The 57,671-nt window shown below is 41.2% G+C and carries 45 protein-coding genes and 1 tRNA gene (2 of these 46 cut by a window edge); 32 read left to right on the forward strand and 14 right to left on the reverse strand.

The features are described from left to right. Positions 1-760, reverse strand: partial view of an MFS transporter gene (locus ACED59_RS06950; RefSeq protein ID WP_017096947.1) — the 5' portion only. Its footprint begins 440 nt before the window's first position; the window shows 760 of its 1,200 coding nt (coding positions 1-760); it begins with the start codon at positions 758-760; its stop codon lies beyond the left edge, outside the window. Between the two features lie 110 nt (positions 761-870). On the opposite strand from ACED59_RS06950, the gene ACED59_RS06955 reads away from it, so the two are divergent. Further along, the gene (locus tag ACED59_RS06955; protein WP_017096946.1) at positions 871-1,743 is read left to right on the forward strand and encodes a LysR family transcriptional regulator; all 873 of its coding nucleotides are present in this window, start codon (positions 871-873) and stop codon (positions 1,741-1,743) included. Between the two features lie 576 nt (positions 1,744-2,319). Here the strand turns inward: ACED59_RS06955 and ACED59_RS06960 are convergent. Then, complete coding sequence (locus ACED59_RS06960) at positions 2,320-2,556, reverse strand: glutaredoxin family protein (protein WP_012604109.1); 237 nt, start codon at positions 2,554-2,556, stop codon at positions 2,320-2,322. Between the two features lie 153 nt (positions 2,557-2,709). On the opposite strand from ACED59_RS06960, the gene ACED59_RS06965 reads away from it, so the two are divergent. Together ACED59_RS06965 and rlmF are read left to right on the forward strand one after the other, a co-directional pair. Further along, positions 2,710-3,207, forward strand: a complete 498-nt coding sequence (locus ACED59_RS06965; protein WP_004734935.1) for a YgjP-like metallopeptidase domain-containing protein — start codon at positions 2,710-2,712, stop codon at positions 3,205-3,207. A 4-nt stretch (positions 3,208-3,211) separates the two neighbouring features. Continuing rightward, positions 3,212-4,558, forward strand: coding sequence for a 23S rRNA (adenine(1618)-N(6))-methyltransferase RlmF (rlmF, locus tag ACED59_RS06970; RefSeq protein ID WP_017096944.1), 1,347 nt, complete (start codon positions 3,212-3,214; stop codon positions 4,556-4,558). Positions 4,559-4,647: 89 nt separating this feature from the next. Here rlmF and pilW read toward each other — a convergent pair whose 3' ends face one another. Next, entirely contained in the window at positions 4,648-5,397 is a 750-nt protein-coding gene (gene pilW, locus ACED59_RS06975) for a type IV pilus biogenesis/stability protein PilW (RefSeq protein ID WP_009846916.1), read from the reverse strand. A gap of 169 nt (positions 5,398-5,566) precedes the next feature. Further along, entirely contained in the window at positions 5,567-6,508 is a 942-nt protein-coding gene (gene metA, locus ACED59_RS06980) for a homoserine O-succinyltransferase (protein WP_012604106.1), read from the reverse strand. Positions 6,509-6,783: 275 nt separating this feature from the next. Between metA and ACED59_RS06985 the strand changes: the two genes are divergently transcribed. Beyond that, positions 6,784-7,152 (forward strand): ATP-binding protein, encoded by a 369-nt coding sequence (locus ACED59_RS06985; protein ID WP_017096943.1) that lies wholly within the window; start codon positions 6,784-6,786, stop codon positions 7,150-7,152. Positions 7,153-7,225: 73 nt separating this feature from the next. Further along, positions 7,226-7,648, forward strand: a complete 423-nt coding sequence (locus ACED59_RS06990) for a DUF3859 domain-containing protein (protein WP_012604104.1) — start codon at positions 7,226-7,228, stop codon at positions 7,646-7,648. A gap of 155 nt (positions 7,649-7,803) precedes the next feature. Here the strand turns inward: ACED59_RS06990 and ACED59_RS06995 are convergent, their stop codons facing one another. Beyond that, positions 7,804-8,910, reverse strand: a complete 1,107-nt coding sequence (locus ACED59_RS06995) for a M20/M25/M40 family metallo-hydrolase (protein WP_009846912.1) — start codon at positions 8,908-8,910, stop codon at positions 7,804-7,806. A 258-nt stretch (positions 8,911-9,168) separates the two neighbouring features. Between ACED59_RS06995 and ACED59_RS07000 the strand changes: the two genes are divergently transcribed. Next, entirely contained in the window at positions 9,169-11,127 is a 1,959-nt protein-coding gene (locus ACED59_RS07000; RefSeq protein ID WP_017096941.1) for a tetratricopeptide repeat-containing diguanylate cyclase, read from the forward strand. Positions 11,128-11,344: 217 nt separating this feature from the next. On the opposite strand, the gene ACED59_RS07005 is transcribed toward ACED59_RS07000, so the two are convergent. Beyond that, entirely contained in the window at positions 11,345-11,530 is a 186-nt protein-coding gene (locus ACED59_RS07005) for a hypothetical protein (protein ID WP_009846910.1), read from the reverse strand. Between the two features lie 286 nt (positions 11,531-11,816). Between ACED59_RS07005 and ACED59_RS07010 the strand changes: the two genes are divergently transcribed. From ACED59_RS07010 to ACED59_RS07025, 4 genes are all read left to right on the forward strand, one after another. Beyond that, complete coding sequence (locus tag ACED59_RS07010) at positions 11,817-12,485, forward strand: DUF2726 domain-containing protein (protein WP_029223195.1); 669 nt, start codon at positions 11,817-11,819, stop codon at positions 12,483-12,485. 265 nt (positions 12,486-12,750) lie between these two features. Next, a tRNA-Val gene (locus ACED59_RS07015) sits at positions 12,751-12,827 on the forward strand. 173 nt (positions 12,828-13,000) lie between these two features. Next, a complete protein-coding gene (locus ACED59_RS07020) occupies positions 13,001-14,242 on the forward strand; it encodes an integrase domain-containing protein (RefSeq protein ID WP_017096940.1) in 1,242 nt (413 codons plus the stop codon). A 182-nt stretch (positions 14,243-14,424) separates the two neighbouring features. Next, positions 14,425-14,625 carry an AlpA family transcriptional regulator gene (locus ACED59_RS07025; RefSeq protein ID WP_017096939.1) on the forward strand — a complete coding sequence of 67 codons (201 nt, stop codon included), beginning with the start codon at positions 14,425-14,427 and terminating at the stop codon, positions 14,623-14,625. A gap of 46 nt (positions 14,626-14,671) precedes the next feature. On the opposite strand, the gene ACED59_RS07030 is transcribed toward ACED59_RS07025, so the two are convergent. After that, positions 14,672-15,670 (reverse strand): hypothetical protein, encoded by a 999-nt coding sequence (locus tag ACED59_RS07030; protein ID WP_241908511.1) that lies wholly within the window; start codon positions 15,668-15,670, stop codon positions 14,672-14,674. A gap of 1,099 nt (positions 15,671-16,769) precedes the next feature. Here ACED59_RS07030 and ACED59_RS07035 point away from each other — a divergent pair. Further along, a complete protein-coding gene (locus tag ACED59_RS07035) occupies positions 16,770-17,405 on the forward strand; it encodes an inovirus Gp2 family protein (RefSeq protein WP_017096937.1) in 636 nt (211 codons plus the stop codon). Between the two features lie 43 nt (positions 17,406-17,448). Here the strand turns inward: ACED59_RS07035 and ACED59_RS07040 are convergent, their stop codons facing one another. From ACED59_RS07040 to radC, 6 genes are all read right to left on the reverse strand, one after another. Beyond that, a complete protein-coding gene (locus ACED59_RS07040) occupies positions 17,449-18,804 on the reverse strand; it encodes a hypothetical protein (RefSeq protein ID WP_017096936.1) in 1,356 nt (451 codons plus the stop codon). A gap of 86 nt (positions 18,805-18,890) precedes the next feature. Continuing rightward, positions 18,891-19,577 carry a hypothetical protein gene (locus tag ACED59_RS07045; protein ID WP_017065565.1) on the reverse strand — a complete coding sequence of 229 codons (687 nt, stop codon included), beginning with the start codon at positions 19,575-19,577 and terminating at the stop codon, positions 18,891-18,893. A 107-nt stretch (positions 19,578-19,684) separates the two neighbouring features. Further along, positions 19,685-20,020, reverse strand: a complete 336-nt coding sequence (locus ACED59_RS07050) for a hypothetical protein (protein WP_004734952.1) — start codon at positions 20,018-20,020, stop codon at positions 19,685-19,687. Positions 20,021-20,596: 576 nt separating this feature from the next. Further along, positions 20,597-21,037, reverse strand: coding sequence for a DUF2787 domain-containing protein (locus ACED59_RS07055; RefSeq protein ID WP_004734954.1), 441 nt, complete (start codon positions 21,035-21,037; stop codon positions 20,597-20,599). 49 nt (positions 21,038-21,086) lie between these two features. Next, positions 21,087-21,515 (reverse strand): DUF2787 domain-containing protein, encoded by a 429-nt coding sequence (locus ACED59_RS07060; RefSeq protein ID WP_017096934.1) that lies wholly within the window; start codon positions 21,513-21,515, stop codon positions 21,087-21,089. After that, entirely contained in the window at positions 21,512-21,982 is a 471-nt protein-coding gene (radC, locus tag ACED59_RS07065) for a DNA repair protein RadC (RefSeq protein WP_371704819.1), read from the reverse strand. The genes ACED59_RS07060 and radC overlap by 4 nt, the downstream gene beginning before the upstream one ends. Positions 21,983-22,130: 148 nt before the next feature. Between radC and ACED59_RS07070 the strand changes: the two genes are divergently transcribed. From ACED59_RS07070 to ACED59_RS07090, 5 genes are all read left to right on the forward strand, one after another. Then, positions 22,131-22,316, forward strand: a complete 186-nt coding sequence (locus tag ACED59_RS07070) for an AlpA family transcriptional regulator (protein ID WP_017065568.1) — start codon at positions 22,131-22,133, stop codon at positions 22,314-22,316. Positions 22,317-22,392: 76 nt separating this feature from the next. Beyond that, the gene (locus ACED59_RS07075) at positions 22,393-22,833 is read left to right on the forward strand and encodes an RNase H family protein (RefSeq protein ID WP_004734958.1); all 441 of its coding nucleotides are present in this window, start codon (positions 22,393-22,395) and stop codon (positions 22,831-22,833) included. A gap of 114 nt (positions 22,834-22,947) precedes the next feature. Continuing rightward, positions 22,948-23,565 (forward strand): bifunctional 2-polyprenyl-6-hydroxyphenol methylase/3-demethylubiquinol 3-O-methyltransferase UbiG, encoded by a 618-nt coding sequence (locus ACED59_RS07080; RefSeq protein ID WP_017096932.1) that lies wholly within the window; start codon positions 22,948-22,950, stop codon positions 23,563-23,565. Further along, positions 23,565-24,692, forward strand: a complete 1,128-nt coding sequence (locus tag ACED59_RS07085) for an HNH endonuclease (protein WP_017096931.1) — start codon at positions 23,565-23,567, stop codon at positions 24,690-24,692. The genes ACED59_RS07080 and ACED59_RS07085 overlap by 1 nt, the downstream gene beginning before the upstream one ends. 153 nt (positions 24,693-24,845) lie before the next feature. After that, positions 24,846-27,725, forward strand: coding sequence for a UvrD-helicase domain-containing protein (locus tag ACED59_RS07090; RefSeq protein WP_017096930.1), 2,880 nt, complete (start codon positions 24,846-24,848; stop codon positions 27,723-27,725). Between the two features lie 57 nt (positions 27,726-27,782). On the opposite strand, the gene ACED59_RS07095 is transcribed toward ACED59_RS07090, so the two are convergent. Next, a complete protein-coding gene (locus ACED59_RS07095) occupies positions 27,783-28,289 on the reverse strand; it encodes a lecithin retinol acyltransferase family protein (protein WP_081326758.1) in 507 nt (168 codons plus the stop codon). An 86-nt stretch (positions 28,290-28,375) separates the two neighbouring features. On the opposite strand from ACED59_RS07095, the gene ACED59_RS07100 reads away from it, so the two are divergent. From ACED59_RS07100 to ACED59_RS07175, 16 genes are all read left to right on the forward strand, one after another. Next, positions 28,376-28,765, forward strand: a complete 390-nt coding sequence (locus ACED59_RS07100; protein WP_017096928.1) for a helix-turn-helix domain-containing protein — start codon at positions 28,376-28,378, stop codon at positions 28,763-28,765. A 79-nt stretch (positions 28,766-28,844) separates the two neighbouring features. Beyond that, the gene (locus ACED59_RS07105; RefSeq protein ID WP_029223808.1) at positions 28,845-29,750 is read left to right on the forward strand and encodes a restriction endonuclease; all 906 of its coding nucleotides are present in this window, start codon (positions 28,845-28,847) and stop codon (positions 29,748-29,750) included. Positions 29,751-29,755: 5 nt separating this feature from the next. Then, positions 29,756-32,521 (forward strand): DEAD/DEAH box helicase family protein, encoded by a 2,766-nt coding sequence (locus tag ACED59_RS07110; RefSeq protein WP_017096926.1) that lies wholly within the window; start codon positions 29,756-29,758, stop codon positions 32,519-32,521. Positions 32,522-32,534: 13 nt separating this feature from the next. Then, complete coding sequence (locus tag ACED59_RS07115; protein ID WP_371704821.1) at positions 32,535-34,334, forward strand: restriction endonuclease subunit S; 1,800 nt, start codon at positions 32,535-32,537, stop codon at positions 34,332-34,334. After that, on the forward strand, positions 34,321-35,988 hold the full coding sequence (locus tag ACED59_RS07120) for an AAA family ATPase (RefSeq protein WP_017098999.1): 1,668 nt from the start codon (positions 34,321-34,323) through the stop codon (positions 35,986-35,988). The genes ACED59_RS07115 and ACED59_RS07120 overlap by 14 nt, the downstream gene beginning before the upstream one ends. Position 35,989: 1 nt before the next feature. Beyond that, positions 35,990-36,895 carry an HNH endonuclease gene (locus ACED59_RS07125; protein WP_050546549.1) on the forward strand — a complete coding sequence of 302 codons (906 nt, stop codon included), beginning with the start codon at positions 35,990-35,992 and terminating at the stop codon, positions 36,893-36,895. Positions 36,896-36,900: 5 nt separating this feature from the next. Further along, entirely contained in the window at positions 36,901-38,433 is a 1,533-nt protein-coding gene (locus ACED59_RS07130; RefSeq protein WP_029224056.1) for a class I SAM-dependent DNA methyltransferase, read from the forward strand. 55 nt (positions 38,434-38,488) lie between these two features. Next, the gene (locus ACED59_RS07135) at positions 38,489-39,838 is read left to right on the forward strand and encodes a phospholipase D family protein (RefSeq protein WP_017099002.1); all 1,350 of its coding nucleotides are present in this window, start codon (positions 38,489-38,491) and stop codon (positions 39,836-39,838) included. Between the two features lie 107 nt (positions 39,839-39,945). After that, positions 39,946-41,484 carry a hypothetical protein gene (locus ACED59_RS07140; RefSeq protein WP_029224057.1) on the forward strand — a complete coding sequence of 513 codons (1,539 nt, stop codon included), beginning with the start codon at positions 39,946-39,948 and terminating at the stop codon, positions 41,482-41,484. A 74-nt stretch (positions 41,485-41,558) separates the two neighbouring features. Beyond that, on the forward strand, positions 41,559-45,806 hold the full coding sequence (locus tag ACED59_RS07145; RefSeq protein WP_371704822.1) for a DUF3883 domain-containing protein: 4,248 nt from the start codon (positions 41,559-41,561) through the stop codon (positions 45,804-45,806). A 427-nt stretch (positions 45,807-46,233) separates the two neighbouring features. Beyond that, positions 46,234-47,964, forward strand: a complete 1,731-nt coding sequence (locus ACED59_RS07150) for a DEAD/DEAH box helicase (protein ID WP_371704823.1) — start codon at positions 46,234-46,236, stop codon at positions 47,962-47,964. Continuing rightward, entirely contained in the window at positions 47,964-49,952 is a 1,989-nt protein-coding gene (locus ACED59_RS07155) for a UvrD-helicase domain-containing protein (RefSeq protein ID WP_017097457.1), read from the forward strand. The genes ACED59_RS07150 and ACED59_RS07155 overlap by 1 nt, the downstream gene beginning before the upstream one ends. 128 nt (positions 49,953-50,080) lie before the next feature. Further along, positions 50,081-51,727 carry a class I SAM-dependent DNA methyltransferase gene (locus ACED59_RS07160; RefSeq protein WP_017097456.1) on the forward strand — a complete coding sequence of 549 codons (1,647 nt, stop codon included), beginning with the start codon at positions 50,081-50,083 and terminating at the stop codon, positions 51,725-51,727. Positions 51,728-51,743: 16 nt separating this feature from the next. Next, entirely contained in the window at positions 51,744-52,970 is a 1,227-nt protein-coding gene (locus ACED59_RS07165; RefSeq protein WP_371704824.1) for a restriction endonuclease subunit S, read from the forward strand. A 261-nt stretch (positions 52,971-53,231) separates the two neighbouring features. Further along, positions 53,232-56,543: a type I restriction endonuclease subunit R gene (locus ACED59_RS07170; protein WP_017097455.1), complete on the forward strand. Its 3,312-nt coding sequence runs from the start codon at positions 53,232-53,234 to the stop codon at positions 56,541-56,543. A 65-nt stretch (positions 56,544-56,608) separates the two neighbouring features. Further along, positions 56,609-57,671, forward strand: partial view of a hypothetical protein gene (locus ACED59_RS07175; RefSeq protein WP_017097454.1) — the 5' portion only. The gene runs 497 nt beyond the window's last position; the window shows 1,063 of its 1,560 coding nt (coding positions 1-1,063); its start codon is at positions 56,609-56,611; its stop codon lies off the right edge, out of view.

Consider the following 57,671-nt stretch of genomic DNA (forward strand, 5'->3'; position numbering starts at 1 on the left):
GTGAAGCTAAGCCCACAGGCACTGAGTGAGGTTCGGATACCAACCTAAAGCCCATTACTGAATACAGGTTAACGAATAGCGCGAAGTTAGCGCCACCAATCAACATCGCGAGCCACAAGGTACGGTTTCTTAAGTGCATCACAACCGAGCGGTTATGATGAAAGAACAACCCTTGTTGAGGTTTGAAGTTTTGTTGGTCAGGCAGACTATACGCAATATAGAGAGCGCCGATTAAGGAGCCGACCACGAAAAACAAAACCGTTGCGTGCCAGTCAAAATAATCCGTAATCAAGCCACCCAATACACGTCCGAAAATTCCACCCAATGAGTTGGCTGCAATATAACCACCGATCGCGACTGCAAATGCTTTGGGTGATAACTCTTCGACCATATAGGCAACCGCCACGCCTGCAAAAGCAGCGACTGCGATTCCCATTAATGCTCTGGCAATAACAAGTTGCAGTAGAGTGGTTGTGAACACCATGCTCAATCCAATCAAAGGAATAGCGAACAGACTGAATAGGATAATAGGTTTTCGACCAAAGGTTTCAGAAGCGATTGCCCAAGGCACCAAGCTGATGGAAAGCCCAAGTGTTGTCGCGGCAAACAGCCAGTTGATCTGAGTTTCAGATACTTGGAAGTGCTCCGCCATGTGCGGCAAGATAGGCTGAAAGAGGTAAAGGTTACAGAAAATGATAAATGAACCAATCGCCAATGATTGGGTGATGCGTTTGTATTGAGGACTGCCTTTATCAAACATTTACGTTGTGCCTGCGCGAGTAAGTAAGCTATTTGTGAACAAGTTATCAGTACAAGTGTGATTAAAGAAATATATTAAAAATATCAACTCTATATATTAAATATATCGCCATGCTTGAATCAAAACCTCTTCGACATTTTCTGGCCGTTGCTCAGTTTGGTAATTTTACCCAGGCTGCAAAAGCGCTGCATATCGCACAGCCTGCATTGAGTATCTCCATTAAAAAACTAGAACAGACGCTTGAGTTGATTCTATTTCGTCGAGGAGATAAATCCGTCACCTTAACGGAAGAGGGAAAGGTACTGTTTGAGCATGCAAAGCGAATCGCCCAGCAGTTTGATGATGCTCAACTCGCAATGAATGAGCTAAAGGGACTAGAAAAAGGCGAGGTTCGATTAGGCGCTCCAAGTATGATGGGGAGCTACTTTTTCCCACAGGTCGTGATGGCCTTTAAAAGCCAATACCCAAACCTAAAACTGACGCTTATAGATGCTGGTACCGCTTCGATTCGTGAAATGCTGTTAAACGGCGAACTGGATATCGGGGTTATCAATCATGAAAATGTCCCAGATGATCTCGAAACCGATCACTTGTTGAGTTCTGAGATGCTAGCTGTTGTTGGTAAAGAACACCCATTAGCGTCACAACCATTCATTACCTTTGAAGAGTTTTTCGCTCAAGAACTGATTATGTTCAAGTCGGGTTATTTCCACCGTGATTTCATTGATGCGACCTGTAAAAAATACAATCTCGATATGACCATCGCCTTCGAAACCAACTTATTGCCAATGATTCTTTCTATAGTAAAACGAGAGTTTGCCATTACTGCGCTGCTGAGTTTGGTCACAGAATATGAGAAAGACGTGATAGGCGTGCCATTTAAAGACCCTGTAAAACTGAATCTATCTTTGGCTTGGAGAAAGGAAGGGTACTTGTCGAAGGCGGACCGAACCTTTATTGATTTCGTTAAGCGCTACGTGTGATTGTCTTGTTGTGTTATCTATCAATACAAATTTAACGTAAAATATCTACTACATTTCAATGTGTTATTTTGTGATTTTTATGGCATTTAAATGACGTTCTTTTACTGATTAATTGCTCAGTATCACACTATTTAAATATAAAACTGTGAGGTGCGTTGTATTATTATTTGGTGAACGTGTGATTGTTAACTTACATTAGGTATTAAATATGTCGCCTCCCACGTTAAAAAAACTGAAGCCATTAAGTATGAAGTGTAAATGTAAAGAACAAAGAATTGTTAGAGTTCGTCGTAATATTTTTGACAGAATCCTTGGTATTAAAGAAAAATACAAATGTGCTAATTGTAATGCAGCTTTTAAAATCAAAGGCTAGGCTAGGTGCATCGACTTTTTTATCGAAAGACTTTTTATATGAGAAGCTTGTCTGACAAGGATTTAGTAAATAGAGAAACTGCAAGAATGCGACCTGTTTATTTTCGATATACAAGTTGTCATGAATATAGAACAACAAAGCCCGAGTATCCTAGATTGGACATTCGGGCTTTATTATATAGAAGTATTACTGGCTTAGAGCACTTAGGTACTCTTTGAGTTATACATCTTATCGAAGTTCTTCTGATTCCAGCCGACCATCACTTGATCGCCGATTTTAAGTACGGGGATAGAGCGAGCCCCCATCGCTTGCAACTCTTTACGGCCACGCTGCATCTTTGCATTCGTTAGGCGGTAAACAATTTTCTTTGAATCCAAATAGCGCTGTGCATCTTTACAGTGCGGGCATTTGTCTGCGACGTACAATACAACACGTTTCATTTTTATAATCTCTTTTTGAGTCTAGCTCTTGGTGAATCTCGCTAAAGTGTAACGAATCCTAGGTGATTAGAAAAGTGTGATCAGTTACACTATGCGGCTCAATTTTCAAGACCACAACGTATTGTCGTGGTGTAACTTGTACGGTCTTTCAGCATGCATCCTTCTTTACGCTATATCCAAGGCTACCCGAAGCACATTCTCGATCCGGTAACTCAACTAGTTGAATCGGGAAAGTTGGTGCCGTGGTTCGAAGCTCGCTACCCAAAGAATCATGAAATAAAAAGCGAGAAAGCCCTGTTTGACTATGCGATTGAGATTAAAAATCGTTATATGAAAAAAACACCACCGATCAGTAAAGTGATTTATGACGGCAAGATACACCTAATTAATAATGCATTAGGTCTGCACTCTTACGTCGCGAAAAATCATGGTGGAAAGATCAAATCGAAGAATGAGATTCGTATCGCCAGTGTTTTTAAAAATGCGCCAGAACCTTTGCTGAGAATGTTGGTGGTACACGAACTGGCGCACATCAAAGAGAAAGAGCACGACAAAGCCTTTTACCAACTATGCTGTCACATGGAACCGGAATATCATCAACTTGAGTTAGATGCCCGTTTATTCATGATGTATTTAGATTTAAAGAAGTAGCCCAATGAGCCAATCACAAAATAGAACAACGCTAAGCCTGTCGAAAAACAGTACCTCCGCAGCAAAAACAAAAGATAACCAAGCTAACGAAGGTAACAGTACGCAAGGTAACCGCAAGCAAGGTGATGTTAAGCCAAGTACAGGTAAACCAAGCAGCGACAAGCGTATTTCTACAAAGAACACATCAGACCGCAAAAACAGTGCTCCCAAAGGTGCTGACAACAACAAAGCAAAGCGACCTTTTGCAAAAGATAGCAAAGGTAAACCGGGTGCGAATAAAGGATCATCGAATAAGGGTTCTTTTAATAAAACTGCTTTTAACAAAAACGCAGCGCAGAAAAGACGCTCGACTGAAAAGCCTCAAGGTGGATTACACCCAAGAAACCAACACACAGGTCGCTACGACTTTGAGTTATTGGTTGCAGCGTTACCTGAGCTAAAAGAACATCTGATCAAGAACCCGGTGGGCGAAGACACCGTTAATTTCTCTGATCCATTGGCTGTTAAGCTACTTAACAAGGCTTTACTGGCGCATCACTATGGCGTTAAGCATTGGGATATTCCTGCTGGTTACTTGTGCCCACCAATTCCTGGCCGTGCAGATTATATCCACAGAGTGGCAGACATCCTAAACAGCGATGGCCAAGGTGAGCCTTATAATCACGCCTCTGTGAAAGCATTAGATATCGGTGTTGGTGCAAACTGTATTTACCCAATCATTGGCGCGACAGAGTATAAGTGGCGCTGTACGGGTACGGATGTCGATTCAGTCTCCATCAAAACAGCGAACTTCATTGCTGAAAGTAACCCTAATCTAAAAGGTAAGATCCGAGCTCGTCTACAAGCGGACTCTGAATCTATCTTTAAGGGCGTGATTAAAGATAATGAACGTTACGATGTCACTATTTGTAACCCTCCATTCCATAGTTCTCTAGAAGAGGCGGAAAAGGGATCACAACGTAAATTGGATAACTTAGCGGCAAACCGAGCTAAGAAAGCGGGCAAGTCATTCAAGCCCGAGATGAATAAGAAGCCAGCCAAATCGATTAAGCAAGAGAAACCAACCTTAAACTTTGGTGGCCAAAAATCTGAACTTTGGTGTCCGGGTGGCGAAGCTACTTTCATTATGAAAATGGCGAGAGAGAGCCAACTTTTTGCTACTCAAGTATTGTGGTTCACGACATTGATTTCTAAGAAAGATAACGTCGATATGGTTCGTTCAGAGCTGGGTAAGCTAAGAGCTAAACAAGTAAAAGTGGTTGAGATGTCGCAAGGCCAGAAGGTGAGTCGCTTTATCGCATGGACCTTTATGGACGACGAGCAAAGACAAGAGTGGATTGCGCTAAAATAGCGGCAGCACTGTGTTAAGACATTAAGTTGAAATTACGTACGGGCTTGTTGTTAACGCAACAAGCCCGTTTTTTGTGTTTTTCATATGCGCTAAGCAGAAAGTAACTCATCTAACTTACTCTGATATTTCTTCTCTAGAGCACTGTTACCTGCTTTGTTTTCGAGATCGACCAAGATTTTAAGCGATGGAATTTGGTAGCCATAACGCTGGTGGAATTTGAATAAACGAAGCCTAGCGTCGTTGTAATCGGCGTCACTCACTTCAATTTTTGATAGCTGTAGTATCGATTTTACGCGATTTGGATCGTGGTCAATCGCTCGTGTGAAGTAGTATTTTGCTTGGTCGGTATTACCAGCCTTAAACGCGCAGAATGCCGCATTCTCATAACTTGCAGAGACAAGGTAGTAGTAGGGTTGGTCAATAGCGCGATTGAAATATTTATCAGCTTGCTCGTATTCGCCTTGTTTACACAAGAACGTACCGTAGTTATTCAATACATTGCCGTTTCTTGAATCTAGACTGAGTGCTTTGCGGTAAGTGGTTCTTGCTTCATCTACTTCGCCAACTTGTTCGTAATAATGTGCCATCGAAAGTTGGGCGCGGTAATAGCTAGGAGCGTGTTTGATAGCGAGCTCTAGGTTTTCACGTGCCTTGACCATATTACCTTGTCCCATGTAGCCCAAACCCAATTCAATACGTGATTGAGACATCGCAATTGGATCACTTGCCATTTTTGGTGGACCTTCGGTTACAGAAACACAACCTACCAAAGAAAGAGAGGCGAATAGCGTTAGATGAGATATCAGGGTGGATTTTGGTAATAGCGACTTGTTAGGCATGTGCAGCTCCTTTTGAACACAAACCTATGATATGAAATCGAATACATTTAAGTGTTATGTCGATTATGGAATGCGACCCAAACACCATAAAAAAGCCGTGTCCCATTTGGTGTTTTATCAACAACCTATGGAAGACGGCTTAATGTGTTTGTGAATCGGAAGAAAGAACTTAGTCGTCCTTGGTGAAGTTGTCTTCGCTGAAGTGATCCAGATCGTAAGGCGTTTGTTGGTAAACGCAGTAGTTAAGCCAGTTTGAAAACAATAAGTGTCCATGACTACGCCAACTTGCTACAGGCTTGTTGTCTGGATTGTTGTTCGGGTAGTAGTTGATTGGTATCACAGGCTCCATGCCTTCACCCAAATCACGAATGTATTCGTTGTGAAGTGTATGCGCATCGTATTCAGGGTGACCGGTTACAAACACGTTTCGCTTATCTTTGGTTGCCGCAAGGTATACGCCCGCCACATCAGAAGTCGCAAGAACATCAAGGTCGGTATGCTCGGCCAAGTATTCCTGAGAGAAATCAGCATAGCGAGAGTGCGGTGCCAAAAAGGTATCGTCGAAGCCACGTAAAATTGGGTGGTACGGGTTATGTATCTCGTGGTTGTAAACCCCAGAAAGCTTATCTTTACGAGTTCGTTTTGGTAAATCATACAAGAGCTTTAAGCCAGCTTGAGCAGCCCAACACACATACAAGGTTGAGGTCACATGCTTGTTTGCCCATTCCATGATGGTTTTTAGATGATCCCAGTAGATAACGTCTTCAAATTGAACCAAGCCAAGTGGCGCACCAGTGATGATCAATCCATCAAAGTTTCTCCCTTTGACCATTTCAAATTGACGGTAGAAGTTATCAAGGTGTTCTGTCGGCGTGTTTTTACTTGGTCGGTCATCAATACGCAACAGCTCTACATCGACTTGCAATGGGCTGTTGGATAGTAGGCGCAAGAATTGAGTTTCAGTTTCAATCTTCTTTGGCATTAGGTTGAGGATCAAGACTCGAAGTGGACGAATTTCCTGTGTCGATGCTCTTGATAACGGCATAATAAAGATGTTTTCTTCACGAAGAACATCAGATGCTGGCAATTGGTCTGGAATGCGAATAGGCAAAGCTTTCTCCCTAAGCTAGATATGTAGACGTCTATACATCTAAATCTATAGTAGTTTGATACGCTTGTCGATATACAAAATGGATAGTTGTAAATTATTTGTGTTTGCTTTCAGAAGTCATTCACCGACGTCGAGGGGAGTCTCATTGTATTCAGTGATTATCTGAGTCGAGTATAAGGACTCGGTTTTCGGATGTTGAGCAACGGCAGTTATCAGAGAAACTCGTCACTATTTAAGATAAACTCATGTTTTAAAATTAGCCTGTAAAGTGACAGATGAAGTTAATACTCATTCGAGGGTTGCCCGGTTCCGGCAAGTCAACAAAAGCAAAAACCTACGATGCATTGCATGTCGAAGCGGATATGTATTACGTGAATGAGCAAGGCGACTATAATTTTGACCCAAGGCAGTTGCAGCAAGCGCATGAGTGGTGTCAGAACACTGCAGAAGACGGCTTGAAGCAAGGGTTAGACGTTGTGGTGTCGAATACTTTTATTAAGCAGTGGGAAATGAAAGCCTACCGCCAACTCGCACTCAAATATAAAGCGGATTTGGTTATAGAAGTGTGCCGAGAGCAATATGGCAGCATTCACGACATTGAACCGTCGGTGATTAAGCGCATGGCAAAAGATTGGCAAGAATAGCCTCGTGCTTATCCAGCTTGGGTGAGTGGCAAATAGAATTAATTAATAGAACAACTCCAAGGTAACGATTGAAATGGCAAAGCGCTCTGTTGTGGTCGACATGACATCTTACGGCATCTATACAACGTGGGATTCCAAATCTAAAGATCTTCCAAAAATCCAAGAGTTCACCACTACCGTTGATGCTGAAATCGACGTGGAATTTGGCTATATCTTGAATATCAAAAAAGCCAAAGGTGAAAAAATCCGTTACTGCATCTATCACCCGAACATCACCACCGACACGGGTGAAGTGCTCGAACCGTTCGATGGTGAAGAGCATGTCGGCAACAATGACTGGGATTTTTACTTAGGCGATACTATCTGGGCGCCTGTCTCCAACAAACTCGGTAAATGGCGCATGACCGTCGAGCTAAAAGGCAACATCATTGCTGATAAGACATTCGACCTTGTTGCGAAAGACGAAGGGCAGTTTTGGAAGCGTAGGGGGTTTTAGATTGGAACTTCTGTCTAAATTAAGACAACAAAAAAGCCGACTCACACGTTACATGTGAACTCGGCTTTTTGACGTTAACTAGATGGCATTTTCTATTTCGTCAACGAGTAAGATTGTCTAGTTAACAAATAAGACAGGCTAGTTAACCAGTAAGACTATTGAGTCACGTAAGCCACAACAAACTCAGTGATTGCGACCATGTCTTTCACTGCAATGTACTCTTCAGTGGTGTGAACTTTCGCCATACCTGTAGAAAGGTTAACCGTTGTTAGGCCTTTCGCGTTGAAGTTGTTTGCATCGCTACCGCCGCCAGTGCGTTTAGTGTTCGCTGTTACGCCAAGCTTCTCGAATGCGGATTTGATAGAAAGAATGTGCGGGTGATCGTCTGCGATAACGAATGCATCGTAAGCACGAGTCGATTCGATTTCTACTTCAGCACCGAACTGTTTTGCACTCTCTTGGAATGTAGAGATCATGTGCTCAACTTGAGCTGTTAGCTTTTCTCCGTTTAGAGAGCGAGCTTCAGCCACGACTTTAAGTTCTGGCATTACGATGTTAGTCGCTTGACCGCCTTCAACAATACCGACGTTTGCTGTTGTTTCTTCATCGATACGAAGCAGATTCATCTTAGTGATCGCGTCTGCTGCAACTTGAATGGCACTGATGCCTTCTTCTGGCGCTAAACCCGCGTGAGCAGGGCGCCCTTTGATCTTCGCAACGATTTTCTGTTGGCCAGGTGCTGCATTGACGATAGTGCCAATTGGGCCGCCTGTATCTAGTACGATAGCGTGCTCAGACTGAATGTAAGACATATCGAAGTTCAAAGAGCCGAACAGACCGCCTTCTTCGAATACGGTGAACGCGATTTCAATGGTTTTGTGCGCTTGGCCTTCAGCTTGGATTACGCGAACCGCTTCCATGATCGCTGCGATACCAGACTTGTCGTCGCCGCCTAGAATCGTATTGCCTTTAGAGCGGATGATGCCGTCTTCAATGATTGGCTCAATGCCGATACCTGGCGTTACTGTGTCCATGTGGCAGCTGAATACTGTGCTACCTGGAAGAGTGCCATCTAGACGAGCGTAGATGTTGAAACCGTTAGACACTTCTTCAGGAACCGCCAGTTTGTGAACTTCAAAACCCAGTTCACCGAGTTGCTCAGCCAAAGCTTCAGCAATCGCTTTTTCGTTACGAGATTCACTATCAATTTTCACTAGATCGCAGAAATGTTCTACGAGACGTTGTTCATTAATTTGGGTCATTGTTAATTCTCATTTTGCTCCGTTGTTTCTAAAGAAGTCACGGAGGCAGGAACAGGAAAATAACTATAACGCCTTTTTACAGAATCATTGCCTGAGTTAAATCAAGAAAATTATCTGATTATTCTAATTTATGAGAAAAATACTACGCGGATCGACCCATGTGCAGGATTTAAATCTCCATATGTGTCGGGTACAATGTGAAACCGCTTAAGGTAACCGTCGATTAAATTGGTATGCAATCAGTAATGGCACTTATAAATGAATAACAACAGAGTGTTAGGCTCATTTTTTCTCGTCGTACTGATCAGTGTTGTACTAGGATTGTATTTACTCTATCCAACTTATGACGACGATTTACAGACTATTCGACCAGAACCCCCAGGCGCGTACAGTCCCGAAAAAGAGTTATCAGCGACTCAATATGGCGCTGAACTCATTGAAATCCTTAATGTGTCTCGCGGTGATCCAAAGCTTGCCTCCCAAAAGCTTGAAACCTTAAAAGCAACGAGCCCTACGCAACATAAAGCCATCTATCGTGGTTATGAACTAATGATTTTATCGAATCTCGCACAGCATGATCTCGATAAACAGGCTGTGTCTGAATACACACGACAGATCAAGGCATTAGCACAGCGTGAAGATATGGGGTGGTTAAAGGCGCAATCTTTAGTTGAACTAGCGATTGAGCAGATGAGTCAAGGTGAATTAGTAGAGGCTGAATCTCAAGTTAAAGCAGCAATAAGTATCGCTGAATCAATCCAGTATGAAGAACTGTTGATAAAAGCCTACAACACTGTGGGGTCGATCAAAAACATCCAAAATGATTTTTCCGAAGCTCAGTATTTTTTTCATAAGGGCTTAAATCTTGGCAAGAAATACCCACGGCATATCTATAACAGTAAGTTGATGTCGAATATGGCATTGCTTTATATCTATCTGGAAGATTGGCCGAAAGCACTCAAACTTATCGAACAGGCCAAAAAACTCTATATCAAAAGTGGACTACGCGATGGTTCAACCATCGGTGTGTTATATGTTAATGAATCATTTGCTTATCTACGCAGTGGCGACTTAGTAAAAGGTCGAGAGGCTTATAAAAGTGCCACCAAATTTAATGATGATAGCGTAAGTGAAAGGTACAAAATCCTTCTTCTAAAAGCTCAGAGTGAAGTACTGCTAGCAGAAAAGAACTTTGAGTTAGCAAGGAAAGTAACAAACCAATGTATTGGTTACCCGGGTGTTGCAAAGTACACACTCCAACTGGGTCAGTGTTACTTAAACAGAGCTTTAGCAAATATCGGTTTGAACCAAGATAACTTTGTTTTCTTTGATCTAAAACGTTCGTCTACGATGTTTGATATTGTTGGCAGCCGTAGTTGGAAGGTGCTTGGTTTCAAAGCGCTTGCAGAATACTATGAATCTAAAGGCAACAGTGAAATTGGACTTCGGTATTTCAAGCTTTATTACAAGGGCAACAAAGCGCTGTTATTTGAAAAGCGTCAGAGTGATATCTTTTTATTAGAACAAGACTTTGCTACGGCTTCATTAGCGAAAGAGAATGAACTGCTTAATGCAGAAAAAGAGCTCGCAGAGATGACGCTAGATAAACAGAGCTTAAAAGACCGCATTGTTGTCGTACTCGGTGTTATGGTCATCATAAGCTTTGCTGTACTTCTGGTAAGGTTATGCACTATGCATAAGACCAACAAAGAGTTGGTTAAGCAATCGACGAGATGTGAGTTGACAGGTTTATTCAATAGACGCTACCTGGAACAATTGTTAACTCAGCCAATGCCATACCGTTTGTCGCCGTTCGGGTATACGCTTGCTATTTTGGACTTAGATCAATTTAAACGAGTCAATGATACATACGGACATGATATTGGGGACCAAGTTTTGGTAGAGGTTGCTAAGCGTATAGAGCGAGCGCTATCAACAAACGATGTGTTGGCTCGATGGGGTGGGGAAGAATTCGTTTTACTGCTTGCTGGCACTCAAGACCCAGACGAACAGTTGGAAATGATAAGGCAAACAATCGCTGATCAAACGATAGAAACGTATTCCGGTCCGTTAGCGTTAACTACATCAATTGGTGCGACCATTCATTTAACGTATCAAGAATTAAATAGCAGTACCTACAAACAGCATTTGAAATCAGCAGATGACGCTTTATATCAAGCAAAACAATCAGGGCGCAACCAGGTGGTCATTGCTTAGCGAAAAATACAGCTTAGTGCGAAAATACAGCTTAAATGAACCTGTAATTTAAATACTTGGCAGCCTCATCTGAATCATTCCCCTTAGGCAGAAGCGTTTAAATTTAATCGAGTAAAAGAACCTAAAGCAACTATTTTAATAAGCAACTAAGCAACTAAGCGAATAAGGGTGTTATCAACTCCTATTCGCTTAGTTTTTATATTATCTATTAAGAGTATTACTTAGCGATACTTTCTAACATTTCAACTAGCTCACTCTCTGTTGCTGGTTCTCGAGCGAGTTCAATGACTGCTGAAGCGCCACCTTTTAGCATATAAGCTTGAGTGCCACAGTGGTCATAATGGAACCACTTACCATCGACACACACATCGGTATAACATCTTGGGTCTTGTTTGAGTTCCATAGCAATTTCCTTGTTAACATTTGCCTAACGTTTTTTATGCTAATTGGTCACAACTTGGTGCGGTTTGATCTGAATCAATTTAATATGTAATTGATGATTTGATTATTAAATAGGAGATGTGCGTCTTGAACTGTCGAAGCCGATAAAGAGACCGCCTCTGACGATTAAAGCGTTCAAAGGTCATGATTCCAATTCGCAGCTCTGCTTCTTTTTCTTGCCACGTGACGCTTTTCTACATACGCTAACCACTCTCTTAATCCCTATACAAATGTGATTGTGTTGGAAAATGACTAATATTTTTATCGTTGTAATTGTTCTGGTTGTGTTCTTTTACTTTATTCAAAACTATCTAGTAAAAAATGATGACACCAAAGATCATGCTTATCAAAAGAAAGGCTCGTTAATGTCGGCGCAACAAGCGACCTTCTATAACGCACTCAAATCCGCAGTGGGTAACCATGGGGAAGTATTTGCTAAAGTGAGCATGTCTAACATAGTTGTCCCCGCTAAGGCGAACAATAAAAAGAATTGGTTTATCGCGAACAACAAAATATCACGTAGTTATTTTGACTTTGTAGTGTGCGACCCGCGAACGTTAGAGCCACGCGTAATCATCGAATTGGACAATGGAAAAGAGCTTAATAAAGGAAAGGTTGATCGCGAGAAGCTATTGATGCACGTTTGTAAATCGGCAGGCCTTCCACTTATTGGCGCTTCAATTAAGCACAGTTATCAAGTGAGCCGTTTGAAGAGGTTACTGGCAGCACACATCGATTTGATTGAGCCATCAAAAGAAGTTCGATTCTGTAAGAAATGTAGCAGCCCTATGATCATCAAACTGGCAAGCCATGGCGATTATAAAGGCCGACGTTTCTTTACTTGTAGTCGTCAACCTAACTGTACTTATACCGAGAACTACAACGTCGTGTTCGACATGGATGAAGATTCTAACTAATACATTGCGCCAAAGTGCTCAGTAAAGGGAGAAAAGACACGAAGCATGCTGATGTCCGTAATTATCGAAGTTGAACTTAAATGTGATCTACTTCAAGCCATTGATCTGCTTTGTGTTTAAAATTTATTCTGATTGTTGCTTTTAAAAGCAAACGAACAGTTTTGTGCAAATTTATCCTTGCACGTATCCAAATCACTCGCTATTATCCATCTCGTTCTGAAGCGTTAGCCACTTAATAAAGCGGTTAGATAAGTTTCACAGCATTGCCCGCTTAGCTCAGTTGGTTAGAGTACTTGCATGACATGCAAGGTGTCACTGGTTCGAGTCCAGTAGCGGGCACCACATTATACGAAAGAGCCCACCTAGTGTGGGCTTTTTTGTGTCTGCAATTCCTTGTTTTATCAGACTCTTAGCCATTTTTTGGTCCCAAGAGATCCCATGATGTGTTGTAAAATCCACCGTTTAAAGTAACACTGTTAGTAACACTACAGGAAATATGGATTGGTGATGTTACTATGGCTAGGAAAACAACCCCATTAACAGCGACTCAGATCTTACAAGCAAAACCAAAAGAAAAGGAATATAGCCTGCTCGATGGTGATGGTCTTGCATTGAGAATAAAGCCCAATGGTTCCAAATTGTGGCTCTTTAACTATTACCGTCCAATTACTCGTAAACGAGCAAACCTCAGTATTGGTAAATACCCATCTGTATCGCTTGCTAAAGCTCGAACCAAAGCTATTGAAGCTAGAGAACTACTTGCTGATGGTATTGACCCCAAAGAGCACCGTGATACGACTCTCAGAGAAAAACAGTTAGAATTGGCGAATACGTTACAGTCGGTATTTGATGACTGGATTGAAGTGAAGAAAACAAGCGTCAAAGAGCAAACGGCTAAGAAGCTAAAGCAACGAATTGAGAAGTACCTCTTACCTGATCTTGGTAAGCTCCCCCTTGGTGACATTACGGCACCACAAGCGATAAAAACAATTAAACCCATTGCTAATCAAGGTAAATTAGAAACAGTAGGGCGTTTGTGTCGTAACCTCAATGAGATAATGACCTTTGCAGTAAACACGGGTGTGATTGAACACAACAAGCTTGCTGGCATTGGTAAAGCATTTGAGACCGCTAAGGTAACCAACCAAGCGTCGCTAGCCCCAGATGAGCTTCCAGAGCTCCTCAAAACAATCAACTACGCATCCATAAAACCCATCACTCGTTGCTTGCTAGAATGGCAACTTCACACCATGACAAGACCTGCTGAAACGGCTGGGGCACGTTGGGATGAAATTGACAGAGAAAAGATGCTTTGGGTCATTCCTGCTGAACGAATGAAAAAGGGAAGAGTGCATACTGTCCCTTTAACAAAACAAACTTTAGATCTATTGGAAACCATTGATTTCATCACGGGTGATAGTGAATACCTTTTCCCAGCAGACAAAAGTAACAAAAATCACATCAACAAAGAGACAGCAAATAAAGCATTGGTACGAATGGGCATGAAGGGTAGGCAAACTTCTCACGGTTTGCGCGCATTAGCCAGTACCACCTTAAATGAGCAAAACTTCGATCCAGATATTATCGAAGCCGCACTTTCTCATGTGGATAGAGATAAGGTAAGAAGCGCATACAACCGAACTGACTACCTTGAACGCCGTAAAGTTATCATGGCGTGGTGGAGTGATCATATCGAAGAAGCTGCTTCGGGCACTTTGTCGATGAGTGGTAAAAAGAGCCTGAAGGTTGTGGGTTAATAGGTGGTACATGTAATTTGATTTCAGCAAACTCATGTTACGGTGTAACTAGTGTCCTTCACTGAATTTAGAAGTCGGGCAGGGCATTGGCATAGGGCATGGTTTTTCTATTATGCATATAACCTAAATAATTTCAGACATATGTCATTTAAGTGAAATCCACTCACTTGTAAGGTAACAATATGTCAAACGTAACCGCTCGCTTAATTCGTCTCAATGAAGTACTAGTGATGACTGGCTTATCAAGGTCGGGAATGTATCGCTCTATAGAAAAACAGCAGTTTCCATCACAGGTGCCAATTGGAGATAGGGCCGTCGCATGGGTAGAAAGTGAGGTTCAAATGTGGATAGCTGAAAAAATAGAAGATCGTTACATATCTTGATATGACAAAGGAGAGCTATGTGCTCTCCAAATTTATACACTTCACTTCACATAAAACGGTCGAATGATTCTATCTTTTTTTGTTTTTCTTTTTTTATCGCTTCTTTTACTTCTTCTATATTGGATACCCAACGGCTAGCCATCATTGACACTATTTGGTTTACTGGTTGATCAAAATCTTCAGATAATGCTTTAAGGTTCTTGGAAGTGGATTTATCTACAACAAGATTTAGTGTAACTTTGTCTTCCTTTTTAATTTTATTTCTATATTTAACTTGCCCCCAAGCTTTCTTCATTTTGATAAGAATTAATTTTTTTTCAAACTTATCTACTTCAAGTGCATGAAACATGGCTTGCATGAAAGTTAAAGAGTGTTTTTTTTCGTAAAAAATGGCGGGTAAATACCTGAACTTATTTTTGAAAATACCTTGCTTGGTCAGGTAACTATGAGCCCATAGATCTTGTTGTTGCTTGTTATCTAACCAGTGGAAATTAAATGTCTTCCTTGATTCGGAATATTTTTTGTTCAGATAACTTATATACTTTGATTTTTTATAATGTTCACATTGAATTGCGTCTATGAAGTTTATGAAATCACGCCTAATTATTTTTACGCTTATTTGTTTTGTTGTCGAAGTTTTATATCTAAATTGAGACACCTCAGGCTTGAATGTTCCTCTGTCATTGAAAAAAATCAAGTCATCATAAATAGAGAAAACGTTGTTATTTAATAGGTGTATGTAACAAAAAATTGCCGCTAGGTCATCGTTGATTATAAAATCATAGTTTTCCTTGTTTAAACGGTTTGAAAGTATGTCATTGATATTTTCAATTATATCTTTAATCGATTCATTTATGTGTGTTTCGATTATTTTTCGACTAAATGAAATGTTAAAATCATTTGATCTGAAATCAAGATCATCAGTTATAAAGGAATCTGTATATTTAGCGTAATAAACAAGGTGCTCCTTTTGACTGCTATCTAATGACTTTATATATTTAGATAGTTCTAGTTCTTGATTATATAGTGGTTCATCAAATATCATAATTACCTACCAAGTAGTTTTACAGTTGGTTTTTAAGATGATTTTAGCAGCTTTTGTGATGTCTAAATTTGCTTTAATCTGCCTTTAGGTAGCGCTATTTGTGCTATGAATCGCAGTTTTTGACTGTTCTTCTCTTTCATTTAACTTAAGAGCTTAGATAAAATCATATGTTTGTTTATCGAAGAGAAACTTATCTAAATTATTATAATTTTAAACGTTTGGAAAATTTTTGATAAGGTTTGAAGTGTAAGATATTGAGTTCTTGGTATCTAACTATGTTGAAAATTGTTGGTGATCTATTCTTTGCTATGATGATGTATAAATGAAGGTCACGAATGTTAAAGTAACCTTATGAATGTATGTTTATGGATAATGATATATTAACCCATAAATGTGAGCTTACTGTTGATGGCTTAATGCGTATATCTGATAACTGTAGATTATGCGGATAGAGGTCATTGAAACCCTTATGGCTATAGGTATTGATTTGCGAAATCCAACAAAAATGTCTGGAGCAATAATATTGTTAAAGGTCTGCTGCTTTTCTTTACGCTCAAATTTAAGCGAATTTAAGGCATGAAGTAAGAGGTGGTAAATGAAGGTAAGATATATATTGGAAAAGGATTATGCTATGTTATCTTCCTGTCGTATTTCAGCGTCATATGTTGTTGATGAGACCTATTACGACTTAAATATCGTCAGTTCTAAACCTCATGATAGTCAAACTCTTCGAAGCGGGCGTTTGCTTGATTTGGATTGTGATAATCGAATGATAAAGGAGCATGCCTATTCTATTTTGGCGCAGGTTAACAGATGAACGCTTGGTACTTAATTTCAGAGTAACTTCAAATGCTGGAATTGCGAGTTCATTACCTAGAATTGATTGAGCTCTCACGTTGGTATCATGTGTTTTGGGTTAAAATCAGAATGGAATGGTTCGACCGGGGCCTATGCATATCTCGTTATTGCGGTATGGTAATATTACGTATATACCATTCATCAACTTTCCCTTACCAAACACAATTCAATAAAGATACTCACCTCATTAAATAACCACTCCCAATCATCCTATACCAGAGACATTCACCCCAAAGGTATAATGATGAAAAAACTTAAAACAACGACCAATGATACATTCAATGGATTGCCAATCTTAAAGCTAAAAGGTGGTTTAGTTCTAAGCTACCTTGATAAGCTGTATGACACGATTGATAAAGCCGTCACACAACACCCTCGTACGACAGCCATTAGAGTAGACTTACGTTTAGCTAAATCTTTATTGTTCGATGACACTGGAGTCATCAAGAACTTTATTGCTTCGCTGGATGCTCAGATTCAAGCTGATCTCAGTCGAAAAAAAAAGAGAGGTCAAACTGTTCGTAGTTGTAAGATTCGATATGCTTGGTGTAAAGAAAGAAGCACGTCATTGAGTCACCATTACCACCTTGTCTTGTTATTGAACAAAGATGTCTACCATTCTCTTGGAAGGTATGAGCAAAAAGGCAATTTATCAGACATGATAAAGAAGGCGTGGTGTCGAGCGTTGGATATCCAAGCCAATAGAGGTGATACCTTAGTCCATTTCCCAGACAACCCTACCTATTGGTTAGAGCAAAACTCAGATAAATTCGACCAACAGGTGGATAGCCTATTTAAACGAGTCAGCTATTTGGCTAAGGTTGAGACCAAGCACTACGGCGATAGAACACGAAGTTTTGGGTGCTCTCGAACCTAAAAAAAGAGGGCAGAACATCGCCCTCATTAATCCTTCCAAGCAATTAGTTTTGAGTGACGGTTTGCATCTTAATAGCCGTTATTGAACTCACTTCTTTTTCCACTGTAGTACCAGCGTCAAAGTTGATGTAGTACTCAGTAAAGGTTCCACTTGGATATTGATAGAACATCAGCTCGTTGTCGCTGACAACGGCCATTCGTTCATTGGCATCGAGTTTAGTACCACTAGACGCATCGGTTGTCGTTGTAGCGGGTTGGTTAAGTTCAGCCTTACTGACATCAAAACGCATGAAGCTAGGCAGTGCACTATTATCATCGGTACTTGAATACATGCAGTACAGTGAGGTTTGGCCTGCATTGGCTACGTGGCCACTATGCGCTTTCGGTGGTTCGAGCTGTGTGATGGTTTTTGTTGTGTCATCGAACTGATACACAGAGCAATCTGAATGCATTTTATAATCACCACGGACCACACTCATGGAGGACGGTCTGTACCCATTGGTGGTCCATAGAGCATCGGTTTGGTCTAAGGTTGCGCCATTCAATGTAAGCTCGATCAGTGCATCATCGGAATCTCGAATTGCATAAAGTTTATCTGCGTATAGAAATGGAACAGACAACAGTGACGTATCGTAACTAAAGTTGTGCTCTGTACCGTCTTGCTCTACCCACGTTAAGCTATCACCACTCCAAGGAACGGTGACAATATCACCTGTTGATAAAATGACGTTGTTTCGGAAGTAATCATCAAAGACTTTAGAAATGGTAAACGTACCATCAACAAGCTCCGCTTTATGCAGGCTGAGTTCATCACTGTGCCTTAAGTAAATACGTGTGCTGTCTCCGTTGTGGGAAAAGCGTGTATTGGTGACCCAAGCCTCATGTTCAGCTTCCACCTTCTTATAGATAGGTACGCCGTTCTCGACCAATGGATAAAGATCACCGGTATTCTTGTCCTGTATTAAGGTGTAATTGCCTTCATACACCACGTCATCCACGGTGACGCTAACGTTGCTCATGTTGATTGCGGAGTAGGTGGTATTGAGGTCGACGATCATATCGATAGTCGGAGTCACAACGCTCTCAGCATCATCGCCTTCAAAGCTAATCGAGCTTACCTCACCATTTTCTGGGTTCTCATAAACGTAAGCACTTTGCCCGTCATCTAAAGGTGTATTGAACGTGGCTGCTCTAGAATATGCACGATAGCCAGTTAGGTCATGACTACGAGGCTTAAAGGTTTGAAAACCATTATTAACAACACTCATGCTTGATATTGAGCGCGTTTGGTCGGCTGGTGGAGACGTTGGAGTATTACTATTGGAACCCCCTCCGCACGCTGTCAGAGCGAAAGCGATAGAGCTGACAAGAGTTGTCCTCAATAACATTGTATTTTTCATAATCCTTCCTTGTGTGGTTAGTTGAACATGTTGGTCTTGGTCTTGGTCTTGGTCTTGGTCTTGGTCTTGATCTTGAGTGTTGAGTTTTATTTAGAGGTAATGGCCTCAGATAGTAAAAACCCTTCAGGGTAGGTGAACTCGAACGTACTGACGTGGATGTCTTGAATTTGGTTGAGTGGGGCTGAGCAAATACGCTTTTTGAATTGGTAGATCAATTGAAGGCAATCATTCTCTAATACCAACCCAAGTGGACAAACGTATTGAAGCACTTGTTCGTTACGTAGATGGAGCCGAGCTTCGCGTTGGTGATAGATGGATAGACAAAGTTTGTCAAAAAGAGCCTCGTTATAATCATCTTTGTTACCAAGCCGTTTATGCCGAACATGAGTACGTGAGGTTTGGTGATGATTCGCTGACAGTAACGGAGCAAAACAGTCCTTAACACTTGAACGATAACTTTCAGGAAGCATCGATCTTAAGCTCTCAAAAGCGAGTTCAATAAGTAGAGACTCGCTAGGGCCAATAGCATATTGAGAATGAGCTCGTCGATGGTAGCTATAAGGGAGGCTTCTATCGTCTTTTTCCACATCTAGATAAGTCGTCAAGATGTTCAAGCAGCGTTGTACAGTGCGTTTAGAGCGTTCAATGCCCGTATTTGTTAGTCGTTGATGAACTTCGTTCGCCGTGATCTTTCGTTGAGTAGGGATGAGAGAGTAAACTTCAAATACCAACTCAATATGTTCGATGCGTTGCTTGTTGGGTTTAGAGGGCATGGGACCACCAAAATTGAAACGTGATCAATCGCCTCAACACTTTTGAGTGATGAGTTTAAGAATCAAGTTGATTAGGGATCGGCTGGTGGCCACACAGCCTGATACGATTACTTCTTGTAGTTAATGACGAGTTTGTCTGCGAAAGGGTATTTAGCTATTTCATAGTCTGGGTTTCTTGTGGCTAAATTATGCGCCGATATTGCGGCTGCTGAAGCTAGGCCAAAAATGACAGCTGGGCCGGAAGCCAAGGTGGCAGCCATCGTTGTAGAGCGACCTGCTGTGTATATTCGACATGATAGATTTTGAGCCTCTATAAGCCGCTCAATCTTTTTCACCGTCTGAGAGAAGTTTTTTACCCGAGTTAAGGTGAACGACTCTTTTCGTTGGATTAAAGCGATGAGCTCTTCATCATTGGTATGATGCAGTACATTACTTGTGGTCATTGTGAATCCTTAGTTGGGTGTCTATGAACCATCACTGATGGCATTAGAATAAGGATGGGTGAGACAAATAACGTCTCACTCAAATTGCGGATAATGATTATGTGAAATGGGCTGTATATTTGAATTTAAATGACCTCGGGAAAGGCCATTATTTATCCTTTGCTGCTTCTAGAATTTCACTTAGTAGATAACCTCTGTTCATCAACTCAATAGTGGCTAAGAGCCGTTTCAGATGGGGGGAAGAAAGGCGTTGAACGAATTCAAACAGTTCGTGATCTGAACTTTGCTCTACCTCCTTTTTAAAGTGCTGATACTGTTCATTAAGGTAATGACAACTCGCGAGAGCGACTCTGATGAGCGCTTTTGTGAGCTGCTCTTTTAATGGGGAGATATTGGGCATGATTGGTATCACTTATCGGTAATGTAGTGATAAGTCGAGGGGAGGGAGTCAATGATGAAAAGTCATTCAGGCCTTGCTACATATAGGGTTAGCTCTCTCCGAAGCACGACTTTTGATGGCTGTAGTGGTCCGGTGCCTTTGTATCGTGACATAGACCCGGACGGGTTGTTCTCTCATTACGAAGTGATAGATATAGAGTCAAACGCTTCCATATCGATGTAGTTTAAGAAGTTATCCTGCCAAAGCTCGAACATCTCTACAGCGGAATAGTTGCCCTTGATTGGGCTCCATCCCCCGAACTCTGTAAAGAACGCTTGGTCTCGAAAATCAAAGTCTAGACATCGCGCCAATTCTGGATACACATTCCCAACGTAAGCAAAATCAGTGATGTATTCGACATTCCATAGACCACTGGAGATCTGTGTCATCGCGATTTCAACAGGGTGAAATCCACCAGCTTCTGAGCTGTATGAACTATCTCGAAAGTTGAACGTCAGGTAAGTACTTTGGGCTATTGACTCACACTGGGTTAATTGTTGTTGAAAATGGTTGTTTAACAGTGCGTGAAGTTTGTCAGACACAGGTAAACTTGATGGGTGAAAGAGCAGAGTAGACATATTGATGCCTCCTTGAATTTAGATGAAAGAGTGTGGTGATTGGTTAGCCTTAGCGGACTTGAGTGAGTTGTATGTCATCGAAGACATGCTGAGTTAAATGCTCATGGAAAGCGCACATCCAGGCTTGGAACACTTTTGTTGTGATTGGATGGCTCAGGCTCGCTGCCCCCGCATCTGGTTGATAGCACCAGTGATTAAGTAGGTGGAAATAGAGATACACATCGAGCGAGTCGGTGGTTTCATCTTGATAAGTGAAATTGGCCACAAAAACCAAATTCCAATCAGAGCGTGAATTCTCCCGCTTTAACTGAATCTCTACAGGGGCGACCCCTTCCTTTGTTTTGTAGTAGCTTGTATTTCGGCAGTTGAGTGCAATGCGTGTCGTGTCTTTAGGGATCGAGTAGCGAGCGATGGTTTGTTCTAACTGCTGGTGGAGTTTGCTATTGAGGGTGAGGTCACCATAGTGTTTCTCAATCATAACCAGCCCCTCTCTGCAAACGATGTGCATTGTTCTCCGACAACAATATGATCCAGAACTCGAACATCAATGAGCGCTAAAGCATCTTGCAATCTCGTCGTGATGCGCCTGTCTGCTTGTGATGGCGCAGAGTCGCCTGATGGATGGTTATGAGCAAAGATAACCGCTGCCGCATTGGCCTTCAGAGCAGTCTTTACTACCTCCCTTGGATAGACGCTTGCCGCATCAATAGTCCCTTGAAACAACTCCTCAAACTCAATTAATCGGTGTTGGTTATCTAGCAACATGACGGCGAACACTTCACGTTCACTGCCGCCAATCTTAAATCGCAAATAGTCTCGGGTAGCTTGTGGGTTGGTAAATACATCGCCTCGTACATAACGATCTTCTAATATCTCAGCGGCTTTTTCTAGAACACGATGTTCATGCTCTTGCTGTGAGAGTTGTGGTGGTGAAAGTGTTCTCATTTTGGTTCTCCTTTAATCAGGCTTTAGGTAATTCACTTTAATGACATATACCTCAAAAAGGTTTGAATCAGAGTAAGCCGAGCCAGCCTCATTTTTTTTAACACTATCTCCTTATCCCATGAGGACCACAGGCATAGGAGAACGTCCCATGAGATTTTTAAAGCTAAAAGAAGTGATTGAGAAAACTGCATTAAGCCGCTCGGCGATATACAGAAAAATGGACGAAGGTAATTTTCCTGTATCGGTAAGCTTGGGAGATAGGGCGGTCGCTTGGGTAGAAGAAGAGGTGAATAACTGGATGGAAATGCGCTTGGCTGAAAGACCAAGCCATTAAGACTGAATTAACGCCACTGCACCAATTAAGGCATTACCAAAATGGTAGGCCAAAACTCGAACAAAGGAGCAAGACCATGAATGAAGAAAACTGTGCAATCTATATCGGTATCGCAACATCAAAAGGAAACGCATCAAAGCTACAGGGTGGGATTGGTATCAGTGTTTATAACTACGATGGGCAGTTAGTTGACAAAAATAATCTATTAGTCGGTGAGATTGCCGATAGTGCTGAGTTAGAGCTTATCGCATTGATAGAAGCTATAGCTTATGCCAGAGATGGAGACTGCCTGTATTCGAGTAGTGAATATTGTGTGAAAGGGTTCAATGAATGGTTAGATAACTGGAAAGCAAAGGGGTGGCGAAAATCTGATAAGAAGCCAGTAGCTAACCGTCATTTATGGCAACAGGTCGATATGCATCGAGCGAGCAAGTTTGTGGAAGTAAGGCGAGCGCATAAGGTCGGGGATTATGAACAGATGGGGAGAGCGGGGGATATGGCTAGGGAGGTGCTTTGAACTGGCTTTATTCTCCGAGATCTTAATCACAGTTATTAACACTTATCAAAGACTTAATCGTCATATTCAAACGACCTATATATTATCGAGTCAGATTGATATATAGGTCGGTTTATGTCGGGAAATACTTCTTATTACAACGAAAACGCGGTTCAGCTTTCAAACCAATATGATTCTTTGGAATTTGAAAATGTCCACCGTGCGTGGCGCATGTATTGGCCTTGTGGTGCTATAAGGGTACTTGATATTGGTGCTGGCTCAGGCCGAGATACGAGGTGGTTTGTTGAACAAGGCTGCTCAGTGGTCGCCGTTGAACCAGCAAACGAACTTCGCCAGTTAGGGAGCTTAAACTCCTCGACTCAAGTTCAGTGGTTAGACGATGCTCTGCCTGCTTTAAGCAAAGCTAGAGAGCTGTGTAGTCATTACGATTTGATTTTAATTTCAGCGGTATGGATGCATCTAAATTCGGCGGTTCGAAAAGAGTCGATCGCTGTATTGTCTGAGCTGCTCTCCGAGAATGGAAAACTAGTGATCACATTGCGTCATGGCGGCTTTAATGATGGCCGTAGTGCTTACAGTGTTTCAGTCGAACAATTAGAAAGGTTAAGTGAAGCTGTAGGGCTGGTAGTCTGTCACGTTACCGAAGATACTGATTCATTGAAGAGAGCAGAGATATCTTGGCAAACCGTAGTGTTAGAGCATGCAAGGTCTAACAAAAGCAAGGGTCGATAATGGCATTAGAGTACTACTTAGATCGTTTTCAAAACCTGAAAATGAACAATGCTGGTGGCAAAAAAAGTCCTCATAAAGTCTGTATGTTGCTGGCTGTTATGGATCTAATTCAAGCAGGGCATATTTCGACCAATAAGATCTGCCTTAACCAAGCCCTTAAAGAGCGGTTTACACATCACTTTGATAACCTAGCTCAGGAGGCTGACAAAAATACCCCAGAAAACCCTTTCTTTCATTTGAGAAGTGAAGGCTTTTGGCACCTTTGCTTCAATGACGGTTATGACAGTACGTCAACCAGTCGTTATTCAGCAAAGGCGGTCTCCCACGCATATATTGACGATGAGCTGTTTAGCTACATGAAAAGCTATATCGTTTCTAACGAACTAAAAGATGCTTTAGTTTCTAATCTATCTGATCTAGCGACGTTATATCATCAGTGGTTGATTGATATTGGTAAATCTGAAAAAACCGCGAAGAACTACCTTGGAGCCATAAGAGGCTCGATATCTAATTGGTTGATGGATGTTGGTGAGTTAGAAGCACCGCTTACTGATATCAATTCGTATCGTGAGTTTGTTGGTTATGAAGAAAAAGCGAGAAAGTTGGAACAGTTTCGAATTTGTGACTCTAGGGGGAAGGGGATGTACAGCGCCGCTTTGTCTCATTACCACAAGTTTTTAGCTGACCTATCTCAAGTCGATGTTAACGCAGACATCAAACAAGTGATGACTGACAAAACTTTGTCCGAAACTGAAAAGACTATTTTGATTAATACAAGAGTAGGGCAGGGACACTTTAGATCAAAACTGATTCAGATGTGGGGTGGTTGCGCCATTACAGGGTATCGAAATACACAGCTGTTATTGGCTTCACACATTAAACCCTGGCGAGATTCTAGTAATGAAGAGCGATTAGATAGATTTAATGGTTTGCTGCTTCTTGCCAACCTAGATAAAGCGTTTGATCTCGGTTTTATCTCCTTTGATGATCACGGAAAGGTACTGATTTCAAGCTACTTGGAGTCTCCGGATATGATCGGTTTAAAGGACGATATGGCATTTAGAATCATGCCGGATCACAGACCATACCTTCGTTATCATCGAGGCGAGTTATTTAAGGGGCGCTAATTGAATTCTTGCTCAATACCTTCAGAGGGCTCTGGGTAAAAGTCAGAGCTCTATTCCCTTCAATACCGATGTAGATCACTATAGTTCATACTTTGTCATGTAAACTACAGTTGCATATAACGTTATCATTCCAACTTTGCGATTGTATTTTTAATGACGAAACTTCTCCTCAAAACCAACTTTTTGGCACACCTTCTTGGCAAGCGACAACAGGTAAACGTTAACGAAGACGGTATTACCATCTTCAAAGACAATATAAAAACGTTGTACAAGTGGGATACGATAGTTGCTCCTCCAGTAGCCAAATTAGGCTTTTCAGGTGGCGTTTTGTCGTTTGAAACAAATGACGTCGGTTTGTCCGTTCCGATGTTGAGCTACCTATTTGCACATCGACACAAACACACTTTCTTTCCTTTTTGGGCCAACAGTAGCGCTCAGAAACTGATTCCATTTTTGGACCAAGTGGAAAACGCCTCTGCTGTAAGTTTTATTAGAACGTCTGAAACTCAAAGCTTTCAAACAATCGCAAATAAAGAAGCGAAAAGGTGGAAGGGGTGGCGGTCAGCTTTAGGGTTAAGCGAACTAGCCCAACAGGTCGCTCAGACACTCGATGTGATTTGTGCCTGGAAGGCGTCAGATATTGAGAATATGCGCTATGCCTACGTCCAAAAGCAGCTAACAGAATACGGAGTGTTTTTCGACAACGTTGAATCTAATCCGTTAACAGAGAAGCAGCGAATCGCTTGTATTACGGATAACGACAACAATCTACTTTTAGCTGGAGCAGGTACCGGTAAAACAAGTGTTATGGTTGGTAGAACTGGGTATCTGATTAATAGTGATCAAGCGACTGCAAATGATATCTTGCTGTTGGCTTACGGCCGTATTGCAGCTAAGGAAATGGACGAGCGCATCAAAGATAAACTGGGTTTTGATGACGTGAGAGCCAGCACCTTCCATAGCTTGGGTATGAAAATTATCGCTGAAGTTGAAGGTTCAAAACCAAACCTATCCCCATTTGAAGACGACATTAAAGCTAAATCAAAATGGATGAACGATAACCTAGAGCAACTCATGCTTGATGATGGCTACCGTGAGTCTTTACTTGAGTACTTCAGCTCGTATTACTTTGTTGATAAGAACCCTTTTGAGTTTCAAAGTGAAGGTGAGTATCTACAGTACTTAACTGACAATGACATCCGTTCGTTGAAAGGGGACCAGGTAAAGAGTTACGGTGAGGTTGTCATTGCCAACTGGTTATTTAGAAACGGAATTAATTATGAGTATGAGGCGAGCTATCGATTTGACGTAAGTACAGAGCAATATCGTCAATATCACCCAGATTTTTATTTACCAGACCACGACATCTACATTGAATACTACGGTACTGATGAGCACGGTAATACAGCCCCGTGGATTGATAAAGTTCGCTATCAAGAGTCGATTGAATGGAAACGCCAAACGCACAAGCAATACCAGACTGGTTATGTTGAGGTGTTCTACCACCAGCATAAAGTTGGAAAGCTTCTTCAGGTGCTTGAAAATAAATTGTTGGAGCGTGAAGTCGAATTTAACCCCATCCCTCCGCAGGATTTACTTAATAACCTTCGCCAGTTAGGCCAAGTAACAGAATTGGCTAAATTATTTAGTGCTTTGGTGGATATGTACAAAGCGGCTTGCCTTGATGATATTGCGATAGAGAACGTCATTAGAAATTCAATCGATCCTAAGCAAACAGAGAAAGCATTAGAGCTGTTGTATCCATTACACAATCGGTATGAGCTGTTTCTTCGTAAAAAGCAGTGGATAGATTTCAATGACATGATCAGTAAAGCATTGATGTATGTCCAAACCGGACAGTTTGTTTCATCCTGGAAATACATTTTAGTAGATGAGTTTCAAGACATCTCAGAGCCCAGAGCTAGGCTAGTCAAAGCGTTGCGTGATTCACTGCCTGGTACGTCACTATTTTGCGTTGGGGATGATTGGCAGGCTATCTATCGCTTTAGTGGCGCGGACGTAAAGCTGACTACGAATTTTGTTGAGTATTTCGGTGCGACTTCGGAAACAAAATTGGATTTAACGTTTCGTTTTAATAGTGCGATTGGAGATGTGGCAACGCAATTTGTCACCAGAAACCCAGTACAAATTAAAAAAGACATTCAGTCCCTTATTAAGGTTAACAAGCCTGCTGTATCGATCCTCAGACAAGGCAGAAATGAACAAGGTGTATCTCCCCTAGAAAAAGCGCTTAATGCTGTTTTGGCTTGCGTTCATACCTCAGGTAAACCAGCGCAGAATAAGGTGTATCTCCTAGCCAGGTTTTGGCATCAAATGCCTGATTATACTCAGCTTCAAGAAATTAATAGACAATACCCATCACTACAAATTACCTGTCAGTCATTCCATGCCTCTAAGGGTAAAGAAGCTGACTATGTAATCATTACGGGATTAACAACGGGTAAGCACGGCTTTCCGTCTCAAAAAGTAACCCCTCCGCTGGTGGACGCGTTATTACCTAAAGGTGATGATTACGAATTTGCTGAAGAGAGACGTCTTTTTTATGTTGCTTTAACCAGAGCAAAACATAGAGCGTACCTATTAGCTGATATGACTGATGTCAGTGATTTTGTTGTCGAACTCATAAAGAACAAATATTTCGTAGATACCGATGAATTTGATGCATCGTTTGTACAGAAACTGTTTGAACAGATTTCTTGTAGCAGCTGTAAAACAGGAATATTGAAAGAGCGCGTTAGTCGCTACGGTAAGTTTTTGTCCTGTTCTTTCTATCCTCGTTGTAAACACAAAGAAACCCCTTGTAGCCACTGTGGCAGCCCGATGAGCAGTACAATTAAGCCCGGCATTCAGGAATGCATTAACGAAGAGTGTGGCGACATTCGACCGCTCTGCAAGCGTTGTGGGAGTGAGATGAAGCTAAGAAATGGTAAGTACGGTCAGTTCTGGAGTTGTTCGACATATAGAAAAAATGCAGATAAAAATTGTGGCTATACACAAAAGATTAATGTGTAACACTAATTAGGACCGAATAAGAAAGAAGTGGTGCACTATGTGTCCCACTTCTCTTTGTTATAAAACACGATCATATTGACGAGCCGCATTGATAGCGATGCACCCAATAAGTCCACCTGCTAGCATATACAACAGTGAGTTCCTTGATTGATTGCAGCTAGCCAAAAGTAAGCCTGCAACAGCGCCAAGACCTGCCGCTTGTAGCTGTTCGCTTGATGGCTTGCCATGTAGCACTGTAGAAGCTAGATGTTCACAGTTGTTTGCTAACAACCCATATTTTTTAGTTTTCTTGATCAACAGCTCTGCTTGATAAAACAGTTCATTTTTTTGTTCTTCACTTAAATGGCTTAAGACTACTTTCACTGGTTTCCCATTTGCGTACTCTTCTAAGGCACAAATTTCTACATTTCCATCTGGAGAGTTGTGAAGCACTCGCCCTTTTCCTAGATAAATTCCAGCATGCTCCACAAGCAGCTTTGAACGATAAAGTAGATCACCAATACTAAGATTATTCTTCATAATTTTTCCTTTCTGATTTAAAGTATGTGTATTCAAAATTAACATTGAAATGCGTAAAACGTATATCAATTCATTTAACTTATACCTATGCACTTAATTGATCAAGTGTTTTTTTGTTATTGGTGGTGAAAATGCAAGATAAAATGGTTTCATATTCATCTATTTTGGGCGTAGTCGTTGCGAATAAGCGAAAAGAGTTAGGCGTTGAGCAGAGCGTTTTGGCTGACATTATGGGGCTTTCACAAGCGAGTTATAGCCGTTTGGAGTCTGGAAAATCTACGTTTTCCGTTGATCAGATGTTCGAATGTGCCAAAGCTCTTGGTATAGCTCCAGAAGAACTATTCCACTCTGTTGTGAATACGGTGAACAACCTTCAAAAAAGTGAACAGGTAGCCGTTCAGTCTCAACCGAGAGGTAATACGACAAAGGCTAAATCTCAAGAAGGGAGCAATGTCGGTACTTTCATTGCAGGAGCCGCTTTAGGTGCATTGATAATTGGGCTCGCTGGTAAGTCTAAATAAACGTAACGTATATCAATGTAACTGATTGTATATTCGGGTATATTGCCGAAATTAAAAGTCAACATGGTTAGGGTTTGTAGTGCTTCCAAGTTATCAAGAGTTAATGAAGCCAGTGTTAGAGGCTGCCAAAAATGAAGAAGTTAAGCTTAGCAAAGTCATAGACTTGCTAGCTGAGCAATTCAATCTGTCTGAAGACGAGAGAACAGAGCTTCTTCCTAGTGGGCGACAAGCTGCATTTACCAACCGAGTTGGATGGGCCAAAACTTATTTAGCCAAAGCTGGGCTTTTGGATTCAACAAGGCGTGGTCATTTCGTGATAACAGACTTGGGAAAAGACGCTCTAAACAGTGGCGAAGAGATCAATAACCAATACCTTAAACGTTTTGATGACTTCAATGCGTTCACTAAACAAAAGAACGGTGATTCAGACAACGTCGAAGATACAACTGTGTCTGATAATGATGCGACGCCAGATGAAGTGCTAAGAGCTGCTTACAAACAGATTAATGACGCGTTAGCCTCAGACATCTTGTCTCGAACACGTAAAGTGTCCCCAGCCTTCTTCGAGCAACTACTTATCGAGCTGCTATTAGCAATGGGCTATGGCGGAAGCGATGAGGGTATGGCTCATACGCTAGGAAAGAGTGGCGATAACGGAGTTGATGGTGTGATTAATCAAGACCCACTTGGTGTTGATCAGGTTTACATTCAAGCGAAACGTTATGCGGATGGCAATAACGTTGGTGCTGGTGAAATCCGAGACTTTTTTGGTGCGCTTAATCTGAAGAAAGCACAGAAAGGTATCTTCATCACTACATCAGAGTTTACCTCATCAGCAACTCAGACAGCGAAAGACTTAGGTATGCGCATAGTGCTAATCAACGGTAAAGAGTTAGCAAGATTGATGCTTCGCTACAACATTGGTAGCCGAGATGAGCAGGTATTGTATATCAAACGAATCGATGAAGAGTTTTTTGAAGGGTAATATCTATGGATAAAAAATTAACGCCAGAAGATCAAGCAAGGTTAGTCATAGACCAAAAGCTAATTGATGCAGGTTGGAGCATCCAAGATAAAAAACGTCTTAATCTTTACGAAGGTAAACAAGGCGTTCATGGGATTGCCATCAGAGAGATGGACACTTCCACTGGCCCCGTAGACTACATGTTTTTTGTTGATGGCAAAGCATGTGGTGTTCTAGAAGCTAAAAAGGATGGAGTCTCTCTTGGTGGGGTTGCGGGACAAAGCGAGCGTTACAGTCTGTCTAAGTCTGCATTCACACAGCGCTGGATGGATGATTTACCGTTTACGTACGAAGCAACAAGTGAAGAAATTCGCTTTTGCGATTACCGTGATCCGAAAGCGCGCAGTCGAAACGTATTTCATTTTCATAAACCAGAAACATTGAAAAAGTGGCTAGAGGAAGAGAAAACACTTCGCGCACGTATGCTGGATTTACCAGAGCTTGATACTGAAGGCCTGAGAGAATGCCAAATTGATGCAGTGAAAGGTATTGAAGAGTCACTTAAAAAAAACAAGCCTAGAGCTTTGTTACAGATGGCGACAGGTTCTGGAAAGACGTTTACAGCAGTGACGCAAATATTCCGCTTAGCTAAATACGCAAAAGCTAAGCGAGTGTTGTTCTTGGTGGACCGAGGTAACTTAGGTCGCCAGGCCAAAAAAGAATTTGAGCAATATGACACGCCACTTGACGGTCGAAAGTTCACATCTCATTACAACGTAAACCTTCTAGGCACAACTGGTGTCGCTGATACGACCAAAGTCACTATATCGACCATTCAGCGTCTTTATTCCCAGCTGTCTGGTTCAGAACTAGATGATGATGCAGATGAGCGTTCAGGTTATGAAGTGGAAGTTGATAGTGATTCAAAACAGCCTCGAACAATAAGCTACAACCCAGAGATACCAATTGAAACGTTTGACCTAATCATTATCGATGAATGTCACCGTTCAATATACAACCTATGGCGACAAGTAATTGAGTATTTCGATGCCTTTTTAATTGGTTTAACTGCAACACCAACTAAGAAAACGATCGGTTTCTTCAATCAAAACTTAGTGTCTGAATATACTCATGAAGATGCGGTGATTGATAAGGTAAATGTTGGGTACGATATCTACCGAATCAAAACCAAAAAATCTGAAGAGGGCGATTTGATAGAGGCAGGAACTGCAATACAGATCCGTGACCGGTTAACTAAGAAAAAACGTCAAGAAATCCTAGATCAGGACCAGAGCTATAACAAAACGCAACTAGATCGAAGTGTCATAGCTCCAAACCAAATAACCACCGTTCTTACCGCGTTTAAGGATAAATGCTTACCGGACTGTTTTAGTGAGCGTTCGTGGGTACCGAAAACTCTAATTTTTGCTAAAGATGACGATCACGCAGACCGTATCGTGGATAAGGTTCGAGAGGTATTCAACGAAGATAATCATTTCTGTAAGAAAGTGACTTATCGTGTTGGTAAGAAAAAAGCTGAAGATACTATCGCTGAATTTCGTACAAGCCCTAGGTTACGCGTTGCCGTGACCGTAGATATGATCGCAACGGGTACGGATATTAAGCCGTTAGAGTGCGTTATCTTCATGCGTGATGTCCGTAGCCAAGCCTATTACGAGCAGATGAAAGGCCGTGGTACAAGAGTTATAGATGTCAGTTCTCTGCACTTAGTGACGCCAGATGCAAAAGCGAAAACCAAGTTTGTATTAGTTGATGCGGTCGGAGTGACCGAGTCGGATAAAACCGAAAGCCAAGCAATGGAAAAGAAGCCGTCTGTATCAACGGAAAAGCTAATGGAACAAATCGCAAGGGGTGATCGTGATGCCGATACTCTGCGAAGCTTGGGGAATCGATTAATTAGATTAGATCTTAAGTTGGATGATAAGCAGCGCTCTGAAATGACCAAACTGATGGGTAAGCCTTTGGCACTTGTCGCTGGTGAGCTTATTCATGCAACGAATGAAGACAATTTAGAACAAGAAGCCATAGCGGAGTTTGGTACCGATGCGCCAACAGTTGAACAACGAGATCAAGTGTATAAGCCTCTTGCGGATGCAGCTGTTAAACCGTTTCATAATCCCGATGTACGAGAGTTAGTGGAAAAGGTAAGGCGCAATACCGATCAAATCATTGATGAAAGTGCAGATGAGTTTATAGATGCAGGCTTTGACGCTGAAAAAGCAGAACATATCATCAACAGTTTTAAACAGTTCATGGACGATAACAAAGATGAACTTACTGCAATTGAGTTAATTTACAGCAAACCGTATCAACAACGACATTTGAGTTACGATCAGATTGAAGAACTTGCTGAAAACATTCAAGCACCGCCTTATAATCTCGCCCCTATTGAAGTGTGGAAGGCGTATGAGCAGCTCGAAGCTTCAAAAGTAAAGGGTGTTCCACCTGCGACCTTGCTAACTAATATCGTAAGTCTAGTTAGCTATGCTACGGGCTTAAAAGATGTACTCGAACCATTCCCAGAGGTGGTAGAACGTCGTTTTGATACATGGTTAAGCCAACAACAGCAAACGGGCGTCGAATTTAATGAGGCTCAGCTTGAGTGGCTGGAAATGATCAAGCAACAAATCGCACAAAATGCAGAAATGATGATAGAAGACTTTGAGTACGCTCCTTTCAACCAACAAGGTGGTGTGTTCAAAGCCAAGCAGTTATTTGGCGACAAGTTAGATAATGTAGTGAATGAATTGAATGGCTATTTGATAGCGTAGAGATTACAAGCATATGAAATTACCAGAAGGCTGGATTGAGGTCACTCTCGATGATGTGTGTTCCAAAATAACAGATGGGACCCATAAAACGCCTAACTATAAAAGTAGCGGGATTAGGTTTATATCAATTAAGAATATTAAACCATTTCAGAAGGTTAATTGGGATAGTTACGAAAAGTATATTTCAGAAGAAGAGCATGAACAGTTAACAAAAAGATGTAATCCAGAGGTTGGAGATATTCTTTTTCCCCGAATTGGTACTCTAGGTTATGCCAAGCGAATTGATTTTGAGGAAGAGGTCTCTTTATTTGTTGGCTTAGGTTTAGCTAAACCTATAGATAAGTTTATAAATTCTAAGTACTTAGAGTATTGGATGAACTCGCCTGAAATAAACTATTTATCTCATAAAAGAGCCACAGGCTCTGGCCGATTAACTCTTGCTCTTGCCGAGTCAAAAAAGTTACCAGTACCTTTAACCTCCATTTCGATGCAAAAAAAAATTGTAGAAAAAATTGAAGAACTATTTTCTCACATCGATGCCGGTGTTGAAGGCCTTAAGCTCGCTAAGTCGAAACTACAGCAATACCGTCAATCCGTTCTAAAAGATGCAGTTACAGGAAAACTAACAGAGCAATGGCGTGCGCAAAACGCAGACAAGTTAGAGCCTGCGGATGCGTTACTAGATCGCATTCTTGGTGAACGTCGAGCTAGCTGGGAAGTTGAGCAGCTTAAAGCCTTTGAAGGGAATGGAAAAACACCGAAGAACGATAAGTGGAAAGAAAAGTATAAAGTCGTTGATTCGTTAACTGAAAGTGAACTTTCTGGTTTCCCTCAGCTTCCTGCAGGGTGGTGTTATGTTAAGTTAGGCCAAATTATTGATGATCCTAAGTACGGAACATCTAAAAAGTGTACTTATGAGTCAACAGGTAAGGGCGTTCTAAGAATTCCCAATATTGCTGCTGGTGAAATCAATGCAGATGACATGAAATATGCTGAATTCACAGATAATGAGATTGCTACGTATAAACTCAATGAAGGTGATATTTTAACTATACGATCTAACGGAAGTGTATCGTTAGTTGGTAAGTGCGCAGTTATATCGGATAAAGAGACGAATTTACTATTCGCAGGTTACTTAATTCGATTACGACCAATGTTAGATTACATTGATGCCCATTATCTAAAAAGTATTTTGGCATCGGGCTTTTTGAGAAAGCAAATCGAAAAATTAGCCAAATCTAGCAGTGGTGTGAACAACATTAATACTGGTGAACTTCAGTCACTCATTATTCCTATCTGTGGTTTGAAAGAGCAACAAGCTAATGCTCAGGATATTGATGAAAAAAACATCATTATCAATAGGCAGTTTGAAGAATACGAAAAGCTCTTTATACAAGCGTCAAAAAATAAGTCTTCAACTCTTTCAAAAGCTTTTTCGGGTGAATTAGTCGAAAATGTTGAAACAGATGAAACCGCAGAACAGCTGCTAGAGAGAATCCGAGCAGAGAAAGAACTACTAGAACAAAAAGATAAGCTTGCTAAAAAGAAACCTACAGTGAGAGCTAAAAAAATGGAAAGACGCCCAATAATTGATGTTCTAAAAGAATCAAAGAAAGCACTAAAAGTTGATGAGTTATTTGAACTTGCAGGATTTCAAAAAGACGTTTCTCCAGAAGGTATTGAAGAATTCTACCTAGAGTTAAAAACGGTTGCTGAAGCTGAATGTGTTGAAGTAACCCAAATCCTGTTGGATGACAAAAAACAAGGTGACAAATTCGAGTACAAGGAAGTAAAAGAAAATGAAACTAGATAAGCTCTGGATCAGCGAATTTAAGAATCTCAAAGATATAGAGATAAATTTCGATCAAGATGAATTAGTCACAGTCGTTATCGGTTGGAACGGCGCTGGTAAGTCAAATGTCATTGAAGCTTTAGTGATAATATTTCGTGATTTAGATTTACATAAAGCTCCTTCATTTTCGTATAAGCTCGAATACATTTGTCGTGGAAATCTTATTGTTGTCGAAGCAAATAAAACTAACGTTAAAAAAGACCAATATGATATTGCATATCGCCCTATTACTGAAACAGATGAAGTTATTAATTTGACTTCAATTAGTAATAAAGAATTTTTTGATGATAAGCCAAGGCACTTTCTACCATCTAATGTGTTTGGATACTATTCGGGCCCAAGTGATCGTTTAGCTATGCATTTTTATGAGCATCAAAGAAAGTTTCGTGAGCAATTACTCCACCCAGAAAAACAAAAGCCTAAACTAGATGAAAAAACATTGCCTTTAAGGCCTCTTTTTTATGCCCAAAAAGTACATAGTAATTTTGTTTTATTGGCATTCTTTTTAGCTGCTGATGAAAAAATCAAAAAATTTTTAAAAGATAAACTCTTTATCGAAGGTATTGAGTCAGTTCTATTCGTTTTAAATAAACCGGATTGGAAAGGGAGTAGTAAAGGAGATTCTCGTTTTTGGAATGCTACAGGTGTGGTAAGACCATTCCTAAATAGGCTCTATGATGCATCATTAGCACCAATGTACAAAAAATTCACACTTCCTGACCCCATGAAGAAAAATGGTAAGAAAGTTGATGCATTATTCTTATTTTTAAAGGATATAGAAGCATTAAAAGAAGTCGGTGCAGACACATCGGATAAAGACTTCTTTAAGCTACTTGAAAGTATCTATTTTTCGAACTTAATCCACGAAGTACGCATTCGTGTCAAAGTAAAAAATAAGAATGGCACAGATGAATCACTGACATTTCGAGAGCTAAGTGAAGGTGAACAGCAGTTGATTACCGTCCTTGGTTTATTGCGTTTCACACGTGATGATGAATCATTGTTCTTGTTGGATGAACCAGATACGCACTTAAATCCAGCCTGGAGCATGGAGTACCTAGATTTTTTACAAGACGTAGCTGGTCTAGATTGGAAGCAAAAACATACAGCGGAAAGTGAGCAAAAAGGAAGCGAGAATAGTCACATAGTTTTAGCTACTCATGATCCGCTCGTTTTATCTAGTCTAGATAAGAAACAAATCCAGATAGTTAAGAGGGATGAAAACACCCTCAACGTATATGCAGAACCCCCGAAACATAACCCCAAAGGACTCGGGGTTACAGGCATATTGATGAGTGATATGTTTGGTTTAAGATCTGATTTAGATAGTGAAACATTAAAAGATTTAGATGAACACGCTCAATTAATTGCTTTGGATGCTATTGATGGTGAAGACAAAAACAGGTTGGATGAGTTAAATGAATCTTTAGATAAAGCTGGTTTTTTAAGAGCATATTCAAATCCATATTTCTCAACTTTTATGAAAGAATGGGGAAAAAGAAATAAAGATCTAGGCAGTAGTAAACTTTTCTTAACTGACAAAGATAGAGAGGAAATGTCTAGACTTACGAAAAGTATTATTGCCAAAATGAATGAAGAAAAAGGTAACTCATGATATGAGATACATTATTCTTCAAGAAATAAAACCGGATATTCCAGCTAAATGGTTTCAGAGTGTTAAAAAAGCTAGGAAAACTATTGCTGGTAATATGAGAAAAGCTAGAAATAAAGTTCGAGCCGGAGGTGGTTCAATAGCCGAGGCTAACTTAGCAGCTATGGATGCCCGTGCAAATGGAATAAAAGCACGATCTCGTATTTGGAGAATGCTAGATAAGCAATTAGCTAAAGCCTCTTCTGGGAAGTGTTGGTATTGCCAATCAAATGATATTAGGTCTTATAAACCAATCGATCATTTTCGTCCTAAGGGGGCTGTAAATGAGAGTCCTGCACATTCGGGATATTGGTGGCTAGCTTTTAATTGGGAGAACTATCGCTACGCCTGTACATTTTGTAATTCCGCTCATCAATCAGAATTAGATAAAAGTGGAAAGCAAGACCATTTTCCTTTGCTTGATGAGGCTGACCGTCAAATGAAGCCAGGGACACCAATAAACGAAGTTCCTTTATTACTGGACCCTTGTAAGTTCGGTGACAATAAACTTATAACCTTTAATGTGAAGGGAGAGGTTATTGCAAACTCAGCAAGAGTTCAGGCAGGAACTGACGACTCTAAAAAAGTTGAAACGTCAATTAGGTTGTATGACTTAAACCACGAAGACATTCGAAGGAAACGTGAGACTATTTATGATGATATTGCGGGTTTAGTTGCCGATATAAATGAAGATTTAAAATATGGGTTCGCAGTAAATCATGAGCGTATTACTAAGAAGCAAACAGAACTGTTGAGCAGAATACGAAATGATAGTCAGAAATATGATTTTAATGTTGCCGCTTATGCATTTTTAAAGTCTTTTTCACCTAATAATGCTTGGGTTGAAGACATAATTGAAGAGTTGAGATAGAAGAATTGAATACTAATATAAGTACTACAGAAATAGTAAACCGCGTTTGGAACTATGCCCATGTATTGCGTGATGAAGGTATAGGCTACGGTGATTACGTCGAACAGTTAACCTATCTAATCTTCCTTAAAATGAGTGCAGAGCGTGTTGTTGGTGGTCAAGAACTTGAAAGCCTCGCAGCAGAACGTTGGGCCAAACTTATTGAACTTGATGGCTCAGATCTTGAGATGGAATATCGTCATACACTAGAAAGCCTTGGTAGCCAAAAAGGCACACTGGGTATGATTTTCCGTAAGGCTCAGAACAAAATCCAAGACCCGGCGAAGCTTGAACGACTAATAGACTTGATTAACAAAGAATCATGGTCTTCGCTTACCGTGGATGTAAAAGGCGCGATTTATGAAGGCCTTTTACAAAAGGGCGCCGAGAGCGAGAAAAAGGGAGCTGGCCAATATTTTACTCCTCGCCCGATCATCGAAGCAATTGTTGATGTCATGCAGCCGCAACCAATGCAGGTGATTGCCGATCCCGCATGCGGTACGGGTGGTTTCTTAACGGTAGCGCACGACTACATTGCCAATAACAAAGAGCGTCCACTATCTAAGAAAGAAGCTCGATTCTTGAAGAATGATGCATTTAAAGGGAACGACATCTCAGATTCAGTTGCCCGTTTATGCTCGATGAATCTGTACCTTCACGGTATAGGCACAACAGAATGTCCGATCTCTACAGCCGATGCATTAGCGAAAGAGGTCGGTGAGAACAAAGTGGATATGGTGTTAGCCAACCCACCATTTGGTAAAAAAAGCTCAGTGACTATTGTCAGCGAAACAACAGGTAAGCTTGAGAAAGAAAAGCTGACTTATGAACGCACAGACTTTTGGGCTGATACATCGAACAAACAACTCAACTTTATCCAGCATATTGGCAATATGTTAAGAGTCGACGGTAAGGTTTCTGGCAAAGCTGCAGTTGTACTACCTGATAACGTGTTGTTCGAAGGAGGAGCGGGTGAAACAATTCGTAAGGAGCTGCTTACACGTTTTAACTTGCATACTATCTTACGTTTACCTACGGGTATCTTTTACGCACAGGGTGTTAAGGCAAACGTTCTGTTCTTTGATGCCAAGCCAGCTTCAAAAGAAGCGTGGACGAAGAGCGTGTGGGTTTATGACTATCGGACTAACGTACATAAAACCTTAAAGACTAATAAGCTCGCTCGCAATGATTTTGAAGAATTTGTAGAGCTCTTTAAGGCTGACGATCTTAAAAAGCGTGTTGCTAACTGGGCGGAAGTTAGAGAAGAGGATAGTGGTCCTGGGCCTGATGGTCGTTGGCGTGAGTACGGATATGATGAAATCATTGCTAGAGATAAAACGAATCTAGATATCTCTTGGTTAAAAGACGATTCATTGGAAGATACTGAAAACCTTCAACCACCAGCAGTAATCGCAAGTGAGATTGTAGAGTTACTCACAGCAGCACTAGAAGAGTTCAAAAGCGTAGAAGAAGCGCTTGTAGAAGAAGACGAAGAGTAATTATGAAAGGGGCCTAGAGCCCCTTTTTTATGTTTTATATATTTGGTTGGAAAGTATGAAGTTAGTTGCGAATGGCTTAAATAAGAATTTTTTTAGAACAATGCTTCCTTCAGCAGGAACAGAAGTTGACGGTGTTTTAGCGGCAATTGCTTACGGTGATGATAGAACGGAACTTCTTCAAAACTGTATCGACAACCGTTTCCGGCTTGATATTTGGATGAGGTATGATCATACCGTTCCTGTATCTCCAGCCTTTTTATCTAAACTTTTAGCTAATACAAAAAACAACATTTTCTGTAAATTGGTCCCAGACTCTCTGCACAGCAAAGTGATTTGGTGGAAAGGGTACGGGGCTTATATCGGTTCGGCTAATCTCACTGATAGAGCATGGAATTCGAATATCGAAGCTGGTATCTTTTTTAGCGAGAGTGATCTTGTTGATTCGGGTATGGCCGAACAACTGACAGAGTTCTTTGATAATTTAGAAGCGTTAGATGTTTGTTTTGACTTGAGCGAAGCCATTATAAAAGAGCAAAAAGCTCTTCTCGAGCTAAACAAACAGAGAGTGAAGGAAGATAGGGAAAGGGCGAAAAAGCGCAAAGTACCGGTATGGGGTGGTGTTAGTTTCATTGATGACCGTAAAGCGAAAGACAAGAGAAAAGACAACTTTAGAAAAGAGTGGGAGAGCACTCTTTCAACAATCAATAATATAGCTTCTCAGATTAATGACTTCAGACCTAGCTGGATAGCAGCTGATACCCCTGTGTACTGGCAGGTTGATCAATTTCTACATGCTTATTATTACAATAAAGTTCGACGTGACAATAATACGTACCCATACGAAGACGACTATCAAATACACAGCAAGAATCCACAAGCAACTCTAATGGTTATGCTTCAATGGTGGAAGGACTTATCAGAGCCACCATCAGATGAAGACTACAACATCGAAGTCAATGCACCGCGAATTCGCAATAGTTTGTCTAAAAGCCAAATAGGGTCGGTTGTACGAGATGATCTACAAGGTATTTTGAGAGCAACTCATGCGACGATGGACCACTTAATCAAAATGAGCACAGAGTCTTTGGGAAGGCCGAATCAGAAGTCACTGACGAGAGAGGAAAGGCTTCCGCTGTTTACTGATTGGTTATACAACCAACGAAATGGTAAAGGACAAACGGTAATAGAGCTATTAGATTTTGTGCTGTACGGAGGTAAACCTGAAAATATGTGGGAGCGAATTTATCAGGCAAGTAAGCATGAAGACTATCGATTCGCCCACTATGGTATCAGCTCGATTGCTGAGGTTGTAGGTTGGGCTAGACCTGAAGATACTCCTCCAAGGAATGGCCGCACAAACAAAGCTCTTAGAGCGTTAGGTTACCCAGTAAAGGTAAACATCTGATAAAAATTAATATTCCGTCTAACTATATTGAAAATGTGAAGGGATACGCTGTGCTGAAAGTGGTTTTATGACACTGTATGCTCATTCAAGGTTATGGTGATTGTAGTATGAAATTAGGATTTTTCTTTGGGGCTGGTGCAGAAGTAGGTTATGGGCTCCCTATCGGTGGGAAATTCGCGATTGATTTGTTTCGCCAAGATGTGAGTGAGCATAAGCAGGCGTTGCGTGATCAATTAAAAAACCTGAATCAGTACGATACGTATGTTACAGGTTGGCTACCAGAAAAATACTCAACGCAAAGGATTCATGCATTTGGGAAAAATGAGTTTACAAGTTTAATTGAATCGTCAATTGAATATAGAAAGTCAGAAATTATTCGCAGGTTGAATGACTTTGATGTGGAAGCCGATAAAGCATTGCAAGATCTGGGTATCGATAAACAAGTTGTTGTTGATAAGTTCAATAGTGAGATGGACCATGCATTTGGAGATCAGCTGTTTTCGACAGCGGTACAGATGAATAGTCTGCTTTCTGACCAAGTGCGATTGTTTGGCTGCGAGATGTACTCTGCGATGTTGAGTGTATTGCGTGTTAAAGAAAACACCGCAGACCTTCAGAGGTATGCAGGAGCTTTTTTGCAACTATTGGTCGGAGCTCATGGCCAAGAGTTAGTGCAACGCCTTAATCAAGAACTGTTTGAAGCTGCTCCTGATGATATTCCAATATTTGATGATGTTTCTGGAATGTTCAAAGTGGAGTTCAGTCAAGCGGGGTTAAGTGCTTTAGAATTATTGATGGAATCGAAGCGAGAGTACGATATCGCTAATGGCTCTATATCTGACTTACTGTCCGCTCTAGCCCAACAACTTTTAGAAAATATATTCACCACAGTACTAGATTATCAATCGCTTATTGATAGTCATTTTCGTTATTTATACTCCCCAAAAACAGAGTGGGCTAAGTTCTCCAAAATGGTTATTTTTTTGTGGGCGACAAGAAAGTACATTAAAGAACAGTTAGACCGAGTAGGCAGTTTACCAGATAGCGGGTATTACCATGACCTTAAACGCTGTGAAGAGCTTGGAATTCAAATCTCAGCAATAGGAACAGCTAACTATAACAATCTTATCGAGACAGTTGCTGCACAACTTGATTATCAAATTCCAAACGTCCATCAGTTAAATGGTGGTGTCTGTGATTTCTACAATCCATACAAAAACTCGGTTGTGTTTTGTCAAGATGAAAATGATGTGCCACAAGACCAACTCCATGTACCATTTATACTCACTCAAAGTGGATTGAAACCCCTAACATCTGTTGATATGTCAAGACGTTATGTCAGCTTGTTTGATAGTTACTCGAATTGTGATGCGATAGTAGTTATCGGATACGGCTTTAATATTGATGATAGTCATATCAATGGTTTGTTCCGTCAGCTCATTGAAGATAACGACAAGTCCTTATACTGGGTCTGTTTAGATACAGATGGTAATGCGGAAGTGCAGAAGCGAGTCTTGGTCCAGAAATTGCGAATTAGTGCCCTTAATCGAAATAAGGTTCATGTTATACCGGTATCACCCTCTGATAGGTTACTTGGGGGAGTTAGTTGGTTGGACAGTATCAAATCTGTGGTTGAGCAAGAGTAGGTTTCTAAAACTCGGTTTGATATCACTCATCTTAAAAACAGGCTGATTTGTAATTTTTTATCTTGGTAGCAATCATGGATGACACATTTGTACCCTCAACAAGCAAACAGTGGTTCGAGATTTTGGTCTCTGAAGAGACTAAAACTAAGAATTCTTATGTAGCCAAACCATCAAACCTTATTCGTGACTACCGAAGTGAAATCGCAACAAGTAATGATTACGAAGGGCGAGAGATCTTAGAGTTATTACAAAATGCTGCTGATCAAGCAAGAGAAGCTGGCATTAAAGGTAAAGTTGTAATAGAGCTTTTGAAAGAAGGAATTTTGATTGCTAACAATGGTATTGCTTTTTCAGTTGGAGGTGTTAAATCTCTTCAAAATGCTCATTTAAGTCCGAAGAGATTGCGAGAAGGACGGTTTATTGGCTGCAAAGGCCTTGGTTTTCGTTCCATTTTAAATTGGACAAATAGACCAATTATATTGAGTGGTGCTTTGGTTCTCGCATACACGGATAAAAACAGCAAACAGAAGCTAGAAGACTTGAAAGCAAGCTCTCACGAGCTAATAGAGCTTGTCGAAAGAGAACAAGCTATAACTTCATCAACAATTTTACCTACGTTACCTTTTCCTGCTTATTCGGAATGGAATGACTTGGACAAGTTTTTTTGTACTGAAACTCTTCGTATAAAAAATAAGTGTAGCTATTGGCGTGATCTCGGATTTGAAACAGTAGTTGGTATTCCTTTCGAAAGTAGTGAGTCTTTCAGCACAGCTCTGGAACAGTTGAAATCACTTCGCCCGGAGATGTTGCTGTTTGTTGAACATTTAGATGAAATTAAGTTTCTTTTACCGGGTGAAGAGGAATTTACTTGGTCAAAGAGTGGTAATGACTCAGCGGCTATGGTTCTAGCCAATGATGATCCTATAGGGATATGGAGGCTATTTCGTTCAAGTGGTTTGGTTGATTCTGAGCAGCTTGATAATAGCTTGAGCGGTGAATACAAGTATGAATTGGTTGCGGCAGTTCCCCAAGTTGTAGATAGTTCAGAACTTAAGACGTCACCGTTGTTTAGTTACTTTCCTACAGAAATTACTTTACCTCTTCCGATTGTTTGTCATGCAACATTAGAGTTAGATCAAAGCCGCAACCACCTCATTAACTGTAAAAGCAATCAGTTTGTTTTTACAAAACTAGCAGCTTTCTTAGCTGAAGTTGCCGAGGAGTGTGCAACAGATAATCTTACCGGAAGTAACGCTGGTTTTCGGGTTGTTATGCCATTGGAACAGTATTCAGAGACGCTAAACAAGTTTGATTTAGAAGCAAGGATATTAGAATCTTGTCAATCTAAATCTATAATACCAACTCTTGGTGGCAGTGCAGTAAAACCAAATAAGGCCTTTACTCTTGAAGGTGCATCTAGGCAGTGGTTACCAAATTATAGCTTTAAAGATATAGTTCCGGTAGGAGAAGTACGACTCCAATGGCTTAGAGCTCTCGGAGTTCTTGAATTACCAGGTGATGTAGTTAGACAGCGAATCTGTGCACATAGAGGTTTAAGCCAGGAAGCAAGGGTCGCGTTAATAGTAGGTCTAAAATCTAATAATGTTAATCATACCGCTTATACCTCCTCTCTTTTTTTAGACACTCTTGGTGAAAGCGTCCCAGATACGGAAATGGTATATATATCTCCAACCGGAGGGGCTCCAAGGGGCTTACCTGCTTGGGTGAAGCTATGGTTTTTAGATACTGAAATGCAGGATAAATTAAGCGAAAAATTAGACGCTTCAGATGTTCGTGTTTTGCAGAACAAGCTGAAAGATTTTGGGCTTAAAGAATACTCCTTTGCTCGACTTATTCAGGACTTAAGAACTCAAGCGAATAAACATAAAGAAGCGGATCCACAACGAGCTGGGATTGTAGAAAGTCAGTTATTGAAAGTTGTTTATGACTTTTACCACTATGAAGGGCTGACAAAACAAAGGCCTAGTTTTCCAGAAAAAACTAGCATTGAACTCCCAAGCCAATCAGGTTCATTAGTTAAATCTGAATATCTCTATATGGGAGATGGGTATGGCTTGAGTGGGAAAATAACTCAACAGTTATATACCGCTAGTTCTGACAAGTTGATCGTACCACCAAGCGGGCTATGTATAGAACTAAAGGGTGATGATGATTGGGTTGAGTTTCTAGAATGGATAGGTGTTGCTAAGTGGCCTCGTGAAATAAGAGCTACCGATAGAAATGAACATTATCTAGATAGGGTTATCACCCAGCTTCGATTCCCCGTGAGATTTGGTCATGATTATTTTTTTCATTCTTCTGAAGAGTTGATGTCGGCTAATCTTTATCTTGTTAGCTATGTAACATTAGATGGAATGGACGACATCTTGATACCCCAAAAATATACCGCGATTCTCGCTTGGCTAACTCATGATGAACGAGTCGTGCATTGGCTCAAGAGAGAGAAGCGTTATGCTGCTATCGAAGCCAAGAAACAGTGGGATCGAAATTGTCGTCCATATAGGGGTGATGTCCGTAGCTATATCCAATGGAAACTAGAAAATACTAGATGGATCAGAGGTTCTAATAACACGGACTTGAGACCAAAAGACTGTGTTATTACTGACATCTCGAGTCAAGCTATCTTCCCGCAGCCTGCAAGAGTGAGTGACATGGAGGCGAAAGAGTATGGTATGGATTTGAGAGATGTAGTGGAGTCTTGGCGTAAGTCGGGAGTCGCAACGAATGTTGCTGAGCTTTCATTGGATGATATTTATAGCAAACTGCTCGAGCTACCAGAATTGCAGCCAGCCCCTACCGCCGTTAAAACCTTACATCGCTGGATGTTGAACGCTATTGACTCATCCAGTAGCCAAGAGGCAGGAATGAAAAACAGATTCATTCAATCTGGCCAAATGTGGGGGAAGAAAGCGGAAAGTTTCAAGTATTTCGCCATTGATGAGCTTTATCATACTGATTCAGATGGGTTACCGCCTGAGTTGTTAGATCGCCTAGCTATAGTTGAACTACCAAATCGAGTAGGTGCGGATAAAGTCAAGAATGCTTTTGGTATTCGAACGATAGATCGCAGTGCTATCAAACAGACAGTTGATCACTTTGCAGCTGCACCGACAAATTCTGATCTGAACATATATTTCCAGCAAGTTAAGCCGTTTTTCGTGTTTATGCGTAAGTCCCAGTCAGGGCAAACTCAGTATATAGGGCAATTAAATAAGTTGAAGTTAAAGGTCTGTTCTAGCTTACATGTCCAAATGCAATTTCAAGATGTTGATTGCTCTCATGAGCTTCCGGAGTGGGGCTGGTTGATTGATAGTGAAACTTTATATGTTCGAGGCTCAGACGCCTTAGTTAAGCATGATTCGGATATGCTAGCCGACGTTATAGGTGAGGCTCTGGCTTCGTTATTTCGTATTGCCAATGGTAGTGATTTCGCAAGGTTATTTAGGTGTCATAAGGATGAGCGTCATGCTCTTTTGAGTCGAATCTTAGGAGAGGAAGTAACAGATGTTGAGCTAACTAGCCTATACGCTAGCACAGACAATTGGGATATTAGTAGTGATGCTGTGTTGCCAGATATTCCAGTACTGGAAGAACCGAAACATACCAACGTTACGGAAGGTAAAGGTACGGAATTAAATGTACCAAAGGAGCATATAGATGCTCCGACTACCATGGATGAAGTAGGTAACTCTGGTAACGATAGCGCTCCAATACAGATAACATCAGTTGACGCTGAAGCTGTGTCGCCACCAGTTAGGCAAAAATTACGAGTTAAAAAAACTAGAAGCTCTATGGTAGGTCAAGGTTCAACTTCATATATCCCCGTAAATGGTGATATAGCAGAGCAAAAAATTATGGAGATAGAAGAGAATTTCGAACCTCCACGTTTTCCTCTACTTGTTGGGCAGTACATGGGAAATGCAGGGCTTGGTTGTGATGTTTTAAGCTTTAATTCAGAAGAAGACCGCGACGGCTTCAAGAACAATGATTGTCGTGATCTACGTTTGGTAGAACGGTTTATTGAGGTGAAGGGTAGGCGAAGCCGGGGAACATCCATAGAGCTCAGAGGAAATGAAAAGGATGCTGCTAGTAACTATGCTAACAAGTATTATTTGTACCGCCTATCTGAGTCTTCTCCTGGTGAATATAGCTTAAGTGTTTTGCAAAACCCTTTAAACGATGTAGATGCTGTAGAACATTCTTTATATATCCACATGGATAGATCTAAAAATAGAGAAGAGTTTGAAGTGAGCTCTAATACTTTATTTGAAGGCAATAACGAAACTAAGGTTACGTCGTAACTTAGTGTTCAGGAGGAGAATTCAGGTTAGATTCTTTTTAAGTAACACCAGAAGTAACATCTTAAAACTCTATTGTTTTAATTGTTATTCTAATCAAAAGGATAGGTGTGATAGTAGAGTCCAGTAGCGGCACCACATTATACGAAAGAGCCCACCTAGTGTGGGCTTTTTTGTGTCTGTAATTCCTCGTTGTATCAAGCTCTTAGTCATATTTTGGCTTCAAGAGAACCCATAGCACGTTGTAAAGTTCACCATTATCCAATGAAATATAGTTAATCTAAGCAGCGATCTACGTCTAGTAAGAGATGTAATTAACAGTTTCGTGAATGTGTAGTTGACGTGATGACCGTTCAAAAAATAAGGTTGGCTTATTCGTATTGATGAATATTCTCATTTTTGAGTACAAATTCACGTTGGTAAGCTAGGTATGGAACTCACTTCGGTATTAAAAGAACTACAAGCTTTTGTGTATGCAGAACATGAAGCTAGCATGGAAAAACTTCTAGAAACTTGGAAGAAACCTTTAGAAGAAAAACTATTAAAAGGCGAAACTCAACGAATAGAGTCAGTAAGATGTTCCGGGTCTAATCACCTGGAAGTCGTATTAGGTGATAACGAATCACGCTTTAGAGAAGGCGATATGATTTGCTTGCATCTTGGCGACCCAAGTAACCATAAAGTATTTGGTCAAGTAGCTATTGAAGCTGAAAACGATGGAGAATGGCTGCTCAAAGTCAAAGTAGATCAAAGCTTACTTCCACAATTAAGTGAAGGCTGTTATGCCGACCCCGCAGGCATGGACTTAAAACCGTTTTATGATAAAGCTTTGGCTGATGTAGCAACATCGAAAGTCGGCAGAGACGTATTGCTACCCATGCTTTCCGGACATTTAAATACGGGAACGATTTATGACGAAGACTTTGATGAGGCTGCGGATTATGCCGAATCTCGAGGATTAAATGAAAAACAGAGTGAAGCTGTTGGTATTGGTGTCGCATCTAAATACTTAGCGTGTATTCAAGGTCCTCCCGGAACGGGTAAAACAAAAGTTATTAGTATTATCGCCAAGCTTCTTGTAGAGGCAGGGCAAAGAGTTTTCATGACTTCTCATACCCACATGGCGATCAATAATGCGCTCAACAAAATTGTAGAGGAAGGGGTTCCTGTTGCAAAAGTTTGCGCGAGCGGCGGTAAGAAATCACTGAGTGACAAGGTTCAGCATTTTGAATACGCATCAAAATGGCAAGATATACCGGACACTGGGTATGTGATTGGTGCGACACCTTTTGCTACCTGTAGTGAGCGACTTGAAAGTTTTACATTCGACACCATTATTTTTGACGAAGCCAGCCAAATTACCGTTCCATTGGCGTTAATGGCAATGAGAAAAGGGTGTCGATTTGTATTCGTTGGAGATCATAAGCAGCTTCCTCCTGTGATACTTTCTCAATCCGTTCTTGAGGACAGTTCGGCTTTCTCTAAGATGATTCTTGGCAATGAAAAGGTTTCGGTATTGTTAAGCCAAACTTATCGGATGTCTCCAGCCTTAACTGAATGGCCTAGTAACTGTTATTACAAGGGCGAATTAGAATCGAAAAGACCACCAACGCTGTCATCATTTTCTTTACCTAAAAAACCTTACAAGTATTCCGACGTCCTCTCTAGCGCTCGACCTTCTGTATTTATCAAAACTCCAGGGGTCAATGCCCGAAGTGTAAATAGAAAAGAAGCGGTGTTAGTGGCCGATTTGATAACCGCGGCTGTTGAAGCGGGTCTACCTGCTGAAGAGATAGGTGTCGTTACACCGTTTCGGGGTCATGCCAAAGCTTTAAAGTCTTGCCTTCAGGATAAGTTGGGGATATTTGGATCAAAATTAGTGGTAACGGATACCGTGGAAAGGATGCAAGGCCAGGAGCGGGAAATGATTATAGTTTCATTTTGCTCCTCAGATCCGCAATACATTAGCGCTATTGCTGAATTCTTTTTTCAAGCGGAACGTCTCAATGTCGCCATTACTAGACCCCAGACTAAGTTGGTTATTGTAGGTCCCGAAATCCCAGAAGGCATGCTGCAACAGGTGGATGATCCTAAGGTCCGACAAAACATTGAAGATTATAAATCTCTGGTTCGTCACTGTTATAAGGTGGAAGTAGATTAATGGCACATATAGATACGATTACAGGCTTAGACCGCAAGCATCGACGTCATTTCAAAAAGGTATTCAATAAACTCAATGACGAATTTTTTATTCGTGAGTCATTATTAGAGTCTTTACAAGTTGCTCCTTGTATTATTGAGGGGCCTTGCAATAGTTGGGTGTTTGTTGGAGTCCATTCAGAGAAACCAGATAGTATTAGTCTTTCTAAATTGTTGAAGTTTAATGACTCGATGTTGACGTTAGGTTTAAAGCCTATTCAGTATCTAGCTGTCGTCGATAATATGATTGTGGAAGAAGAAAGTACTTTCCAAATTGACGGTTCTCTCCAAGTTAATACTTCTTTCTCTGATTATGTACAAATAATTGAGAACAAAACGTTTATTGAGCGTGGTGAAAAACTAATCCACGCCGCACTAACCGAGTTCACAATCGATTCACATTCACGAATCAAGCGCACGTTTTTTCCAGAGTCGGTTGTTCCCGCACAGTGTAGTACTCGTCGAGGAAAAGCCTCCGTAGACAATACCGCAAAGCTGCTCCCATTTTTTTTAGATTACGATCAAGAATTGGCTACTAGGCTAGATATGGTTGAGTCTGTCGATTCTGAAGAAGAAGGTCAGGAAGACATTTCAGTAAGGTTGATAAATGGGGTAGCTGGGAGTGGGAAAACTCTGATTTTAATTAATCGTGCAGTTTTGTATTGTAAAAAATACCCGGAAAAAAAGGTCCTTCTTGCGATACACAATAAGCCAGTGACGGAAGATATTAAATACAGGTTCGAAACCTGGCTTAAAGGTAAACCTGAGAACCTTGAAATTACCACCTTTCACTCGTTTGCGCTAAAGCAGTACAGTAAAAGCCATCAGCGTGTTAAGCCAGTATTTGGCGATGCGAATATGAAAGAAGAAAGGAAGACCGTTTTAAGTGATAAAAATGAAGCTTACACGCAACTATCGTTAACAGATGAGCAGATTTGGTCCGAACTAGAGTACATCAATGACTATTTAATTAAAGACAAAGAAGAGTACTTGGAATTCGATCGACAGGGTCGTGGGTTTGCACTACAAAAAAGTCAGCGAGAACATGTTTGGCAGCTATATGTTGATTTTTCTGCTCGGTTGTCGTCGGTTAAGAAATACCTACCGAGTTTGTATATTAAGGAAGTTGCGTTATCAGACAAACCTCTTGAACAGTTTGATCACATACTGCTTGATGAGGCTCAATTCTTCGCGCCATCTTGGTTACAATTAATTAAACGCTCATTGACGCCGGGAGGACAATTATTTATTTGTGCTGACCCTAACCAAGGTTTCTTAAAAAGCCGTTTAAGTTGGAAGAGCGTAGGTTTGAATGTTCGAGGGCGTACTAAGCGTTTGAATCATTCTTACAGAACGACTTATGAAATAATGGTCGCTGCTAACGCCCTGCTCGATGATCTCGAAGGAAGCCCCGAAGATTACGTGAAGCCTGACTATGAAAAAATGGCAAGAGGACACAAACCCCAGATTATATATTCTCGAAATGCTCAAGATGAGAAAAAGAGGTTTCTGAACGAACTCGCAGTCCTGGTGCTGTCGGGAACAGTTGCTCTTCATCAGATCATGGTTTTATGCAGCCCAGAGTATAATCCATGGGCGCTAAAGCAAGACATTGAAAAACGAATTGGTTCAAACAAGGTCATTAACTACAACAACTCCAAAGAGTTAGCGGATAACGTAGGCAGCAAAGTTAGGCTACTTAATATCAATAGTTGCACGGGTATGGAGTCTGGTACGGTGTTTGTTCTTGGCTGTGGTCAAATAATTAACCAGCCTAAAAATCTAGAGTTGAGCGATTCGGAAAGGGAAGAAGTACTGCAAGAATCAATGCGAAAACTTTATGTAGCAATGACTAGGGCTGGGCAAAAGTTAGTTGTTTTCAGTACTGAAGAGTTTCCAGTTAGCGTTGAAAAACATATTGAAATTACGGGAGAAGTTACCCAAGTTTAGTTGCAATTTATTTATCATAAGTAACTCTTAATCAATGCAAAAAGTCGCATTTACGATACAATACCACGCAATAAATCTTGGCTCCGCTGTTCAGAGCCAAGTCCTACATTATTCGAGTAATTAAGAACATGGCAAAAGCACCCGCTAACAAGAAACCCGCCTCAAAAGCTAAGCCTACGTCAAAAGCTAAAAAAGCGACCAAAGGCTTTGAAGAGACCCTTTGGGATACCGCTAATCAGCTGCGTGGCAGCGTTGAGTCATCTGAATACAAACACGTGGTATTAAGCCTTGTGTTCTTAAAGTTCATCAGCGATAAGTTTGAAGCGCGCCGTCAGAAGATGATAGACGACGGGCAAGAAGCTTTTGTTGAGATGAAAGAGTTCTACCAACAAGACAATATCTTCTTTTTACCAGAAGATGCGCGCTGGTCATTTGTTAAAGCGCGCGCTAAGCAAGATGATATCGCTATCATTATCGATACCGCTCTATCAACCATCGAAAAAAACAACCCAAGCTTGAAAGACGCTCTGCCAGACAACTACTTCTCGCGTCAAGGTTTGGAAGTGAAAAAGCTGGCGTCACTTATCGACAGCATTGAAAACATCGATACGCTGGCGAACGAATGCGACATGAGCGAAGAGGACTTAGTCGGTCGTGTTTATGAATACTTCCTAGGTAAGTTTGCAGCAACCGAAGGCAAAGGTGGTGGCGAGTTCTATACGCCTAAGTCAGTGGTAACACTATTAGCTGAAATGCTAGAACCTTTCCAAGGTAAAATCTACGACCCGGCTTGTGGCTCGGGCGGTATGTTTGTTCAGTCTTTAAAGTTCATTAAAGAGCACGAAGGGCGCACCAAAGATATTGCTATTTATGGCCAAGAGCTGACCTCGACCACTTATAAACTGGCGAAGATGAACTTAGCCATTCGCGGTTTATCGGGCAACTTGGGTGAGCGTGCAGCCGATACCTTCTTTGCTGACCAGCATAAAGACTTAAAAGCCGATTACATTATGGCTAACCCACCGTTTAACCTTAAAGGTTGGCGTAATGAAGCCGAGTTAACCGATGATGCGCGCTTTGCTGGCTACCGTACACCGCCAACAGGTAATGCCAACTACGGTTGGATTTTGCACATGCTCTCGAAGCTAAGCGAAACAGGCACAGCAGGCTTTGTTTTGGCGAACGGCTCAATGAGTTCAAGCACGTCCGGTGAAGGTGAGATCCGTCAGCAGCTAATCGAGAACGATCGCGTTGAATGTATGATCGCTTTGCCGGGGCAGCTGTTCTTTACTACGCAGATCCCTGTGTGCATTTGGTTTATCACTAAAGACAAAACCGAAAATACCACCAAAGGTTTCCGTAACCGCCAAAAAGAGACTTTGTTTATTGATGCCCGTGAAATGGGCGCCATGATTAGCCGCACCAACAAAGAGTTGACTAAAGACGATATTGCGCTGATTGCTGACACTTACCATGCATGGCGCTGTGATGAAGCAGAACTTAAAGCGCGTATTGAACGTGGCGATGGCAAAGTAGAGAAGTATGAAGACAAAGCAGGTTTTAGCAAATCAGCGACCATTGCTGATATCAAGGCTAACGATTTTGTATTGACTCCGGGGCGCTATGTTGGCGCAGCTGACATAGAAGATGATGGCATTCCGTTTGAAACCAAGATGAGTGAGCTTTCACAAACCTTATACAGCCAAATGAATCAATCTCAAGAGCTGAATAAAGCGATTCGTCGTAACTTGGAGGTGTTGGGTTATGGGGAGTGAGTGGATACAGTCAGAGTTGGGTGATGTCATTGAACTCAAACGTGGATATGACCTTCCGAAAACAAAGCGAATTGATGGAAATGTACCTGTTATTTCTTCCTCTGGTCATTCCGGTTTTCACAATGAAGTGAAAATAAAATCGCCAGGTGTTGTAACTGGTCGATATGGCACGATTGGGCAGGTTTTTTATATAGAAGAAGATTTTTGGCCTTTAAATACAACGCTTTATGTAAAGGATTTTAAAGGGAATGATCCATTATTTATCTATTACTATTTGAAGACCGTATCTTATAAAGACTATACGGACAAAGGTGCTGTACCCGGGGTAAATAGGAATGATCTTCATAGGGCTAAAGTACTTTTACCCAAGTGTCCTAAATACCAGAATAAGCTAGCTATTCATTTACGAGATTTGGATAGAAAAATCACCCTCAACAACCAAATCAACCAAACCCTAGAGCAAATGGCACAAGCGCTGTTCAAATCTTGGTTTGTCGATTTTGATCCAGTTAAAGCTAAAATGAATGGTGCACAGCCAAAAGGGATGGATGCGCCTTTTCTTTTAAAAGAAGTTGCCTCGCTTTTCCCAGAAAAGCTCGTTGAGTCTGAACTGGGTTTGATTCCTGAAGGTTGGAGTCAGGGCGTGATTGCAGATATTGCCAAACTAAATGCGAAGTCATGGACAAAGAAAAACCAACCCGAACAAGTTCACTATGTTGACCTAGCAAACACAAAAAATGGTGTAATTGAAACAGTCACAAGTTATGACTTCAGTGAAGCGCCATCACGAGCGAGAAGAATCTTGAACTCTGGGGATACCATTGTTGGCACTGTACGTCCGGGAAATCGATCTTTTGCATTTATCGGTGATACAGAACAACCACTTACAGGTAGCACAGGCTTCGCTGTTTTATCGCCAAAAGAAGAGTGTTGGACATCGTTTGTTTACCTAGCTACTACCAATGATGACTCTATTGACGAGTACGCTCGTCTAGCTGATGGTGGAGCATACCCTGCTATTAAGCCTGTAGTTGTTGCTGACACTCCATGTGTAATCCCTACAAAGGATGTTGCGCAAAAATTCTGGCAGCTTACTGAAGCTATGTTGAAGAAAGCTCATCAAAATCGCCTTGAGAATGAGGTGCTGGCTAAGCTACGTGACACTCTACTTCCTAAATTGCTTTCCGGCGAAATCGACTTAGAAAACCTGCAAGTAGAACAAGCTAAAGCACTAGCAGAGTAACCTTTCGTCATTCCAGAAAGTGAGGGACGAACTTATCAGGAATCTCGTTTTTGGTGGTGATGAAAAGCGAGATCTCAGATACCTCGTCCCTCGGTTCTGAGATGACGAAGGCGAGGTTCTAAGCTGACGAAGGTGAAGTCCTAAGGTGACGAATCAAACACACCTCAGATGACAGAACAAAACTGATTTGCGCCAAAAACAAACTCAAATAACTCAATCTAGAAAACAACAAACAACGTCAAACAGCAGTAGGAAAAGGCGATGAGCTTAAAATTTACTGAAGCCAAACTCGAACAGGCCATTATTGAGCTATTAGGTGAGCAAGGCTACCCACACGTAGTGGGTGAACAAATAGCGCGTGAAGACAAAGAGCAAGTACTCATTGTCGATGACTTACGACGCTACCTTGCCAAGCAGTACCGAGGCGATGGTATAACCGAGAGCGAAATCGACACAATTGTCCGTATGATCTCAACGTTGCCTGCCAGTGATTTGTACCATAGCAATAAAACCTTCTGCCAATGGCTAACCAATGGCTTCTTGTTTAAGCGTGAAGATCGCTCAAAGAAAGACCTCTATATTGAGTTAATCGATACAAGACATTTGGTACAAGCCTTACGCCTTATGTTTGTGCCGTTGCTAGAGAATAAATCTAAACCAGACAACTCTGATAGAAAAGTTGCTGAAGGTAACGTTACGTACTTAGAAACAAATCGGTTAGAAGCGACTGACACCAATATCTATAAAATCGTTAACCAGCTAGAGATTGAAGGTGTCGATGAACAAGTTCGAATCCCTGATGGCATCCTTTATGTGAACGGCTTGCCGCTGGTGGTGTTTGAATTCAAAAGTGCCGTGCGAGAGAAAGACGCGACCATTTTTGATGCATGGAAGCAAATCTGTGTGCGTTATCGCCGTGATATTCCCAAGCTGTTCGTCTACAACGCGATGTGCATCATCAGTGATGGTGTGAACAACAAAATGGGTAACCTGTTTGCGCCGTATGAGTTCTTCTACGCATGGCGCAAAGTAACGGGCAACGAGTCTACCGAAAAAGAGGGTATTAACTCCCTCTACACCATGATTGCCGGGTTGTTTAACCAAACTAGATTACTTGATGTGGTGAAGAACTTTGTCTTCTTCCCTGATACTTCTAAGAAAGAGATAAAAATCTGTTGTCGTTACCCGCAGTACTACGCAGCGCGAAAGCTTTACTACAACATCGACAAAGAACGTAAGCCATACGGTAGTGGTAAAGGCGGTACTTACTTTGGTGCAACAGGGTGTGGTAAGAGCTTTACCATGCAGTTTCTATCTCGCCTATTGATGAAAAGCATCGATTTTGAAAGCCCGACCATTGTACTTATTACCGACCGTAATGATCTCGATGATCAGCTTTCTAAACAGTTCTGTAATGCCTCTGATTACATTGGTGATGAGATGGTGGTGCCAGTTAAAAGCCGTCAAGATTTAAGAGATAAGCTACAAGGCATCAAGAGTGGTGGTGTGTTCCTGACTACCATCCACAAGTTCACCGAAGACATCGAATTGCTTTCAGAGCGTACAAACATCATCTGTATTTCTGATGAAGCGCACCGTTCACAGGTCAACCTTGATAAGAAAGTGGTGATCAAGTATCAAGATGGTGTAGCCGTCGATGTGAAAGAGACATACGGCTTTGCTAAGTATCTACATGATTCTCTACCAAGCGCGACTTACGTTGGTTTCACTGGAACACCAATAGATGCCACCCTTGATGTATTCGGTCATGCAGTAGACAGCTACACCATGACAGAATCGGTTAATGATGAAATTACGGTTCGTATTGTTTATGAAGGCCGAGCAGCTAAAGTCATTCTTGATAACAGCAAGCTAGAAGAGGTCGAGAAATACTACCAAGCGTGCGCAGAAGCGGGCACCAATGAACATCAGATAGAAGAGAGTAAGAAAGCTTCTGCCAATATGAACGCGATTCTTGGCGACCCTGACCGTATTGAAGCTTTGGCGAAAGACTTTGTTGAACATTATGAAGGGCGAGTTAAAGAAGGTTCTACGATAAAGGGCAAGGCGATGTTTGTCTGTGCGAGTCGTGAAATCGCGTTTGATTTTTATAAGCAAGTCAAAATCTTAAAGCCAGAATGGTTCGAGGAAAAGCTATCAATTGATGGTGCTCTTTCTGAAGGAGCGGAGCTGACTGAAAAAGAGAAAGAAGAGTTAAAGCCGCTTGCGATGGTGCAAATGGTGATGACGCGCGGTAAAGACGATGACCCTGATCAGTACAGCCTGCTAGGGACAAAGGAATATCGAAAATCGCTCGACCAGCAGTTTAAGAGTCCTAAGTCGAATTTCAAAATAGCTATTGTGGTCGATATGTGGCTAACAGGTTTTGACGTTCCTGAATTGGATACTATCTACATCGATAAGCCGTTGCAGAAACACAACCTGATTCAAACTATCTCACGTGTTAACCGTAAGTTTGAAGGCAAGGCGAAAGGGCTAGTTGTCGATTACATTGGTATCAAGTCGCGTATGAATCAAGCCTTAGCGATGTATTCAAAGGCTGATGAGACTAACTTTGAAGATATTCGCTTTTCCGTTATTGAGGTGAAGAACCATCTCGATCTGTTAAGACAGATGTTCCACAAGTTCGATACGTCCGGTTATTACACAGGAGAGCCGTGTAAGCAGCTAGAGTGCCTTAATCAGTCGGCAGAATACATCCTTCAAACCAAGAAAGGCGAAACCCGATTCATGGCTTTAGTGGGCCGTATGAAGGCGGCTTATGATGTTTGCTGTGGTAGTGAATTGTTATCTCAGCAAGAGCGTGACCAAATTCACTTCTATATCGCAGTACGCTCTATTATCTTTAAGCTAACCAAAGGTGATGCACCAGACACGGCACAAATGAATAAGCGTGTTCGAGAGTTAGTGGCAGAAGCACTCCGTGCCGATGGAGTAGAAGAGATCTTTACCATTGGTGATGAGCACGCCGAAGCTATCGATATTTTTGACGAAGATTACCTAGCTCGTATCAACAAGATTAAGTTGCCTAACACCAAGATTCAGTTGCTTCAAAAGCTACTAGAGAAGGCGATAAGTGACTTTAAAAAGGTCAACCAGCTACAAGGGATGAATTTCTCTAAGCGCTTCCAATCGCTGGTGGAGCAGTATAACGAACGTCGTGAAAATGATGTGTTGAATGGTGAGGAGTTCGATACCTTCTCTCAAGAAATGACCGACATTATCTTTGATATCGTGAAAGAAATGGGCTCGTTTGAAGACCTAGGCATCGACCTAGAAGAGAAAGCGTTCCTCGATATCTTAAATCACATGCGCAAGAAGTACGATTTCACTTACGACGATGACAAGATGCTCGAACTGGCGAAGGAGATGAAAACCACAGTAGACAATGTTGCCCAATATCCAGATTGGGCAGGGCGCGATGATATCAAAGCCAAGTTGAAAGTGGATTTAATCTTACTGCTACACAAATACGGCTTCCCACCAGTCGCCAATGATGATGTATACAAAGGCGTGCTAGAGCAGGCTGAGAATTATAAGAAGAATGGGTGATAACTAGTCACCCACTAAGAATGGAGCATTTCTAGCTCTAAACGTTAATTTGGCAAGGATGTATTATGTTTACAGAGTTCTTATCGAGCCTCGATCCAAACACCGTATTAAAGGTGTCGTTTTTTATTTTGGGGGGGATATTTTTTCAGGGTCTTGTACTGATATTTAGGGAGAAGGCCTCTATTTTAGTTCGCCAGTTCCCAAGTCACCTGACTACAGGAGGTGTCTTTTTTACCTTTTTAGGAATTGCGATCGGACTACTTTCGTTTGATCCGAATAATCTAAATAATAGTATCTCTTCATTATTAGATGGCCTCAGCCTTGCTTTTTGGTCCAGTATTATTGGTATGCTAGGTTCAATAGTGTTGAAGGGGATCATTCATTTAAAGCTTGATAAAAATCGTAGTGTTGTCACAGCAAAGCAAATGCATCAGGTACTAAAAGAAGGAAACAAAAATAATGACTCTAGCCAAAATGCGATTTTGTCTGAGTTAAAAAAAATGACAAGAGCGACTGAGCAAGGAAATAAAGAGAGTCAACAGAGTTTCGACTTACTCAGCCAAGAATTACGCGACTTTTCCTCCTCTCTTTCACAGCAAACTTCTCAGCAAATTGCTGAGTCGTTAAATGAAGCGATTAAAGATTTTAACAAAGGGCTTGTTGGACAGTTTGGTTCAAATTTCCAAAGGCTCGATGATTCGGTTGTAAAGCTACTCGAATGGCAAAGTAACTATAAACAACAAGTGGCGCAACTGACGGATGCATTTGAGAGCGCTGTCGAGAGTGTAAGTGCGACAGAAGTAGCGCTAGAGAATATTGCATCACACACTCAAGTCATACCGAGTGCGATGAGCAACTTAGAGAATACGACGGGTGTCTGGCAGAACCAATTGAATGAACTAGACGAGCGGATATCCGTATTTGCTGAAATGCGTCAACATGCACTTTCCGCTATACCTGATATTGAGGGGAAGATGGATGAATTGTGCAAAACAGTCAATAGCTCTTTAGACAAGGTGTGTACTAGCATGGAAAGTGGTGCTCGTTCAGCTTCTTCTACTTTGCAAAACAATGCGAAACAGCTTAGTAGTGATTTTTCAAATGTTTCTAATGAGATAAAGGGTGAAA

Source organism: Vibrio sp. FF266 (genome assembly GCF_041439695.1).
Taxonomy (GTDB): Bacteria; Pseudomonadota; Gammaproteobacteria; order Enterobacterales; family Vibrionaceae; genus Vibrio; species Vibrio tasmaniensis_A.

Coding starts and splice junctions, on each gene's coding strand:
- ACED59_RS07115 (WP_371704821.1), top strand. CDS start 32,535: ATGAAATTACCAGAAGGCTGGATTGAGGTCACTCTCGATGATGTGTGT.
- pilW (WP_009846916.1), bottom strand. CDS start 5,397: ATGCCTAACAAGTCGCTATTACCAAAATCCACCCTGATATCTCATCTA.
- ACED59_RS07085 (WP_017096931.1), top strand. CDS start 23,565: ATGGCATTAGAGTACTACTTAGATCGTTTTCAAAACCTGAAAATGAAC.
- ACED59_RS07025 (WP_017096939.1), top strand. CDS start 14,425: ATGTCAAACGTAACCGCTCGCTTAATTCGTCTCAATGAAGTACTAGTG.
- ACED59_RS07155 (WP_017097457.1), top strand. CDS start 47,964: ATGGCACATATAGATACGATTACAGGCTTAGACCGCAAGCATCGACGT.
- ACED59_RS06960 (WP_012604109.1), bottom strand. CDS start 2,556: ATGAAACGTGTTGTATTGTACGTCGCAGACAAATGCCCGCACTGTAAA.
- ACED59_RS07005 (WP_009846910.1), bottom strand. CDS start 11,530: ATGGAACTCAAACAAGACCCAAGATGTTATACCGATGTGTGTGTCGAT.
- ACED59_RS07000 (WP_017096941.1), top strand. CDS start 9,169: ATGAATAACAACAGAGTGTTAGGCTCATTTTTTCTCGTCGTACTGATC.
- ACED59_RS06990 (WP_012604104.1), top strand. CDS start 7,226: ATGGCAAAGCGCTCTGTTGTGGTCGACATGACATCTTACGGCATCTAT.
- ACED59_RS07120 (WP_017098999.1), top strand. CDS start 34,321: ATGAAACTAGATAAGCTCTGGATCAGCGAATTTAAGAATCTCAAAGAT.
- ACED59_RS07170 (WP_017097455.1), top strand. CDS start 53,232: ATGAGCTTAAAATTTACTGAAGCCAAACTCGAACAGGCCATTATTGAG.
- ACED59_RS07060 (WP_017096934.1), bottom strand. CDS start 21,515: ATGATTGAGAAACACTATGGTGACCTCACCCTCAATAGCAAACTCCAC.
- ACED59_RS07150 (WP_371704823.1), top strand. CDS start 46,234: ATGGAACTCACTTCGGTATTAAAAGAACTACAAGCTTTTGTGTATGCA.
- ACED59_RS07140 (WP_029224057.1), top strand. CDS start 39,946: ATGAAATTAGGATTTTTCTTTGGGGCTGGTGCAGAAGTAGGTTATGGG.
- ACED59_RS07070 (WP_017065568.1), top strand. CDS start 22,131: ATGAGATTTTTAAAGCTAAAAGAAGTGATTGAGAAAACTGCATTAAGC.
- ACED59_RS06995 (WP_009846912.1), bottom strand. CDS start 8,910: ATGACCCAAATTAATGAACAACGTCTCGTAGAACATTTCTGCGATCTA.
- ACED59_RS07040 (WP_017096936.1), bottom strand. CDS start 18,804: ATGAAAAATACAATGTTATTGAGGACAACTCTTGTCAGCTCTATCGCT.
- rlmF (WP_017096944.1), top strand. CDS start 3,212: ATGAGCCAATCACAAAATAGAACAACGCTAAGCCTGTCGAAAAACAGT.
- ACED59_RS07050 (WP_004734952.1), bottom strand. CDS start 20,020: ATGACCACAAGTAATGTACTGCATCATACCAATGATGAAGAGCTCATC.
- ACED59_RS07010 (WP_029223195.1), top strand. CDS start 11,817: ATGACTAATATTTTTATCGTTGTAATTGTTCTGGTTGTGTTCTTTTAC.
- ACED59_RS07125 (WP_050546549.1), top strand. CDS start 35,990: ATGAGATACATTATTCTTCAAGAAATAAAACCGGATATTCCAGCTAAA.
- ACED59_RS07145 (WP_371704822.1), top strand. CDS start 41,559: ATGGATGACACATTTGTACCCTCAACAAGCAAACAGTGGTTCGAGATT.
- ACED59_RS07110 (WP_017096926.1), top strand. CDS start 29,756: ATGGATAAAAAATTAACGCCAGAAGATCAAGCAAGGTTAGTCATAGAC.
- ACED59_RS06965 (WP_004734935.1), top strand. CDS start 2,710: ATGCATCCTTCTTTACGCTATATCCAAGGCTACCCGAAGCACATTCTC.
- ACED59_RS06985 (WP_017096943.1), top strand. CDS start 6,784: ATGAAGTTAATACTCATTCGAGGGTTGCCCGGTTCCGGCAAGTCAACA.
- ACED59_RS07160 (WP_017097456.1), top strand. CDS start 50,081: ATGGCAAAAGCACCCGCTAACAAGAAACCCGCCTCAAAAGCTAAGCCT.
- ACED59_RS07100 (WP_017096928.1), top strand. CDS start 28,376: ATGCAAGATAAAATGGTTTCATATTCATCTATTTTGGGCGTAGTCGTT.
- ACED59_RS07075 (WP_004734958.1), top strand. CDS start 22,393: ATGAATGAAGAAAACTGTGCAATCTATATCGGTATCGCAACATCAAAA.
- ACED59_RS07045 (WP_017065565.1), bottom strand. CDS start 19,577: ATGCCCTCTAAACCCAACAAGCAACGCATCGAACATATTGAGTTGGTA.
- ACED59_RS07030 (WP_241908511.1), bottom strand. CDS start 15,670: ATGATATTTGATGAACCACTATATAATCAAGAACTAGAACTATCTAAA.
- ACED59_RS07095 (WP_081326758.1), bottom strand. CDS start 28,289: ATGTTAATTTTGAATACACATACTTTAAATCAGAAAGGAAAAATTATG.
- ACED59_RS07080 (WP_017096932.1), top strand. CDS start 22,948: ATGTCGGGAAATACTTCTTATTACAACGAAAACGCGGTTCAGCTTTCA.
- ACED59_RS06955 (WP_017096946.1), top strand. CDS start 871: ATGCTTGAATCAAAACCTCTTCGACATTTTCTGGCCGTTGCTCAGTTT.
- ACED59_RS07035 (WP_017096937.1), top strand. CDS start 16,770: ATGATGAAAAAACTTAAAACAACGACCAATGATACATTCAATGGATTG.
- ACED59_RS07055 (WP_004734954.1), bottom strand. CDS start 21,037: ATGTCTACTCTGCTCTTTCACCCATCAAGTTTACCTGTGTCTGACAAA.
- ACED59_RS07090 (WP_017096930.1), top strand. CDS start 24,846: ATGACGAAACTTCTCCTCAAAACCAACTTTTTGGCACACCTTCTTGGC.
- ACED59_RS07135 (WP_017099002.1), top strand. CDS start 38,489: ATGAAGTTAGTTGCGAATGGCTTAAATAAGAATTTTTTTAGAACAATG.
- radC (WP_371704819.1), bottom strand. CDS start 21,982: ATGAGAACACTTTCACCACCACAACTCTCACAGCAAGAGCATGAACAT.
- ACED59_RS07020 (WP_017096940.1), top strand. CDS start 13,001: ATGGCTAGGAAAACAACCCCATTAACAGCGACTCAGATCTTACAAGCA.